Annotated in this window: 47 protein-coding genes and 1 tRNA gene (2 of these 48 running past the window's edge); 30 read left to right on the plus strand and 18 right to left on the minus strand. The window is 64.4% G+C overall.

Annotated elements, in window-relative coordinates:
• The 3 genes from PE058_RS05670 to PE058_RS05680 all read right to left on the minus strand — a co-directional run.
• Positions 1–942, minus strand: the 5' portion of a protein-coding gene (locus tag PE058_RS05670; RefSeq protein WP_271030095.1) for an energy transducer TonB family protein. 126 nt of this gene lie to the left of the window's left edge; the window shows 942 of its 1,068 coding nt (coding positions 1–942); it begins with the start codon at positions 940–942; its stop codon lies beyond the left edge, outside the window.
• Between the two features lie 289 nt (positions 943–1,231).
• Positions 1,232–1,435 (minus strand): YgaP family membrane protein, encoded by a 204-nt coding sequence (locus tag PE058_RS05675; protein WP_020084388.1) that lies wholly within the window; start codon positions 1,433–1,435, stop codon positions 1,232–1,234.
• Positions 1,432–1,758, minus strand: coding sequence for an ArsR/SmtB family transcription factor (locus tag PE058_RS05680; RefSeq protein ID WP_271030096.1), 327 nt, complete (start codon positions 1,756–1,758; stop codon positions 1,432–1,434). Before PE058_RS05680 ends, PE058_RS05675 begins: the two co-directional genes overlap by 4 nt.
• A gap of 68 nt (positions 1,759–1,826) precedes the next feature.
• On the opposite strand from PE058_RS05680, the gene PE058_RS05685 reads away from it, so the two are divergent.
• Both PE058_RS05685 and PE058_RS05690 read left to right on the plus strand, forming a co-directional pair.
• Complete coding sequence (locus tag PE058_RS05685; protein WP_271030097.1) at positions 1,827–2,840, plus strand: efflux RND transporter periplasmic adaptor subunit; 1,014 nt, start codon at positions 1,827–1,829, stop codon at positions 2,838–2,840.
• Positions 2,837–6,046, plus strand: a complete 3,210-nt coding sequence (locus tag PE058_RS05690) for an efflux RND transporter permease subunit (protein ID WP_271030098.1) — start codon at positions 2,837–2,839, stop codon at positions 6,044–6,046. Before PE058_RS05685 ends, PE058_RS05690 begins: the two co-directional genes overlap by 4 nt.
• Before the next feature lie 105 nt (positions 6,047–6,151).
• Here PE058_RS05690 and PE058_RS05695 read toward each other — a convergent pair.
• Together PE058_RS05695 and PE058_RS05700 are read right to left on the minus strand one after the other, a co-directional pair.
• Positions 6,152–6,225, minus strand: a tRNA-Gln gene (locus PE058_RS05695).
• Between the two features lie 247 nt (positions 6,226–6,472).
• Positions 6,473–7,180 (minus strand): M15 family metallopeptidase, encoded by a 708-nt coding sequence (locus PE058_RS05700; RefSeq protein ID WP_271030099.1) that lies wholly within the window; start codon positions 7,178–7,180, stop codon positions 6,473–6,475.
• A 349-nt stretch (positions 7,181–7,529) separates the two neighbouring features.
• On the opposite strand from PE058_RS05700, the gene PE058_RS05705 reads away from it, so the two are divergent.
• Together PE058_RS05705 and PE058_RS05710 are read left to right on the plus strand one after the other, a co-directional pair.
• Positions 7,530–8,708, plus strand: coding sequence for a Ppx/GppA phosphatase family protein (locus tag PE058_RS05705; RefSeq protein WP_271030100.1), 1,179 nt, complete (start codon positions 7,530–7,532; stop codon positions 8,706–8,708).
• 11 nt (positions 8,709–8,719) lie between these two features.
• On the plus strand, positions 8,720–9,451 hold the full coding sequence (locus PE058_RS05710) for an RlmE family RNA methyltransferase (protein ID WP_020084407.1): 732 nt from the start codon (positions 8,720–8,722) through the stop codon (positions 9,449–9,451).
• A 125-nt stretch (positions 9,452–9,576) separates the two neighbouring features.
• Here PE058_RS05710 and pqqA read toward each other — a convergent pair whose 3' ends face one another.
• Positions 9,577–9,666, minus strand: coding sequence for a pyrroloquinoline quinone precursor peptide PqqA (gene pqqA / locus PE058_RS05715; RefSeq protein ID WP_020084408.1), 90 nt, complete (start codon positions 9,664–9,666; stop codon positions 9,577–9,579).
• Positions 9,667–9,973: 307 nt separating this feature from the next.
• On the opposite strand from pqqA, the gene guaB reads away from it, so the two are divergent.
• The 5 genes from guaB to PE058_RS05740 all read left to right on the plus strand — a co-directional run bounded on the left by guaB (position 9,974) and on the right by PE058_RS05740 (position 15,888).
• Positions 9,974–11,473 (plus strand): IMP dehydrogenase, encoded by a 1,500-nt coding sequence (gene guaB / locus PE058_RS05720; RefSeq protein WP_020665350.1) that lies wholly within the window; start codon positions 9,974–9,976, stop codon positions 11,471–11,473.
• Between the two features lie 30 nt (positions 11,474–11,503).
• Entirely contained in the window at positions 11,504–11,938 is a 435-nt protein-coding gene (locus PE058_RS05725; RefSeq protein ID WP_020084410.1) for an MAPEG family protein, read from the plus strand.
• Positions 11,939–11,970: 32 nt separating this feature from the next.
• Positions 11,971–13,266, plus strand: a complete 1,296-nt coding sequence (locus PE058_RS05730; protein ID WP_271030101.1) for an RsmB/NOP family class I SAM-dependent RNA methyltransferase — start codon at positions 11,971–11,973, stop codon at positions 13,264–13,266.
• A gap of 210 nt (positions 13,267–13,476) precedes the next feature.
• Positions 13,477–15,417: a methyltransferase domain-containing protein gene (locus PE058_RS05735; RefSeq protein WP_020084412.1), complete on the plus strand. Its 1,941-nt coding sequence runs from the start codon at positions 13,477–13,479 to the stop codon at positions 15,415–15,417.
• 6 nt (positions 15,418–15,423) lie between these two features.
• Positions 15,424–15,888 (plus strand): TspO/MBR family protein, encoded by a 465-nt coding sequence (locus PE058_RS05740; RefSeq protein WP_020084413.1) that lies wholly within the window; start codon positions 15,424–15,426, stop codon positions 15,886–15,888.
• A 6-nt stretch (positions 15,889–15,894) separates the two neighbouring features.
• On the opposite strand, the gene PE058_RS05745 is transcribed toward PE058_RS05740, so the two are convergent.
• On the minus strand, positions 15,895–16,827 hold the full coding sequence (locus PE058_RS05745; RefSeq protein ID WP_271030102.1) for a leucyl/phenylalanyl-tRNA--protein transferase: 933 nt from the start codon (positions 16,825–16,827) through the stop codon (positions 15,895–15,897).
• A gap of 167 nt (positions 16,828–16,994) precedes the next feature.
• Positions 16,995–17,855 (minus strand): leucyl/phenylalanyl-tRNA--protein transferase, encoded by an 861-nt coding sequence (locus tag PE058_RS05750; protein ID WP_271030103.1) that lies wholly within the window; start codon positions 17,853–17,855, stop codon positions 16,995–16,997.
• Between the two features lie 301 nt (positions 17,856–18,156).
• Between PE058_RS05750 and guaA the strand changes: the two genes are divergently transcribed.
• Positions 18,157–19,743: a glutamine-hydrolyzing GMP synthase gene (guaA, locus tag PE058_RS05755; protein ID WP_020084416.1), complete on the plus strand. Its 1,587-nt coding sequence runs from the start codon at positions 18,157–18,159 to the stop codon at positions 19,741–19,743.
• A 2-nt stretch (positions 19,744–19,745) separates the two neighbouring features.
• Positions 19,746–20,111, plus strand: coding sequence for an ArsC family reductase (locus tag PE058_RS05760; RefSeq protein WP_040497750.1), 366 nt, complete (start codon positions 19,746–19,748; stop codon positions 20,109–20,111).
• A 600-nt stretch (positions 20,112–20,711) separates the two neighbouring features.
• On the opposite strand, the gene prfB is transcribed toward PE058_RS05760, so the two are convergent.
• The 3 genes from prfB to PE058_RS05775 all read right to left on the minus strand — a co-directional run bounded on the left by prfB (position 20,712) and on the right by PE058_RS05775 (position 26,176).
• Positions 20,712–21,843, minus strand: a protein-coding gene (prfB, locus tag PE058_RS05765; protein ID WP_271030104.1) for a peptide chain release factor 2 whose coding sequence is annotated in 2 segments (ribosomal slippage) — positions 20,712–21,773 and positions 21,775–21,843 — 1,131 coding nt in all. Because the reading frame shifts where the segments join, the coding sequence is not laid out codon by codon here.
• A 139-nt stretch (positions 21,844–21,982) separates the two neighbouring features.
• Entirely contained in the window at positions 21,983–24,544 is a 2,562-nt protein-coding gene (locus PE058_RS05770; RefSeq protein WP_051113743.1) for a penicillin-binding protein 1A, read from the minus strand.
• A 384-nt stretch (positions 24,545–24,928) separates the two neighbouring features.
• Complete coding sequence (locus tag PE058_RS05775; RefSeq protein WP_156827191.1) at positions 24,929–26,176, minus strand: N-acetylmuramoyl-L-alanine amidase; 1,248 nt, start codon at positions 26,174–26,176, stop codon at positions 24,929–24,931.
• A gap of 922 nt (positions 26,177–27,098) precedes the next feature.
• Between PE058_RS05775 and PE058_RS05780 the strand changes: the two genes are divergently transcribed.
• Both PE058_RS05780 and PE058_RS05785 read left to right on the plus strand, forming a co-directional pair.
• Entirely contained in the window at positions 27,099–30,122 is a 3,024-nt protein-coding gene (locus tag PE058_RS05780) for an Rne/Rng family ribonuclease (RefSeq protein WP_020084421.1), read from the plus strand.
• A 445-nt stretch (positions 30,123–30,567) separates the two neighbouring features.
• Positions 30,568–31,158 carry a D-Ala-D-Ala carboxypeptidase family metallohydrolase gene (locus tag PE058_RS05785; RefSeq protein WP_245257608.1) on the plus strand — a complete coding sequence of 197 codons (591 nt, stop codon included), beginning with the start codon at positions 30,568–30,570 and terminating at the stop codon, positions 31,156–31,158.
• A gap of 52 nt (positions 31,159–31,210) precedes the next feature.
• On the opposite strand, the gene PE058_RS05790 is transcribed toward PE058_RS05785, so the two are convergent.
• Positions 31,211–32,416, minus strand: coding sequence for a pyridoxal phosphate-dependent aminotransferase (locus PE058_RS05790; RefSeq protein WP_271030105.1), 1,206 nt, complete (start codon positions 32,414–32,416; stop codon positions 31,211–31,213).
• Between the two features lie 215 nt (positions 32,417–32,631).
• Here PE058_RS05790 and PE058_RS05795 point away from each other — a divergent pair, with 215 nt between their 5' ends.
• The 8 genes from PE058_RS05795 to PE058_RS05830 all read left to right on the plus strand — a co-directional run bounded on the left by PE058_RS05795 (position 32,632) and on the right by PE058_RS05830 (position 40,220).
• Positions 32,632–34,035 (plus strand): M48 family metalloprotease, encoded by a 1,404-nt coding sequence (locus PE058_RS05795; RefSeq protein WP_271030106.1) that lies wholly within the window; start codon positions 32,632–32,634, stop codon positions 34,033–34,035.
• Positions 34,036–34,099: 64 nt separating this feature from the next.
• The gene (locus PE058_RS05800; RefSeq protein WP_271030107.1) at positions 34,100–34,945 is read left to right on the plus strand and encodes a DsbA family protein; all 846 of its coding nucleotides are present in this window, start codon (positions 34,100–34,102) and stop codon (positions 34,943–34,945) included.
• Between the two features lie 283 nt (positions 34,946–35,228).
• Positions 35,229–35,666: a type II 3-dehydroquinate dehydratase gene (gene aroQ, locus PE058_RS05805; RefSeq protein ID WP_020084426.1), complete on the plus strand. Its 438-nt coding sequence runs from the start codon at positions 35,229–35,231 to the stop codon at positions 35,664–35,666.
• Positions 35,667–35,730: 64 nt separating this feature from the next.
• On the plus strand, positions 35,731–36,228 hold the full coding sequence (accB, locus tag PE058_RS05810) for an acetyl-CoA carboxylase biotin carboxyl carrier protein (RefSeq protein ID WP_020084427.1): 498 nt from the start codon (positions 35,731–35,733) through the stop codon (positions 36,226–36,228).
• 93 nt (positions 36,229–36,321) lie between these two features.
• On the plus strand, positions 36,322–37,665 hold the full coding sequence (gene accC / locus PE058_RS05815) for an acetyl-CoA carboxylase biotin carboxylase subunit (protein WP_020084428.1): 1,344 nt from the start codon (positions 36,322–36,324) through the stop codon (positions 37,663–37,665).
• A 103-nt stretch (positions 37,666–37,768) separates the two neighbouring features.
• Positions 37,769–38,464, plus strand: a complete 696-nt coding sequence (gene aat / locus PE058_RS05820) for a leucyl/phenylalanyl-tRNA--protein transferase (RefSeq protein WP_020084429.1) — start codon at positions 37,769–37,771, stop codon at positions 38,462–38,464.
• Positions 38,461–39,411, plus strand: coding sequence for a class I SAM-dependent methyltransferase (locus PE058_RS05825; RefSeq protein WP_020084430.1), 951 nt, complete (start codon positions 38,461–38,463; stop codon positions 39,409–39,411). The genes aat and PE058_RS05825 overlap by 4 nt, the downstream gene beginning before the upstream one ends.
• Positions 39,408–40,220: a TrmH family RNA methyltransferase gene (locus tag PE058_RS05830; RefSeq protein ID WP_040497874.1), complete on the plus strand. Its 813-nt coding sequence runs from the start codon at positions 39,408–39,410 to the stop codon at positions 40,218–40,220. Before PE058_RS05825 ends, PE058_RS05830 begins: the two co-directional genes overlap by 4 nt.
• 180 nt (positions 40,221–40,400) lie before the next feature.
• On the opposite strand, the gene PE058_RS05835 is transcribed toward PE058_RS05830, so the two are convergent.
• The 3 genes from PE058_RS05835 to PE058_RS05845 form a co-directional block, all read right to left on the minus strand.
• Positions 40,401–41,150 (minus strand): glucose 1-dehydrogenase, encoded by a 750-nt coding sequence (locus PE058_RS05835; protein WP_271030108.1) that lies wholly within the window; start codon positions 41,148–41,150, stop codon positions 40,401–40,403.
• Between the two features lie 15 nt (positions 41,151–41,165).
• Positions 41,166–42,077 carry a prephenate dehydratase gene (locus PE058_RS05840; RefSeq protein WP_271030109.1) on the minus strand — a complete coding sequence of 304 codons (912 nt, stop codon included), beginning with the start codon at positions 42,075–42,077 and terminating at the stop codon, positions 41,166–41,168.
• 132 nt (positions 42,078–42,209) lie between these two features.
• Positions 42,210–42,956: a 3-deoxy-manno-octulosonate cytidylyltransferase gene (locus PE058_RS05845; protein WP_020084434.1), complete on the minus strand. Its 747-nt coding sequence runs from the start codon at positions 42,954–42,956 to the stop codon at positions 42,210–42,212.
• Between the two features lie 524 nt (positions 42,957–43,480).
• Between PE058_RS05845 and PE058_RS05850 the strand changes: the two genes are divergently transcribed.
• The 7 genes from PE058_RS05850 to PE058_RS05880 all read left to right on the plus strand — a co-directional run bounded on the left by PE058_RS05850 (position 43,481) and on the right by PE058_RS05880 (position 53,028).
• Positions 43,481–44,047, plus strand: a complete 567-nt coding sequence (locus tag PE058_RS05850; RefSeq protein WP_245257609.1) for a c-type cytochrome — start codon at positions 43,481–43,483, stop codon at positions 44,045–44,047.
• Between the two features lie 405 nt (positions 44,048–44,452).
• Positions 44,453–46,519 (plus strand): extracellular solute-binding protein, encoded by a 2,067-nt coding sequence (locus PE058_RS05855; RefSeq protein ID WP_271030110.1) that lies wholly within the window; start codon positions 44,453–44,455, stop codon positions 46,517–46,519.
• A 32-nt stretch (positions 46,520–46,551) separates the two neighbouring features.
• Complete coding sequence (locus PE058_RS05860) at positions 46,552–48,390, plus strand: extracellular solute-binding protein (RefSeq protein WP_198011120.1); 1,839 nt, start codon at positions 46,552–46,554, stop codon at positions 48,388–48,390.
• A 50-nt stretch (positions 48,391–48,440) separates the two neighbouring features.
• The gene (locus PE058_RS05865; RefSeq protein ID WP_020084438.1) at positions 48,441–49,559 is read left to right on the plus strand and encodes a microcin C ABC transporter permease YejB; all 1,119 of its coding nucleotides are present in this window, start codon (positions 48,441–48,443) and stop codon (positions 49,557–49,559) included.
• Between the two features lie 38 nt (positions 49,560–49,597).
• A complete protein-coding gene (locus tag PE058_RS05870) occupies positions 49,598–50,800 on the plus strand; it encodes an ABC transporter permease (RefSeq protein WP_271030596.1) in 1,203 nt (400 codons plus the stop codon).
• 11 nt (positions 50,801–50,811) lie between these two features.
• Positions 50,812–52,449 (plus strand): ABC transporter ATP-binding protein, encoded by a 1,638-nt coding sequence (locus PE058_RS05875; protein ID WP_271030111.1) that lies wholly within the window; start codon positions 50,812–50,814, stop codon positions 52,447–52,449.
• Positions 52,450–52,578: 129 nt separating this feature from the next.
• A complete protein-coding gene (locus PE058_RS05880; RefSeq protein WP_271030112.1) occupies positions 52,579–53,028 on the plus strand; it encodes a hypothetical protein in 450 nt (149 codons plus the stop codon).
• Between the two features lie 4 nt (positions 53,029–53,032).
• Here the strand turns inward: PE058_RS05880 and PE058_RS05885 are convergent, their stop codons facing one another.
• Both PE058_RS05885 and PE058_RS05890 read right to left on the minus strand, forming a co-directional pair.
• Positions 53,033–53,971, minus strand: coding sequence for a C40 family peptidase (locus PE058_RS05885; protein ID WP_271030113.1), 939 nt, complete (start codon positions 53,969–53,971; stop codon positions 53,033–53,035).
• Positions 53,968–55,416: a leucyl aminopeptidase family protein gene (locus PE058_RS05890; RefSeq protein WP_271030114.1), complete on the minus strand. Its 1,449-nt coding sequence runs from the start codon at positions 55,414–55,416 to the stop codon at positions 53,968–53,970. The genes PE058_RS05885 and PE058_RS05890 overlap by 4 nt, the downstream gene beginning before the upstream one ends.
• A gap of 108 nt (positions 55,417–55,524) precedes the next feature.
• On the opposite strand from PE058_RS05890, the gene PE058_RS05895 reads away from it, so the two are divergent.
• The gene (locus PE058_RS05895; protein ID WP_020084444.1) at positions 55,525–56,181 is read left to right on the plus strand and encodes a glutathione S-transferase family protein; all 657 of its coding nucleotides are present in this window, start codon (positions 55,525–55,527) and stop codon (positions 56,179–56,181) included.
• A gap of 114 nt (positions 56,182–56,295) precedes the next feature.
• Complete coding sequence (locus PE058_RS05900; RefSeq protein WP_020084445.1) at positions 56,296–57,309, plus strand: tetratricopeptide repeat protein; 1,014 nt, start codon at positions 56,296–56,298, stop codon at positions 57,307–57,309.
• A gap of 170 nt (positions 57,310–57,479) precedes the next feature.
• Here the strand turns inward: PE058_RS05900 and PE058_RS05905 are convergent, their stop codons facing one another.
• Positions 57,480–57,671, minus strand: the end of a protein-coding gene (locus tag PE058_RS05905; RefSeq protein ID WP_020084446.1) for a type II secretion system F family protein. Its footprint extends 786 nt past the window's final position; only the last 192 of its 978 coding nucleotides appear in the window; its start codon lies off the right edge, out of view — the gene reads right to left on this strand; its stop codon occupies positions 57,480–57,482.

Consider the following 57,671-nt stretch of genomic DNA (forward strand, 5'->3'; position numbering starts at 1 on the left):
TCCCGACGATGAAACTACTTCCTTTGCTATAAGCGACCCATCAAGTCCCACCGTGAACTTCACGACGACGGTCCCGGTCATGCGCGAGCGCGGGTTCACCTTGGCGCGCTGGACGCGCTCGTTGATCTTGCCGAGGTAGAGCCTGGTGATGCTGGCGTCGCCGCCCTTCTTCTCCTCTCCGGAGCTGTACTCCGTCACGATCACGACTTGCTCGGGCTGGGCCACGAGCTGGATATCCTCGGGTGCCGCTTCCTCCAGGGGGGTGAGCGAGGGGGACTGTCCACGATAGCTTTCGAGAGCGGGCTCCTTGAGTGCGTCCGGCGAGGCGGGCTGGTTGGCTTCGGCGATCGTGTCCGGCGGAGGGTGATGCTGGGCGGCCAGCGGTGGAGCCTCTGAGAGCGATTGCGGAAGCGTCTCATCGGCCTTCACAGCGTCGGAGAGCTGGTTCTGCTCGGGGGATGATGCCTGATTGGCCGCAACAAACTCCTGCTCCTCAATGCGTTCCGGTTCTGGACCGCGCACATCGACGAGGTTTGGCTCGATGGTGCTTTCCTCGGACGCAATGACGTCGCGGATCGTCTCCGGCTGAGCGCGAGAAAGAGTATCGGCCGGTGCCTCCTGCGGAGCGAGCGGGGTGACGTTCTCGGCCAGGCTGCCGCTTGCATCCTCTGCCGTGTTTTGTGGCTCGGGCAAAGGCGCTACCATCGGAGGTGGCGGCGCGGCCTGATCGATCGCAACGGATGGCTGGGCCTCGAGGCTTTGGAGGTCATCTCCGATATTCGTGACCTCGCTCAGGTCCATGCCCTGAGGCTCAAGGAAGATCTCTTGCGCCTCTCCGAGATTCAACGCCTCGAATTGTTCCGGCTGAAGGCGCAGCCAGAGAGCATTGCCGACCAATCCATGGAGCAGCAGCGAAAAAAGGATGGCTGTTGCCCTCAGCATGGCCGTGTCGCTCTCCTTCCTCCTTTTCGATAGCGGGAGCGAGCGTAGCGTCCGGCCGAGGCGAGCGCCATATCGGCGGGGAAACGATCTGTGCTCAAACTCTACGAGGCAAAGTTGGGGCGGGACGGCGCGGCGGCTTGAGAGTCAGACGGGGGGCGCCCAGCGTGGAATTCCCCTCCTGCGACAGGGAAATAGCCCTGCCACCTTTGCCAAACTGCCTGCATTTCCTTGCTGTTTCGCTTTCAAGCCGCGTCTGTTCTGGGCAGCCGGACGGCTCCGAAAGCTTCGCCTAGAAGAACGCCTGGCCGGGACGCATGCCGAGCTTTTTCAGAATCAGAGCCAGCGGGCAGAAGCCTGTCAGCGAGGCCTGCAGGAGATTGGCTCCGACGAATGCCGTGAGGAAGAGCCAGTACGGGCTGTGATAGTGGCTCAATACGAGGCTCACCAGGATCATCGATCCTGCAAAGGCCAGCACGGCGCGATCTATGGTCATTTCGATAGTCTCCGGTTTTTTGGCGCGCGGCGCTCGCAGAAGATTTCATGCAGCACGCCGATAAGGCGGGATACGCGCTCATCAGCCAGCGCGTAGTAGATCATCTGCGCTTCCCGCCGCGTGGCGACGAAGCCGCCTTCTCTCAGTTTAGCGAGATGTTGGGAGAGCGCCGATTGGCTGAGCGGTACGACCTCTTCCAGCGCCGAGACCGACCGCTCACCGTTATGCAACTCACAAAGGATCATCAGGCGATGCGGGTTGGCGAGCGCCTTGAGCAGGGCCGCGGCATCTTCGCTACTGGACGTCAGCTCTTTAATATTCATATTTGCTAATTTAGAATATTCTGATATTGAGTCAAGCTCAATTAGAGGCCGCCTAGAAAGGCCAGCCCATGAAGGCATTTGCCGGTATTCTTTCCGCCACATATCTGCTCGCGCTCGCCGCGGGCGTGGATGCGCGCGCGGCTGATCCATCGACGTTCGAGGTCGCTGCCACGGAGATCGACGATCTCAAATCCGTCTACGCCACGGTGCGCAGCCGCGATCTGATCTATGCGCGCGTGCGCACGCCTGGCACGGTGGTGGCGCTCAAGACGGACGAAGGGGATTCGGTGGGTCAGGGCCAAGTTCTTGCTCTCGTCGCCGATCCGAAGATCGCGCTCAAGATCAAGGCCATCGATGCCCGCATCGTCGCCGCGACCTCGCGCATGGAGACGGCGAAGGTCGAGCTCGAGCGGTCGCAAACGCTGTTGTCCCAGGGCGTCTCGCCGCAATCGCGTGTCGATCAGGCGCAGACGGCCTACGACGTGGCATCCAACGATCTCAAGGCTGCGCAGGCCGAGCGCGCGGTCGCCGAGACGGAGATCCAGGAAGGAGAGGTGCTGGCCCCGACGGCCGGGCGCGTACTCAAGGTTCCGGTTACGGAGGGAAGCGTCGTTCTTCCCGGTGAGAGCATCGCCACGATTGCCGCCAACGGATACCTTCTGCGCCTTGAGCTGCCGGAACGCTTTGCCCGTTTCATGAAAGTGGGCGATCCCATTCGTCTCGGCGCGCGCGGTCTCGAGAGCCCGGAGGCGCCGCTGGCGAGCGGGCGCATTACTCAGGTCTATCCCGAGCTCGACAATGGCCGCGTCATCGCCGACGCCGAAGTGCCGGACCTCGGCAGCTATTTCGTTGGAGAGCGTGTTCTCGCCTGGATCTCGGCGGGCAAGCGCCAGGGGTATGTCGTTCCGCGGCCGTTCGTGTTCCGCCGCTTCGGTATCGATTTCGTGCGGCTCGCGCGGAATGGCTCCGGGTATGCGGATGTCGTCGTTCAGACGGGGCGCACGGTTCAGGCGCCGGACGGGCAGCAGAGCGTCGAAGTGCTCGCAGGGGTCAACGCCGGCGACAGGCTGGTGCTGCCATGACGGGTTCTCCTCGGCTCGGGGTCTCGGGGTTCCTGACCCGCGCCTTCATTCAATCGCCGTTGACGCCGCTCATTCTGCTCGCGAGCCTTGCGCTCGGGCTGATCGCGCTGGTGGCACTACCGCGCGAGGAGGAGCCGCAGATCTCGGTGCCTATGGTGGACATCTTCGTCTCCGCCGACGGGCTCAAGGCGGAGGATGCGGTCAAGCTCGTCACCGAGCCGCTCGAAACCATCGTCAAAGCCATCAACGGCGTCGAGCACGTGTATTCGAGCACCGAGGACGACAGGGTGGTCGTCACGGCCCGCTTCTTCGTCGGCACCCCGCAGGACGACGCCATTCTGCGCGTTCATGAGAAGGTTCGCGCCAACTATGACCGGATACCCGTGGGTATTCCCGAGCCCCTGATCGTTGGCCGCGGTATCGATGACGTCGCCATCGTCACGCTCACGCTGGCTCCTAAGGCGGGCATCACCCGCTACGAGGACAACGCCCTCTTTCATATCGCCGAGAATTTGCAGGTCGAGCTCGCAAAGCTTGAAGATGTCGGCCTTTCCTACATCGTCGGCGGACGGCCGGATCAGATCCGTGTGGAACCGGTTCCGGAAAAGCTTGCGAACTACGGTGTGACGCTTGCCGAGCTCGTCGGAAAGGTGAAGGGCGCCAACCGCTCGTTTCTCGCGGGACGCGTGCGTGAGGGCGGACAGAGCCTTTCGGTCGCGGCCGGGCAAACGCTTCAGGGTGTCCCCTACATTGGTCTCCTGCTGCTGACCACGCGCGATTCCCGTCCCGTCTATGTCCGCGACGTTGCGAATGTCGTCGTGGGCGCCAAGCCGCTCGAGCGCCGCGCGTGGCACATCAGCAAAGGTGAGACCGGAGAGCTGCAACGGGCACCGGCCGTTACTCTGGCGCTTGCCAAGCGCGCAGGCGCCAACGCGGTGGTGATCTCGGAGCGCATCGTCGAGCGGATAAAAGATCTCAAGGGCCAGCTGGTCCCGGACGACGTGGATGTGATCGTCACCCGCAACTACGGCGAGACCGCCAACGACAAGGCGAACGAGCTGCTCTTCCACCTGGGCCTCGCCACTCTCTCGATCGTGCTTCTCGTCGGACTCGCCATCGGGTGGCGCGAGGGCGCGGTGGTGCTCGTCGTCATTCCCGTCACGATCCTGCTGACGCTGTTCGCATCCTGGCTGCTCGGCTACACCATCAATCGCGTCAGCCTGTTCGCTCTCATTTTCTCGATCGGCATTCTGGTTGATGACGCTATCGTCGTCATCGAGAATATTGCGCGCCACTGGGCCATGCACGATGGCCGCAGCCGAACGGCCGCTGCCATCGACGCGGTCGCGGAGGTCGGTAATCCGACCATCTTCGCGACGCTCACCGTCGTTGCCGCGCTTCTGCCGATGCTGTTCGTTTCGGGCCTGATGGGACCCTACATGAGCCCAATCCCGGCGAATGCGTCGGCGGCCATGCTGCTGTCTTTCTTTGTCGCCGTCATCGTGACGCCATGGCTGATGCTTCGCTTTGTGGGCGGTGCGGCAGGCGGGCATGTCGAAACGGCCGGCGGCGGCTGGCTCGGTCATAGCTACCGGGCGGCTGCGCGTCCGATCATTTCCGCGCGGCGCTCGGCGCTCGGCTTTCTGCTGATGGTCGGCGCGGCGACGTTGCTCGCGCTGCTTCCGTTCGCCACCAAGGCAGTCACCGTGAAGCTCTTGCCCTTCGACGACAAGTCGGAATTCCAGGTGGTGGTCGATCTCCCTCCGGGCTCCAGCCTCGAGGAGACGGATCGCGTTCTCAACGCGGCGGCGGAACGCCTGGCAGGGCTTTCCGAGCTGTCGTCGATCCAAGCCTACGCGGGCACGTCGGCGCCGTTCAACTTCAACGGCCTCGTGCGGCACTCCTATCTGCGCAGCGCGCCTCACCAAGGTGATCTACAAGTCAATCTCGCGCCGAAAGGGGAACGCACCCGCGCGAGCCATGCAATCGCCCTCGAAGCGCGCCACCTGCTCGACGGTCTCCCAATGCCGCCGGGAACGGTCGTGAAGGTGGTGGAGGTTCCGCCTGGTCCGCCCGTGATCGCGACGCTGCTCGCCGAGGTGTACGGCGCGGACGCGGAGCAGCGGCGTGCGGTCGCCCGAGAGGTTGCGGCGCTTTTCCGGTCGGTTCCTTACATCGTGGACGTGGACGTGGGCTTCCGGGAGCATGCGCCGCGTCTGCGCATTACCCTCGACCAGGACAACCTCGAATTCCATAACGTCCAGGAAAACGACGTCTACAGCACCATCGGGGCTTATCTCACGGGCACCGCGGTCGGCTACTCACACAAGGGCGGAGGCCGCCACCCCGTCGAGATCGCGGTGCAGCTTCCGAAAAACGATCTCGCGATCTCGGAGCGGACGCTGTCGACGCCGGTACCGGCCAACGCGCTTCCCGGCGAGCGGGGTGTCGTCGAGCTGGGCGACGTTGTGCGTGTCACGCGAGAGGAAGCATCTCCCGTCGTGTTCCGGCACAACGGACGCGCGGCCGAGATGGTGATGGCGGAGCTGGCCGGCGCTTACGAGGCGCCGATCTATGGGATGCTGGCGGTGCAGCAGCTCATCGACGCCAAAGGCTGGGGCGCGCTGCCGAAGCCTGAAGTGCGCCTCCACGGGCAGCCGCTAAGCGAGACGAAGCCGGTTCTCTTGTGGGACGGCGAGTGGGAGGTCACCTATGTCACCTTTCGCGACATGGGCGCGGCTTTCGCGGTGGCGCTGCTCGGAATCTATGTGCTGGTCGTGGCGCAGTTCCGCTCGTTCACGTTGCCGCTCGTCATTCTGACGCCGGTGCCCCTGACGCTGATCGGCATCGTGTTCGGGCATTGGCTGTTCGGGGCGCCATTCACGGCCACGTCGATGATTGGGTTCATTGCGCTCGCGGGCATCATCGTGCGCAACTCGATCCTGCTCGTCGATTTCATCCAGCATCGCCGGGTGAGCGGTGCGCCGCTGCGCGAGGTGCTGCTCGAGGCCGGCGCCATTCGCTTCAAGCCCATTCTGCTCACCGCTCTTGCCGCGATGATCGGCGCCGCGGTGATCCTGACGGATCCCATCTTCCAGGGGCTTGCGATCTCGATGCTGTTCGGCCTCGCCTCGTCGACGCTGCTCACCGTGCTCGTCATCCCGGCGATCTACGTGACGCTGCGTGACGACGCGGTGAGGGAGTAGGGGGAGGCCGTCCGGGTTCTCGCCAGGGCTATTTTGCTGGTGTCGACAAGGTGCCCACCCCGGTGACGCGCCCTGCGGAGATGTTAGCTAGTTGGTTGTTTTGATTGGCTGGGGGACTAGGATTCGAACCTAGACAGGCAGAGTCAGAGTCTGCAGTCCTACCATTAGACGATCCCCCAAAGCCGGGATCGCGACGTGCGTCAGGTGGACGGCGATCCCTGCGTCAGGCTGGTAGGGCTGGCGCGATCGCGGTCCGGCGCGTCGAGTGGGGCCGTATAACAGCTCATTCCGGGTCGCGCAAGAACGCCGGAAGCGCCGTTTTGCTTCAGACCCTTATTTTTCCGGGGCTTGGGCAACAAGGGGCGGCCGGGGCGCGGCGGACTGCCACGCGAATTGCGGGTTTGTCGCACAAGGGTGGCCGGCGCGTCAGCGGGAGGGGAGCGGCGCGAGGGGTGGCAGCAACTCGGGGCGGTACTCGAAGTGCATGGTGTCGAAGTGATACCAGCGGCCACCCCAGATGAACCCGTGCTTCTCGAAGATCTGGACGATCTCCAACGGGATGCGGTTGCGGTAGGCGGCTTGCGCGCTCCCCTTGGACCACCGCCAGTAGTCGCTTTGCGCCACGGCGATATCGATGGCGATGGCGAACCCATGGGCCGAGACGCGGTCCGTGCCGGCAATGACGCGGCAATTGTAGGTGCCGGCAGCCGGGATCAGATACTTGTCGAATTCGGCCGGAAGCGCGTCGAGCTCTTTAGACACCGCTTCGAGGCGGGCGGAGACGCTGTTGACCGTGGTGACCTGCAGCTTCTGTCGCGCTTTCGCCGGGAGCCAGGTGATCGTCGTCAGGCGTGATTTCACCCCGCCCTTCCGGCAGTCGCCATACATTTTCTCGAAGAATGCGGCGTTGCGTGCGCGCCCGGGATCGCTCTCGGGAGCGGGCGGGGTGGCCGGTGCGCCAGCGGGATAGGGGAGGCGCAGCATGTCCTCGATGTCCGGGTCGGCGAGCCAGGCTGCGAACGGCTTTTCACCCTTGCCGTCATCGACCGGCATGCGCGTGCCATCCCGCCAGACGAGGGTGTTGCCGTCGAGCTTTTCGAGAACGCCGGGATAGGCCGCCACCAGTCCGGCCATGTCGCTTTTGGAGGTGGCTGGGCGCGGCCCGGATTCGGGATGGGCGCCGGCGGGAAGCATGCAGGCTAGGAGGAGGGCAAGGCAGGGTCGCAGCATGGGCACCGACTATAGAAGCGGGTCAGTCGCAAACGGAAGAAACACAACCGTGTAGCAGGCGATTAGGCTGGAGCGCGCGGAGGCAACCGCAAACTTGCCAACCGCCGTTGTATACCACGCACGCGCTTTTACTTTACGCTGAGCCGTCTCCTGCTACACTCCTGCCAGATGCAGCCAGAACTTGGCCTGAAGAGAGGGTGAGCCCGCGGCAACGCCGTTCGGATCCCCGGAACCAGGCACTGGGGAAAAAGACGTGCCGGAACTGACGGATGACGAGCGCGCCAGCGCTCCCCCTCGCGATCCGCGACATGCCTCCGGGGAGGCGGGCGCCGCCAAGGCGCCATTCAACGGAATACACCATAACGTCCGCGGCAGGCATCCTGCCGTGAGTGAGCGCGGTCATGTGTATGGCGCGCTGGATCTCGGGACCAACAACTGCCGCCTCCTGCTGGCGCGGCCTTCGCGGCGCGGGTTTCGTGTGGTCGACGCGTTCTCGCGGATCATCCGGCTCGGTGAAGGTGTGTCGCAGACGGGGCGCCTGTCGGACGCTGCCATGCGGCGCACGATCGAGGCGCTCAAGATCTGCGCCTCTAAGCTCGCGCGCAACGACGTGGAACGCGCCCGCTGCGTGGCCACGGAGGCCTGCCGCATCGCCAGCAATGGACACGATTTCCTGCGTCAGGTGGAAGACGAGGTCGGCCTCAGGATCGAGGTTCTGGACCGTGAGACGGAGGCGAGTCTCGCCGTATCCGGCTGCGCCTCGCTGATCGACTACAGGGCCGACTATGTGCTCGTATTCGATATCGGCGGGGGCTCGTCGGAGCTGATCTGGCTCGACCTCTCGCGGGGTGCGCGAGAGGGAGGCCAGGACGGTGTGAAGCGGCCGGGCGTGAAACCGGGCATCCGGGCCTGGACCTCGCTGCCGGTCGGCGTGGTCACGCTCGCCGAGCGCTTCGGCGGCCATCACGTCACGCCCGAGAGCTTCGAGGACATGGTGCGGTATGTCACCGAGCTCGTGCATCCGTTCGAGGCGCTGCACGGCTTTCGCGAGCTGTCGCGGGACCGCAACGTGCACCTGCTCGGCACGTCCGGCACCGTGACCACGGTCGCGGGCATCCACCTCGGGCTCAAGCGCTACGACCGCGCGCGCGTGGACGGGTGCTGGCTCTCCATCGACCAGATCCAGTCTGTGACATATGCGTTGCTCGCGCGCTCCTACGACGAGCGAGTGGCGGAGCCGTGCATTGGACACGAGCGGGCGGACCTCGTTCTCGCGGGTTGCGCCATTCTGGAAGCGATCCTGCGGCAATGGCCGGCCGAGCGGCTGCGTGTTGCCGATCGGGGGTTGCGCGAAGGTATTCTTGCGACGCTGATGAGCGAGGACGGCGTTTATCGCGCGGGCCGTCGCCGGCGCCGCCAACGGTCAGGTTGATCTCTATGCGGATGAAGGGAAAATCGGGGCGAGGGTCCGGCGGCAAGGGCACCTCGAGTGCGATCGGTTCGGCTGGCGGGCAGCGCGATCTCAACGTGCGCCTCAGGACGGCGCGCAGCCGCACGGCCTCCTCTCAGCGCTGGCTCGAGCGTCAGCTCAACGACCCCTACGTGTCGGCCGCGAAGCGCGCCGGATACCGCTCGCGCGCGGCGTACAAGATCATCGAGATCGACGACAAGTATCACTTCCTGAAGCCTGGCGGCCGGGTGGTGGACCTTGGCGCTGCGCCCGGCGGCTGGAGCCAGATCGCGGCTGAACGCACCAAGTCCATCGACGGTCGCGGGCAGGTGATTGCCATCGACATTCTCGACATGGAGCCGCTGGCGGGTGTCGAGTCGGCGACGCTCGATTTCATGGACGAGCGCGCGGAAGGCTGGCTCAAGAGCAAAATGAGAGACGGCGCGGCCGACGTGGTGCTGTCCGACATGGCGGCGCCGACGGTGGGGCACGCCAAGACCGATCACCTCAGGATCATGATGCTCGCGGAGGCGGCCGCGCACTTTGCGTGCGATGTGCTTGCGCCGGGCGGGGCGTTTCTCTGCAAGGTGTTCCAGGGGGGCACGGAACGCGATCTGCTCGATCTTCTGAAGCAGCGCTTCACGACGGTGCGTCATGTGAAGCCGCCAGCGAGCCGCTCGGACAGTGCGGAGCTCTATGTGCTGGCTACGGGCTTCAAGGGCTGATTCCGGGCCCTCTGATTCGCGCGCAAAGCCTTGTTTGCGGGGGCCTGAAAATAGCAACGGCGGCCGCTTGCTCGACCGCCGTGCCTTATCGGCTCGCCAGTGCGCGAGCCAGTCTTCATCATCAATTAGATGATGTCGATCTCCGCCGGGAGGTAGCTCGTGACCTCGAGGCCGACTTCCTGCTCGCGCACGGCGGGCTTGGACCAAATCTTCATTTTTGTTTCCTCCTTAAAACGCTCTAGAGCACTTTAGCCCGGTCTTCCTAACGCGATAAGCGCCCGAGGTCTAATTGAATTTTCAATGTTCGCCATAAGCGATGCTAATGTGCAGTTGCGAGAGAATTGGTGAACCGAACAATCGGGATTTCCCGCTGCCGCTCTCGGCCCGTCCTCTGGCGAGCCGCTCGGCCGCAGGGAGGGTCCCTTCCCCTCTCCATCGACCGATGCTATAGGGCATCCGACATTCGAGCCTGGCCGCTCCGTTCAGCGGCCGCCTTTGTCAAACCCGCCCAAGGAGAGAGCCATGGCTAACCGCCCAATCGATAGCGATTTGGGTCTGGCACTGACATTTGATGATGTGCTTCTGGTCCCGGCCGCCTCGGAAGTCCTGCCGAGCCAGGTCAACGTCGCAAGCCGGGTTACGCGCACCATCTCGCTCAATATTCCGATCCTGTCCTCGGCCATGGACACGGTCACCGAAAGCCGCCTCGCCATCGCCATGGCTCAGGAAGGCGGCATCGGCGTGTTGCACCGCAACCTCACGCCCGACGAGCAAGGCCGCCACGCGGCCTCGGTGAAGAAGTACGAATCCGGTATCGTTCTCAATCCCGTCACCATTCAGCCCACGGCCACGCTCGACGAAGCGTTGAAGTTGATGGCCGGCCACTCGATCTCGGGCATCCCGGTGGTCGAGGCGCCTAAGAAGGGCGAGACCAAGGGGCGTCTCGTCGGCATTCTCACCAACCGCGACGTTCGTTTCGCGACCAACCTCAAGCAGCCCGTAGCGGAGCTGATGACCAAGGAGCGGCTCATTACCGTCAAGCGCGACGTGAGCCGCGAAGAGGCGAAGCGCCTCTTGCACCAGAACCGCATCGAGAAGCTCCTGGTGGTGGACGACAGCTATCATTGCGTCGGCCTGATCACCGTGAAGGACATCGAGAAGGCGCAGAAGCATCCGAACGCGTGCAAGGACCCGGAGGGCCGCCTGCGCGTCGCCGCGGCGACGACGGTCGGCAACGACGGCTGGGAGCGGACGGAGAAGCTGCTTGAGGCCGGATGCGATCTCATCGTGGTGGACACGGCGCATGGCCATTCGCGCAGCGTGCTCGACGCCGTGACGCGCATCAAGAAGATCTCGAACTCGGTGCAGGTGGTGGCGGGTAACGTCGCGACCGCCGAGGCGACGCGTGCGCTGATCGAAGCGGGTGCGGATTCGGTGAAGGTCGGCATCGGGCCGGGCTCGATCTGCACCACGCGTATCGTGGCCGGCGTCGGCGTGCCGCAGCTCACGGCCGTGATGAATTGCGCCGCGGAAGCTCACAAGCACGACGTGCCGGTGATCGCCGACGGCGGCATCCGATTCTCCGGCGACATCGTGAAGGCGCTGGCGGCTGGCGCCGATTGCGTGATGGTGGGCTCGCTTCTGGCCGGTACCGACGAGGCGCCGGGCGAGACCTATCTCTACCAGGGACGCACCTACAAGGCGTATCGCGGCATGGGCTCGCTGGGCGCCATGGCTCGCGGCTCGGCCGACCGCTACTTCCAGCAGGAAGTGAAAGATCAGCTCAAGCTGGTTCCGGAAGGCATCGAGGGGCAGGTGCCCTACAAGGGGCCGGTGGATGCGGTGCTGAACCAGCTCGTCGGCGGTCTGCGCGCGGGCATGGGCTACACGGGAGCCAAGACGCTCGCGGATCTGCGGAAGAACGCGAACTTCATCCGCATCTCTCCGGCCAGCATGCGCGAGAGCCATCCTCACGGCGTTCTCATCACCCGCGAGAGCCCGAACTATCCCGGCAGCGTTTAAGCCGAAGCCGCAGTCCGAACGGGTCCTGTCATGAGCCAGACCGCCATTCTCTATCCGGTGTTCGTGCAGGTGTTCCTGACGTTCTTCCTGCAGGGATGGATGCGCAAGGAGCGCGTGGGCGCGGTGAAGCGCGGCGAGGTGACGTTCGGAGACATCTCGCTCAGGCAGCCAAAATGGCCGGCGCGGGCGACGCAGGTTTCCAACGCGTTTCACAACCAGCTCGAGACGCCTATCCTGTTCTATGCCGTGGTCGCATTTCTGATGATCACGAGCCAGGTGAATCTCGTCTTCGTCGTTCTCGCCTGGGTGTTCGTGCTGGCGCGCCTCTATCACGCCTACATCCACACGACGGCGAACAAGCAGCCTTACCGCTTCTATGGCTATCTGTTCGCCTCGCTCACGCTCTTCGTCATGTGGGTGCTGTTCGCCATCCGCATTCTGTTCTTCTCTGCCGGCGGCGCGTGAGCGCGCCGGCGCCAATCTAAGGATCGACGTTCGTGAGACCGGGTGCCCGCATCCAAGCCGCGGCCGAGGTGCTCGAGGATATTTTCTCGCGTCACCAGCCGGCGGCGACCGCGCTTCAGGATTGGGGCAAGCGTCACCGCTTCGCGGGCTCGGGAGACCGGGCGGCGATCGGCACGCTGGTTTATGACGTGCTCCGGCGGCGGCTCTCGCTCGAGGCGCAAATGGGCAGCGCCGCGCCGCGTGCGCTCGCGCTCGCTGCGGCCCCGAAGGCTCTCGGCCTTTCCCCTGCGGACGTCGCTTCGGCCTGCGACAGCGGTCCCCATGCTCCGGCGCCTTTGAGCGACGAAGAGCGTGCCCGTCTCGAAGCCGGTGTTCCAGCCGACGCCGCTCCCAACGTCGCCGCTGACATTCCCGATTGGATACTGCCCTTTTTCGAGCGCGCGTTCGGAGACAGGGTGATCGCGGAAGGGCGGGCGATGGCCGAGCGGGCGCCCATCGATCTCAGGGCGAACACGCTCAAGGCCGCGCGTGACAAGGTCGTCACGGCGCTTGTGAAGCTCGATGCGTCGCCCACGTGGCTCGCGCCCTACGGCGTCCGCATTCCGGCGCCGGAAGGCCCCGCGCGCAGCCCGCACGTCGAAGCGGAAGCGGCCCATGGCAAGGGATGGTTCGAGGTGCAGGACGAGGGCAGCCAGATCGCGGCGGCGCTCACCGGCGCGGCGCCCCGCCAGCAGGTGCTCGATCTTTGTGCAGGGGCTGGCGGCAAGACGCTGGCGCTCGCGGCGGCCATGCAGAACAGCGGCCAGATCTACGCCTACGACAGTGACAAAGGTCAGCTCCGGCCGATTTTCGAAAGGCTGCAAAGGGCGGGCGCCCGGAACGTCCAGGTGCTGGATGGCGGGGACAAGGACGCACTCGAAGCGCTGGGGCCGCGTTTCGACGTGGTGCTCGTGGATGCGCCATGCTCGGGTTCGGGAACCTGGCGGCGCAAGCCGGATGCGAAGTGGCGGCTCAAGCCGGAGGCGCTGGCAACGCGCATCGAGGAGCAGCGGGAGGTGCTGTCGCTCGCCTCGGGGCTCGTGAAGCCAGGCGGGCGGCTCGTCTACGTTACATGCTCTGTGTTGCCTCAGGAAAATGTCGATCAGGTTGCCTGGTTCCTCGGTCGGTCCGAGGGGTTCGAGATCCTGCCTTACGGCGATGTCTGGCGGTCCACCATCGGCGGGGAGCCCCCGGCGTCCGCCGATGGATCGGCGGAAACCCTGCTGCTCACCCCGGCGTCGCACGGCACGGACGGCTTCTTTGTCGCAAGCTTCAAGCGGGCCCGCTAACTCCCCCATCGCAGCGGGGGACGGCGCAAACATGCCGCTTGCTTTGTCACAATCCTTGACTAAGTTGCGCGCGCTGCGAAGGCGCCGAGCGGTCTTCGCGCGCCCGCCGCGAGCCGTGGCGACGAGAGTTCAGATATTGCCTGAACTTTTTCTCGCCCCATGAGTTGACCGGCTTCAGGCTCGAACTGCTCGCGAGGACGATCGTCCATCATGGCCCCCGTGCCGAAGGCGAAGAAGCCGAAGCGCCCCTCGCCGCGCTCCTGTCTCGGACCCGTTGCGGATCTCGAGCAGCATCTGCCAGCAGAGTGGTGGCGCAAGCTTTTCAATGCGCTCTACGTGAAAACCGACGGTGACGTCGTCGAGAACAACGAGAACACCCGCCGCGAGGTGGATTTCATCGTCTCGACGGCAGCAATCCAGCCGCACAGCGCGATCCTCGATCTGTGCTGCGGGCAGGGCCGGCATTGCCTCGAGCTTGCGCGGCGCGGGTTCAAGAACGTCTCCGGCGTCGACCGGTCGCGCTATCTCATCCGCCTCGCCAAGAAGCGAGCGCAGACAGAGGGTCTGCAGGTCGTCTTCAAGGAAGGCGATGCGCGCAATCCGCGGCTTCCCGAGAGCAGCTTCGACTGCGTTGCCATCATGGGCAACTCGTTCGGCTATTTCTCGAACAAGCAGGACGACGAGAAGGTTCTCACTACCGTCGGCAAGCTGCTGCGTCCTTCGGGACAGATCGTGCTCGACATCACCGACGGCGCATACATGGCCGATCATTTCGATCGCCGCTCGTGGGAGTGGATCGATGAGCATCACTTCGTCTGCCGCGAGCGCTCGCTGTCGGCGGACCGGGAACGCCTCATCTCGCGCGAGGTGATCGTGCACGACGAGATCGGCGTGATCGCGGATCAGTTCTATGCCGAACGCCTCTATACGAAGGAGAGCATCGGCAAGCTTCTCGAGCGCTGCGGGTTCCGGAACATCCGCTATCACGGCAGCGCGGAATCCGTATCCGATCGCGACCAGGATCTCGGCATGATGGCGCGGCGGCTGCTGCTCTCGGCGGATGCGCCTCAGCTTCCGGCGCGCAAGCCGCGCGGCAAGCTGCAGCAGCTCGACGTCACGGTTCTGCTCGGCGATCCCCGCCTTCCCGATCAGGTGAAGCGCGGCGGCGCGTTCCAGGACGAGGACATGGAGACGGTCCGCCGTCTCAAGGATGCGCTCGCGGAGCTTACGACGTACAAGTTCCGCTATCTCGACAATCATGCGACGCTCGATCGCGATCTCGCGGATCTCAGGACCGATCTCGTCTTCAATCTCTGCGACGAGGGGTTCAACAACGATCCCTTCAAGGAGCTGCACGTTCCGGCGATGCTGGATGCGTTGGGGCTTCCCTATACCGGTGGCGCGCCGGCCGCGCTCGCGGCCTGCTACGACAAGGGCCTCGTGCGGGCCGTTGCCATGACGCTCGATGTGCCGGTTCCGCTCGAAACCTATGTGCGCCCCGGAGACCAGGGGGCCACGCTGCCCTCGGTGTTCCCCGCGCTCTTGAAGCCTAACACGGGCGACAGCTCCCAGGGCATCACGATGGATGCGGTAGTGAGCAACGAGAAGGCCCTGCTCGATTATCTCGAGCGGCTGAGAGCGGAGTTTCCCAAGCGGTCGGTGCTGGTGCAGGAATTTCTGACGGGGGCCGAATACTCCGTCGGCCTGATCGGCAATCCTGACCAGGGGCTCAGGGCGCTGCCGATCCTCGAGGTCGATTACTCGAAGCTCGATCCGAACCTTCCCAAGATCCTCGGCTACGAGAGCAAGTGGGAGCCTGAGAGTCCCTACTGGACGCAGATCCGCTACCAGGAGGCCTCACTCTCGGAGCTTGCCCAGCAGCAGCTCGTCGAGCACTCGACGCGCCTGTTCGAGCGGCTCGGCTGCCGTGACTATGCGCGCTTCGATTTCCGGGCGGACAGCAAGGGCGAGCTCAAGCTGCTGGAGGTGAATCCCAATCCCGGCTGGTGCTGGGACGGGAAGCTCAACATCATGGCCGGCTTCCAGGGAATGCGCTATCCAGAGCTGCTGGCCCAGATTCTTCAAGCGGCCGTCGAAAGATTGAATATTGTGGCCAAGCCACAGACCCAACCCGCAGAGGCCGCGCAGTAATCCTTCATGAGACCGTTCCTCACCCTTCTGATCTTTCTCGCGTTGGTGGCAGCTGCGGCGCTCACCGGCATGACCTACCTTCCGGGCGCCTGGTACGAAGCGCTGGTGAAACCGGACTGGACGCCGCCGAACTGGCTGTTCCCGCCGGTGTGGACGGTGCTCTACATCATGATCGCCGTGGCCGGGTGGCTGGTGTTCGAGAAGGAAGGCTTTCGGCAGGCGCTGATCGTCTGGGTGATCTCGCTCCAGATCAACGCGGCCTGGTCGGTGCTGATGTTCAAGGAGCACCAGATCGCGCTCGCGGCCGCCAATATCGTGGCGCTCCTGGTCTCCATCGTCATCTTCATCTCGCTGACGTGGAAGACGAACCGGCTCGCGAGCCTTTTGTTCGTGCCCTATCTCGTGTGGGTGAGCTACGCGACCGCGCTCAATATCGCCATCTGGCAGCTCAATCCCGGTCAGCCCGCCTAAGACTAGCTACGCCGCGCGGGAAGCTTCCGCCGTTGCAGTCTCGTGCACGGACGTCTTGCCGGGCGTGCCGGCAATGGCCGGCCGCTTGTTCGCGGAGACCCATTGCGCCACGGTCGCGAGGTCGGCTTCCGCCACCCAGCGGCCCTGGCGGCCGCCCGTGTGGGCGTGCTTGGCGAGGATCGCTTCATAGTCCGCGCGCGAGATCTCGCGATATCCCATGGCGTCCTGCATGGGTGTGTAGTCGCGGCCATCGCAGAGCACGTAGCCCCACTTGGCAAGATGGTAGTAGAGCGCCGAGCTTACCATCTTCGAGACGTCGCGCTCGCGGCTGAACAGGGAGTCGGAGAGGAACACGCGGCCGATCGATATGCCGAAGCCGCCGCCGACGAGCTTGCCGTCCGCATTCCAGATCTCGAACGAATGGGCGTAGCCAAGCCGGTGCAGGTCCCGGTAGAGGCGCTGCATCAGCGGCGTAATCCAGGTCAGCGTGTGCCAATTGTAAGCGCGGGGCGCTGCGCACTCGCGCACCACCGTTTCGAAAGCGGTGTCGAAGCTGACGCGATAGGCGTTCTTCTTCATCTCGCGCAGGCAGCGCTTCTCGAGCTTGTGCTCGTTGAAGACCAGCGCCATGCGCTTCTCGCGTGTCCACCATTTGAGGGGACCGCAATGCGCCCAGGCAAAGAAGCCTTTGCGGGCGGCTTCGATCATGGTGAGGGCAGAGATGTCGCGGCAGATGCCTGCGAAGGTGTCGGGCCGTGACGCCGTGCGGGAGGCATCCGGCACCACAGTGCCGCCGCGCGCGATGTCGAGGGCCGAATGCCAGAGCAGCGACGGCAGGTCTCCGATGCGTCCGGGACGAGCGGCATAGGCGAGCCCCAGAATCCAGCGGTGGATCCATTTGCTCCAGGTCTCGCGCGGCGTGGTGTCTTCGGCGTTCATGTGTGGTTTTCGTTTCTGCCGGTTCGGTCCGTATACTACTGGGACAATCCCTAAGTAGTTACGTTTCCTCGCAAGAGAGAGGCCGTGTGCGGGCTCGCGTTCGGCGTTCGCTCTTTTTTGGTTAGCAAGAGGTGAATGCGCGTCGGCAGCGGGATGGCAGACGCCTGCTACGTGGCCTTGTCGAACATTTCGACGGCTTCTGCGGGAGAGAACTCGGCGATCCAGCGCCCGGGGAGGCTGGTGCCGGTCGCGTGCTCCCGCATGAGGGCTTCGTACTCGGCGCGCGGGATTTCGCGGTAACCCGTCTTGCTCAGAACGGGCGTCGTGTCGCGAGCGTCCACGAAGGCGAAGCCCCAGTGTTTCAAGTGCGCGTAGAGCACCACGCTGCCGAGCTTGGAGGTATCCGGCTCGCGGCTGAACATGGATTCTCCGACGAAGACGCGTCCGGCCACGGTGCCGAAACCGCCGGCGACGAGCTCACCGTCGGCGTTCCAGACCTCGTAGGAGTGCGTGTGGCCTTTGCGGTGGAGCTCAGCGAAGAATGCCCTGTACCGCGGCGTGAGCCAGGTGAGGGCGTGCCAATTGTAGGCGCGGGGGGCTGCGCACTTGGCCAGCACCTCCTCGAATGCCGTATCGAACGTCACCCGGTATTTGCCTGTCCTCATGAGCCGCTTCAGGCGCCGGGAGATGTGCAGCTCGGGAAAGAACAGGATGGAGCGCTTCTCGCGGGTCCACCACTTGAGGGGACCGCAATGGGCCCAGGGGAAAAAGCCCAGGCGGGCCGCGGCCACATAGGTCTCGGCCGTCAGGCCACGAACGACGCCGCCGAATGTGTCAGGGCGGGACCGCGTCCGATTTTGATCTGGAATCTCCGTGCCGCCGCGTAACAGGTCGAGTGCCGTCCAGGCCAGAAGCTGGGGGACGCTCGCCACGCGGTGCGGCTGCAACGCATAGGCGACTCCGAGTGCCCATCTCTTGGCGGCCTCGAAGGGCGTCTCGCGCAGGGGCAGGCCCGCGGGCTCGGTCATTTCCTTGTCTCTGGCGCCCATTCCCTCGAGGGGGCGGGGCGCGAAGAGGGCTCGGCGAGGGGCGAACATGGCAGGGACTATGCCTCTCAGAAATGAACGAATAACCCCATGGATCGCAAGAGTTGGGCCAGTTAGCCGGTTTCGCGGCTCCCGCAAGGCGCTGTTTGGGGTGCTTCAGGCGGGGGAGGGGCGCGTTTCCGGTGCCGGCGGTGGAGTGCGGCTTTGCTTCACCCGCCGCTGTCTTGACGCTCGGGCGGCGGGGTGGTCTACCCGGACTTTCTCAGGGAGCGACCCAACCTCCATGTCCGCCACCGTCCTCATCATCGACTTCGGCAGCCAAGTCACGCAGCTCATTGCGCGGCGTGTTCGCGAGGCCGGCGTCTATTGCGAGATCCATCCCTTCCAGAATGCCGAAGCGGCGTTCGCCAAGCTCAAACCGCAGGCCGTCATTCTTTCCGGCGGGCCTTCCTCGGTCCCGGAAGAGGGCAGCCCCCGGGCGCCCGACGCCGTGTTCAAGGCCGGGATCCCGGTTTTCGGCATCTGCTACGGCCAGCAGACCATGGCGGAGCAACTCGGTGGCAAGGTGGAAAGCGGGCATCATCGCGAGTTCGGCCGGGCCGTTCTTTCTGTCGATGCAGAGAGCCCCTTGTTCGAGGGAGTGTGGGAGAAGGGCGACCGGCATCAGGTGTGGATGAGCCACGGCGATCGCGTGACCCGGCTGCCCGAGGGGTTTCGCGTCATCGCGACGAGTGAGAACGCTCCGTTCGCGGCGGTCGCCGACGAGGCGCGGCGCTTCTATGCCGTGCAATTCCATCCCGAGGTCGTTCACACGCCGGATGGCGAGAAGCTGATCTCGAACTTCGTGCATCGGATCGCGGGCCTCAAGCCCGACTGGACGATGGCCGCTTACCGGCGCGAGATGATCGAGCGTATCCGCAAGCAGGTGGGCAAGGGGCGCGTGATCTGCGGCCTTTCCGGCGGCGTCGACAGTGCGGTGGCCGCGGTTCTGATCCACGAGGCAATCGGCGATCAGCTCACGTGCGTGTTCGTGGATCATGGCCTCATGCGCCTCGGAGAGGCCGAGCAGGTGGTCGGCCTGTTCCGCGATCACTTCAATATTCCGCTCGTGCACGTGGACGCCTCGAAGCAGTTCCTGGATGCGCTCGCGGGCGTTTCCGATCCCGAAACCAAGCGCAAGACCATCGGCAAGCACTTCATCGAGGTGTTCGAAGCGGAAGCGCGCAAGATCGGCGACGGCTCCTCTTCTGGCGCTTCGCGTGCCGATACAGCGCCCGCGCAGTTCCTCGCGCAAGGCACGCTCTATCCGGACGTGATCGAAAGCGTGTCGTTCAGCGGCGGGCCGTCGGTCACGATCAAGTCGCATCACAATGTGGGCGGCCTGCCCGAGCGCATGAACATGAAGCTCGTGGAGCCGCTGCGCGAGCTGTTCAAGGACGAGGTGCGCGCGCTCGGGCGCGAGCTCGGGCTGCCCGACGCGTTCGTCGGACGTCATCCGTTCCCGGGGCCGGGTCTCGCAATTCGTATTCCCGGTGAGATCACCGTCGAGAAGCTCGACATTCTGCGCAAGGCCGATGCGATCTATCTCGACGAGATCCGCAAGGCGGGCCTGTACGATGCGATCTGGCAGGCCTTCGCCGTGCTGCTGCCGGTGCGGACCGTCGGCGTCATGGGAGACGGGCGCACATACGACCACGTTCTCGCGCTGCGCGCCGTCACCTCGGTGGACGGCATGACGGCCGACTTCTTCCCGTTCGACATGGGCTTCCTGGGGCGCGCCGCCACGCGCATCATCAACGAGGTGCGCGGCATCAACCGCGTGGTCTACGACGTGACGAGCAAGCCGCCGGGCACTATCGAGTGGGAGTGAAGATGGCCAAGACGCAATCGGTCACGATTTACGGTATTCCCAATTGCGACACGATGAAGAAAGCCCGGTCCTGGCTCGAGGCGCAGGGCATCGAGGCCGTCTTTCACGATTACAAGAAGTCCGGCATCGACAAGGCGCGGCTGGAGCGCTGGTGCAAGGAGGCCGGCTGGGAAACCGTGCTCAATCGCGCGGGGACCACGTTCCGGAAGCTGCCGGATGCCGAAAAGCAGGGGCTCGATCAGAAGAAGGCGATTGCCCTGATGCTCGCCCAGCCGTCGCTGATCAAGCGACCGGTGCTTGAGGTCGGGGCCAAGACGCTTATTGTCGGCTTCAAGCCCGACGTCTACGAGGCCGCCTTCGCCCACTGAGCGCGGAGGCCGGGCATCCACCAGACCCGAAAAAACAAAAGACGGGACAGGTGTGCGGGGCCTGTCCCGTCCATTGACGTGCTCATCGCGACACTCGGCTTTGATGAGACGCGGTATGCGGCTCGATTGCCAACGCGGGGACATAGGCATTCGGGTCGCACTTAGGGAAGAACGGACGACAAGGAACTTTATTCTGCGGGAGAGGGTGGGCCGCGCGAATTTTTGCGTGATCCGCTCCGGCGGGTTCGTTGAATGCTGTTTCTATTCAATTAGTTGACATATAAAGACGCGGTTCTTTCTAAACGGCATTCAACAAAAAGGCCCCCCAGCGGGGGGACTGGGGGGCCGATCGTGGGGTGAACACTGCCCAGCGTGGTCGGGGGAACCCGTGGCAGTGTTCTATCTCGCCAGGGCGCGGGGGGTGGCTGCTCTGGCGGATCTGGGAGACCAACAGCGGGGAGGGCGCTTTGGTTCCCACGAGTCGCACCATAAAGATTTGTGAGGTGGCCGCTGTTCCCTGGGGGACAGGGCAAGGGGAAGCGGCGGGCAGGCAGCGAACTCAGCGAACGCCGCTGCCGGTTGCCTGCTGCCCGCTGCTGACTAATCGAGGTCGGCAATCTCGGCGGCGGTGCCGCCCTTCATGCGCTGGGCCAAGGTCGCCTCAATGAACGGGTCAAGATCGCCGTCCAGCACTGCGTCCGGGTTCGAGCTCTGCTCTCCAGTGCGCAGGTCCTTCACGAGCTGGTAGGGCTGCAACACGTAGGAGCGGATCTGGTGGCCCCAGCCGATATCGGTCTTGGCCGCCTGGTCGGCGGAGGCCTGCTCCTCGCGCTTCTTCAGTTCGAGCTCGTAGAGGCGCGCCTTCAGACGCTTGAAGGCGATGTCCTTGTTCTGGTGCTGGGAGCGCTGCTCCTGCGCGAAGATGACGATACCGGTCGGCTTGTGCACGAGGCGCACGGCGGATTCGGTACGGTTCACGTGCTGTCCGCCAGCGCCGCTCGACCGGGCAAAGCTCACGTCCACGTCGGCCGGATTGATCTCGATGTCGATCGAGTCGTCGATCACCGGGTAGACCGTCACGGAGGCGAAGCTCGTGTGGCGGCGTGCGTTGGAATCGAACGGCGAGATGCGCACGAGGCGGTGCACACCGGCCTCCGTCTTCAGCCAGCCGTAGGCGTTCTCGCCCTCGATCTCGAGCGTCGCGGATTTGAGACCGGCTTCTTCGCCCGGGCTCTCGTCGATCAGCTTGACCTTGAAGCCGCGCCGTTCCGCCCACCGCATGTACATGCGGGTCAGCATGGAGGCCCAATCCTGGCTTTCCGTGCCGCCGGCGCCTGCATGGACTTCGACGTAGGTGTCCATGCCGTCGGCCTCGCCCGAGAGCATGGCCTCGACGCTCTTGCGCTGAACCTCCTCGTCGAGACGCTTCAGCGCGCCTTCACCTTCGGTGACGGTGGCCTCGTCCTCCTCGGCCTCGCCGAGCTCGATCAGCGTGAGATTGTCCTCGAACTCGCGCTCGATACGGCGGAAGTCCGTGAGGGAGCGTTCGAGCTGCTGACGCTGGCGCATGACCTTCTGGGCCTGCGCAGGGTCATTCCAGAGCGCGGGATCTTCCGCGCGCCGGTTGAGATCGGCTAGACGAGCCTCTGCCTGTTCCGGGTCAAAGAGACCTCCTCAAGAGGACGAGCGCCTCTTCGATAGAAGTCACGACTTTTTGCGCTTCAGCGCGCATAGCTGCCTCCCAACAGACAGTGATATAGGGGGTTATGGCGAGAGATATAGTGGCGGCGCGGGTGGATGTAAACGCGTCGTCGGGCTGCACGTAATCCTACGGTGGATCAACTAAAGCGCACCGTAAGCGGGAGAAATTCTCACCACATGCCCCCGCGTCCGCCGCCGTAACCTGGTTGGGCCGAAGGAGTTGCCTGCCAGGCGCCGCCGTCCTGGGGCTGTCCGCTCGCCGAGCTCTGTGCGTAAGGATCGGAGAAGCCGATGACGGAGTAGGCGTCGTCCGGCTCCTCGTTGGGCTTGAAGGCTTCCATGATGGCGGTCGTGTCATCCGGAGAGGCGCGCAGGCCGGTCTTCAGGTTGACGCGCACGAGCTTGATGCCGGGCGGGATACGGAAGGGCACGGCGGGCTGATCCGCCAGCGCGGCCTTCATGAAGTTGCCGAAGATCGGCGCGGTCACGTGGCCGCCGGTGTTGCCCTTGCCCATCGGACGCGGCGTGTCGAAGCCGACGAAGACGCCAACCACGAGATCCGGCGTGTAGCCGACGAACCAGGCGTCCTTCTCCTCGTTGGTCGTGCCGGTCTTGCCCGCGAGGGGGCGGTTCAAGGCCTTGAGCGAGGTGGCGGTGCCGCGCTGGATGACGCCTTCCATGATCGAGGTCATCTGATAGGCGGTGTGCGGGTCGACGATCTGCTTGCGGTCGTCCGGGATGTCCGGCTCGGGCTGGTTGGCCCAATGATCGGCGGCGCAGTCGATGCACTGACGTGCGTCGTGGCGCCAGACGGACTTACCCCAGCGATCCTGGATGCGGTCGATCAGCGTGGGCCGCACGGTCTTGCCGCCGTTGGCGATCATGCAATAGGCGGTCGCCATGCGCAGCAGCGTCGTCTCGCCTGCGCCGAGCGACATGGAGAGCACCGGAAGCAGGTCGTCGTAGATGCCGAAGCGCTTGGCATATTCGGTGATGATCGGCATGCCCATGTCCTGGGCGAGGCGGACCGTCATCTGGTTGCGCGATTTCTCGATGCCGACGCGCAGCGTGGTCGGGCCGCCCGACTGCTCCTTCTCGTAGTTGTTCGGACGCCAGATGTCCTGGCCAGGGCCCTGTTCGATCTCGATCGGCGCGTCGAGCACGATGGAGGTGGGCTTGTAACCATTGTCGATGGCGGCTGCGTAGACGAACGGCTTGAAGGACGAACCTGGCTGGCGCTTCGCCTGCAGGGCGCGGTCGAACTGGCTCATGGCGAAGGAGAAGCCGCCGACGACGGCGAGCACGCGGCCGGTGTGCGGATCCATGGCAATAAGGCCGCCGCTGATCTCGGGGATCTGCATGAGCGACCAGACGCCCGCGAGGTTCTTCTCGTCCTTGGGCGATACGTAGATCACGTCGCCGGGAGAGAGGATGTCGGAGATCTGCTTCGCTTCCGTGCGCTTGCCCGGAACCTTCGCCCACTTGATCTCGTCGAGCGTGATCTCGACGGCGTGGCGCTCGTCTGTGAGAGAGCCGTCCTGCTTGCGCGCCGGCTTGAGGCCGACGACGGCTTTCGTCTTCTCCATGGATAGGACGACGCCGAGCCGCCAGGGGGCGATGTCGGAGGGGCTGTCGGTGGCGCCGAGGGGCACGCCCCAGTCGCCCGCAATGTCGATTTTGCTCACCGGACCGCGCCAGCCCTGCTTGCGGTCGTAGGCGACGAGGCCGTCGATCAGGGCCTTGCGGCCGATCTGCTGGAGACGCGGATCGAGGGTGGTGCGGACGGAGAGGCCGCCGGCGTAGAGCTTTGCCTCGCCATAGGCTGACATCAGCGAGCGGCGCACTTCCTCGGCGAAGTATTCAGCGGCAAAGATGTGCGCGCCGCCCGGGCGGATGTTCACGGTGAGCGGCTTGGCCTTGGCTTCGGTCGCTTCCTCTTCGGTGATGTAACCGTTCTCGGCCATCTGGCCGATGATCCAGTTGCGGCGCTCGGTGGCTTTCACCTTCTGGCGGAACGGATGGTAGTTGTTGGGGGCCTTCGGGAGCGCCGCGAGGTAGGCGACCTCCTCGATGGTGAGGTCCTTCAGCTCCTTGTTGAAGTAGGCGAGGCCGGCTGCGGCCACGCCGTAGGCGCCGATGCCGAGATAGATCTCGTTCAGATACAGCTCGAGGATCTTGTCCTTCGAGTAGGCGCGCTCGATGCGGATTGCGAGAATGGCTTCCTTGATCTTGCGATCGATGGTGCGGTCGCTGGTGAGAAGGAAGTTCTTGGCGACCTGCTGGGTGATCGTGGACGCGCCTTCCGTCCGGCGGTCGCCGCCGCGGGCCTTGGTTTCGATGAACTTGAAGACGGCGCGCGCAATGCCCTGCACGTCGAGGCCGCCGTGCTCATAGAAACGGCGATCCTCCGCCGACAGGAAAGCTGCGATCACGCGCTTCGGAATGGTGTTGATCGGCACGAAAATGCGCCGCTCGCGCGCGTACTCCGCGATCAGCGAGCCGTCATGGGCGTGGATGCGCGTCATGACCGGAGGCTCGTACTTGGCGAGGCTTTCGTAGTCCGGGAGATCCTTAGAGACCTGCCACAGCACGTAGCCCGCACCTGCCGAGCCGACCAGGAAGAGCACGACGAACGCCGCGAAGCTCCAGCCGAGGAAGCTCAAGAGAAAGCTCTTGCGCCGCCTGGTCCGTCTGCGGGGCTCTTGCTGAGGTGGAAGGGTAGGGGCTCGCATTCAGCCTGGGTCCGCTCGACCAATAAGGTGTTCTGGGAACTCGCAAGTGCGTGCCCGATCCCAACATGGCAGATCGGAATACGCCCGAGACATTTGTGTTTGCCGCATTTCCTTCGACAAGCCTGTCACAACTGAGCCGGAAATGCCGTGGTTGCCCTTGCTATTGCACTGCAGCAACCCTTGGATCAAGCCGAAACATTAACATGGATTGTGGCATCACGTCGTCCATAAACCCTGCCCATCCTAAACCGATCTTTGCTGATGCCACTCCAAGCGGTTAGGCATTGAAAAAGTGCCGAAGTTTAGGCGCGAAGCAGTTGGCGAAGGTTTAATCCGCAGATATGCGCGCCGCGCTGCACGACACTTGGCCGCGGCGGGGCATGTTCAGGGGGCGGGCGAGCCCGCCGTGCGTTTCGTGAAATAGCTGTCCACGGCGGCGGTAATGGAGGACGCGACCTTCTTGTGCCACTCGGGCGAGTTCAGGAGCTTCTCGTCCTCGAGATTGCTGAGGTAGCCGAGCTCGATCAGCACCGATGGGGCATGGGTCTGCTTCAGCACCTTGAAGGCGGCGGCGCGCTGGGGATCCCGGGACAGCGTGGTCGCGCGCTTCATCTTGTGGACGAGGGTGTTCGAGAAGTCGGTCGAGAAATTTGCCGTCTCGCGTTTCATGAGGTCGATGAGGATGCTTTTCACCTCGTCGTCGCCGCGGCTGTCGGCGGAGCTCAGGCCGGCGACGAGATCCGATGCGTTTTCCTTTTCGGCCATGCGGCGAGCCTGCTCGTCCGAGGCTCGCTCCGAGAGCGTGTAGATGGTCGCACCACGGATGGTCTGGGCGATGTTCTGCTCGGGCAGGGAATCGGCGTGCAGCGAGATGAAGAGATCGACGCCCTGCGTGAGAGACATATTAAGACGCTGATCAAGAGAGATAAAAACGTCGGATGCCCGGGTCATGCGGACATCGTAGCGGCCCGTCGTTGCGAGCTGGCGCCCCAGTTCCTTGCCAACCGCCAGTACGACATTCTTCTCGAGCACGTTGCTGGCGCCGGTCGCGCCGCCGTCGATGCCGCCATGGCCGGGGTCGATCATGATGATGGCCTTGCCGGAGCGCTTGGGCTTGGCGAGGGCTTTGCTCTCGTCTGCCGGGGGAGTGGGGGAGGGCTCGGCCTTGCCAGCCCCCGTGCCCATGCCGAAGCTTTCGGGCGCCGTGGTCACCATATCGAAGGTGAAGACGATGCCGTTTCCTTTCGGCGCTGCGGTCATGGCCGCGCGCTCGATGCGGACCGGCCCCGTGGTGTCGAGCACGACGCGCGCCTTGCGTTCGGCGAACAGTCCGTAACGGAAGGCGCGCACCAGTCCGCTGCCCCCCTGCCCCGTGCCGTCCGGCAGGCGGAACGTCACGTCAGGCAGATCGACGATGACGCGATAGGGATTGGCGAGGGTGAAAATCTCGGCGGTGACGCCCGCGGTCAAATCGAGCTGGAAGGTGGTCCGGTTGGTGTCTCCGGTGAGCTCGGCGCGGGTTGCTGTGGCCACCGTATCGGCCGTGGCGGGGGAACCGCTCCAGATATGCATCAGCACCGCGAAGGCTGCCAAAGCCGTCCGCAGGCCAACAGTTCCGGTCCTGGTTCCCATCCCCGGCTGCACGCGTTCCCCATCGCGTTCGTGAGCAAATTATCACGTAGGCTCTACAAGTTAGGTCATATTCGCCGCTTTTGCGCAAGGGCATGGCCGATTGTGGGCGCCTGCGGCTCGGTTTCCTTGATATCGTACTTGCCAGCCTGCCAGCGAACCCGTACAAAATTAACCCGCATCGTGTTGAGTACGTCCTCTTCACGCGAGAGTTTAGCTGGTTGCAGGATGCTCGGTCTGGTTTAGGGCCAGCTTTTTTCCCAACCGGTGATCGCCAAGTCCCAGAAGCGGACGATGCGCACGGCTCGATGACAGCTCGGCGCGCGCTTTGTGATCGGCAGCGTTTGCCTTGGCCTCCGAGGAGGTTTGGCGGATTGATGCGCCGAAGCGCGTCGCACCCGATGTCTCGAACCAAGGGCGCGGTCTTGGCTACGATGCAGCTTGCCTGATTGGCGCCGTTGAAAGGGGTGCCGCAGGCGGGCGGGACTGTGCTCTTGCCGAACCGCGCGGGCCTTTTTCACCCGACGACGGCTGACGCTGTCCTCTCGTGCAAACTCCGGATCATCTCCGGTGCTGTTGCAGCTCACGTGCCGCGCACGCACCAGGGACGGTTCCCCGCTTTCCGCTCCAGCGCAGTTTCTGCGTTCGGGCATGCCCCAGGCCTCCATCAGGAAACCTGTCACTCGAAGCTCATGCAGATCGACCGCACATTCCGTTTCTCAGCTTCCGGCCCGATCGCGGCCCGAGGCGTCGCGCATCCGGCCCGCCCGGCTGTGCGCGGGATGCGCGCCCGTAAGTTCACCCCCAACACTTTCATTTCAAACACCACAACCAAGGCGCGCGCCACGACCCGGCCGCTTGTCGCCTCCGGCCGTCTGGCCGGTTCCGGTGGTTCGGCCCACCGGCGCGCAAAGGACAAAAACACATGGCACCCAACAAGATGCTTATCGATGCCACCCACCCCGAGGAGACTCGGGTGGTGGTTCTGCGCAACGGACGTGTAGAGGAGTTCGACTACGAGAGCGCTGCCCGCAAACTGCTTCGCGGGAATATCTATCTGGCAAAGGTTACGCGGGTGGAGCCTTCGCTCCAGGCGGCCTTCGTCGACTACGGCGGAAACCGCCACGGCTTTCTCGCATTCAACGAAATCCATCCCGACTACTACCAAATCCCGATGGCCGACCGGCAGGCGCTCCTCGACGAGGAAGCGGCCGCGGAAGCCGAGGAGGAGGCTGCCGCTGACGCACGGGCCGAACGGCTGGCGCGCAGACGGCAGCACCAAGGCGGCGCTCGCGGCCAGGAGGCCGGATCTGAGGACGGCGCCCGGTCAGACGACGACCACTCCGACGAGGAGAACGGTTCGGAGGATCTGGACGACGCCAGCACAGAGGACGACGGCGCCGACGACGATCATGGTCCCGAGGTCATCGCCGAGGCCAGCGTTCGCGACGACGTGCTCGTAGAGGACGTCGCGGAGCCCGAGAGCGCCGGCGGTTTCGAAGGCGGTGATCTCGACTCTTCCCCGGATGACGAGCCGGAGACGCCGGCGGCGGATGCCGTCGCCGTCGAAGCGGCTGAGGAGGCCTCTCAAGCCGAGGCCGCTCCGGAAGCCCCGGCAGGGGATGCCGGCGAAGGCGGCGTCGTGCAGGTCGTCGCCAGCGGGGCGAGCGAGCCCGAGGCGCTCGAAAGTGCTGGCGCCGAGGATGCGCTCGAGGAGCTTCCCTCGCGTCCGCGCCGCCGTCCGCGCAGCTACAAGATCCAAGAGGTCATCAAGCGCCGCCAGGTCATCCTGGTGCAGGTCGTCAAGGAAGAGCGCGGCAACAAGGGGGCGGCGCTTACCACCTATCTTTCGCTCGCAGGCCGTTACACCGTGCTGATGCCGAACACGGCGCGCGGTGGCGGTATCTCGCGCAAGATCACCAATCCGCAGGACCGCAAGCGGCTCAAGGCCATCGCGCAGGAGCTCGAAGTGCCGGAGGGCATGGGGCTCATCATCCGCACGGCGGGTGCCTCGCGCACCAAGCAGGAGATCAAGCGCGATTTCGAATACCTGCTGCGTCTGTGGGAGAGCGTCCGTGACCTCACGCTCGAGAGCACGGCGCCGAGCCTCGTCTATGAGGAAGGCAACCTGATCAAGCGTTCGATCCGCGACCTTTACAACAAGGACGTGGAGGAGATCATCGTCGCGGGCGAGCACGCGCACAAGGATGCCAAGGACTTCATGCGCATGCTCATGCCGAGCCATGCCAAGAACGTCCTTGCGCACCAGGATCCCGAGCCGCTGTTCACGAAGTACGGCATCGAGCGCCAGCTCAATGCCATGTTCAATCCCTACGTGACGCTGAAGTCGGGCGGCTACCTCGTCATCAACCAGACGGAAGCGCTGGTGGCGATCGACGTGAACTCGGGCAAATCCACGCGCGAGTTCTCCATCGAGGAGACGGCGCTCAACACCAATCTCGAGGCGGCCGACGAGATCGCGCGTCAGCTCAAGCTCCGCGACCTCGCGGGCCTGATCGTGATCGACTTCATCGACATGGAGGAGAAGCGCAACAACCGCGCCGTCGAGCGGCGGCTGAAGGATGCGCTTCGTTTCGACCGTGCGCGCATTCAGCTCGGCCGGATCAGCCATTTCGGCCTTATGGAGATGAGCCGCCAGCGTCTGCGCTCGGGCGTGCTCGAGGGCTCCACCTCGCAGTGCCCGCACTGCCAGGGTACCGGCATTATCCGCTCCACCGAGAGCGTTGCACTCGCCGTTCTGCGTGCGCTCGAGGATGCGATGCTGGCGGGTGCGCGGACGTCGCTGGTCGCTACCACGACGTCGAGCGTCGCGCTCTACATCCTCAACAACAAGCGCCACTTCATCAATGAGATGGAAGCCCGTCAGGGCATCTTCGTGACCGTGCAGGCGAGCGACAAGCTGCAGGGCGCGAACTTCCTGATCGAGAAGGGGCATGCCGCGCCCGTCGCAACGCGCCGTCCGGACCGTGCCGCGGTCAACATGGATTGGGGCTTCGCGGGCGAGGAAGGCCGTGAGGGTGACGCGGACGAGGAGGGTGCGGACGAAGAATTGGCCGCTTCCGGCAGCGAGCCGCGCGGCGAAAGCCGTGGCCGCGACGATGGCCGTGGCCAGCAGGAAGGCCGCGAGGGTGGCCGCCGCCGGCGCCGCCGGCGTGGCCGTCGCGGTGGCAGCGGTGATCGCGAGCGTGGCGGCGAGGGCCGGATCGAGGGGCGTCGTGGCGACGAGCCGCAGCCTTACGAGGACGATCTGCAGGACGGAGGCCCCGACGGCGATGAGCCCATCGAGGTCGGCGGCGAAGGCGGCCCGATCGAGATCGAGGATGCTTACGGGGACGACGAAGGCGCTCCTCGCGAGGAGCGCGCCTCGGGCCAGCGGAATGGAGAACGCTCTGAAGAGGGCGGCGGCCGGCGCAGGCGTCGTGGCCGGCGCGGTGGCCGTCGCGGCCGCGATCGCGCGCGGAACGGCGAGGGTGCCGGCTCCGTGAACGAGGCTGGCGAGCAGACTTTCTCGGGCGATGAAGATGCCGATACCGGGCTGGACGATGCTCAGGTCGACGACGCAGCGCCGATCGAAGTGATTGCGGAAGAAACTCAGGTGGCGGCTCCGGCGGCCCGTGAGCCGCGCCGCCGCGAGCGCGCACCGCGGGCTCAGCCCGACGCGCCGGTCGTGGAGGCGGTTGCCGTCGAGACTGAGGACGCGCCGCGCGCTAAGGCTGCTCCCGAGCAGCCTGCCGCCCCATCTCAAAGCGAGGTGCCGGCGCAGGAGGATACGGTCCTAGCGCGCGTTCGGGCCCGACAGGCAACCTCGGCCGAGCCGAAGCTCGAGCGGGTCGTGGTGTCGCCGGATCAGACCGGCAGTGCGGACGCAGGGGGCGGCGAGGAGCCGACCGTTCGGCGCGGCTGGTGGCAGCGCCGTCTGGGCGGCTGACTGCGCGGTCTCTTTTCCTGACTACATCATGGACGGGCCGGGCATAGTTGCCCGGCCCGTTTCACTGTCGTCCCCAACCGATTGGGGTCGCGACAAATTTGCTCGTCCGTTTCGGGGCGGCCGGAGAATCCCGAACGAATTCAAAGAGCGCTGTCCGACGCCTTTCGAGGCGCCCTTCGCGCGTGGCCGCAAGCCACATTTTGACCATATCCGGCTGGTGACTGCCGCCCCGTCGTGCGGAGTAATGGTAAGGCCGAGTTTCGATATTCCGGCCGTGATGGGGGCGTCACTCCATTGCTCCCATGACGTGAGCTGGGAACATTTCTTGATTTCGTTTCCAGATATCACGGTTGTGACTTGAAGTATTCCGGGACTGATATCTCTTTCTTCTTACCGTTGTTGTGCGGTCTCCGGAATTCCTCAGTAGATTTAAAGGGAGTTCTCCATGAGCAAGCGTATTCTTGCTGCCGTAGTGGGTATGGGTGTCGCTGCGTGTCTCGCAGCGCCGGCCGAAGCGCGGATCGACAACGGTCCCGTCAGCTCGCTCTACGAAGCGGATCGCCGCGCTGCGCCGAAGAAGGCGTACACCTCGAACAACAAGGCTCGCGCCACCGCGCGGCGCACCACCGGCAAGTCCGCCAAGTATCGTGGCCAGGGCAAGGTCGGCCGTGCCGCCCGCCTGCAGGGCCGTGCCATGACGGCCAGCCATACGGGCGGCGGTGGCGGCGGCGCCTCGCGCGGTTGCCTCCAGGCTTCGGCCCGCGCTCTTCTCGATCGCATCGAGGCACAGTTCGGCCCCGTGCAGGTGATCTCGACCTGCCGTCCGGGCGCGCGCATCGCGGGCAGCGGCAAGCCGTCGAAGCATGGTTTCGGCCTGGCCGTCGACTTCAACGCGGGCGGACGCAAGGCCGCAATCGTGAACTGGCTGCGCGCCAACCACATGGCGGGCGGCACCATGACCTACCGCAACATGAACCACATCCACGTGGATATCGGTCCGCGCTTCGTGTCGCTCGGTGCGGGCGGCAGAGGCTGATCGATCCGGCTTCGGAAAAGGGGGGCGCCGGTCGCCCCCTTTTTTTGTCGCGTCACCGCGCAGTCCGAAGACGGGGCCAATCGGCGATGCGGCGCGCGCCCTCCGCGATGTCGGCTTCCGTGCCGGCATAGGAAAAGCGCAGGAACTGGTTGCCGCGCGCCTCGTCGAAATCGAGGCCGGGGGTGACGGCCACGCCGATCTCGTTCAGCATGTCTGTGGCGAAGCTCCGGGCGTCGTGCGTGAAACGCGAGACGTCCGCATAGAGATAGAAGGCGCCGTCCGCGGGGGCGAGCGCCGTGAAGCCCGCCTTTGGCAAGGCGTCCAGGAGCAACATCCGGTTCTTTGCGTAGGTCTCGCGGTTTCGTTCGAGCTCGTCGTGCGCCTCAAACGCGCCGAGGGCTGCGATCTGAGAGACGGCCGGAGCCGATATGAAGAAGTTCTGCTGAAGCCGCTCGATGGTGCGCACCAGCGAGGGCGGGACGACAAGCCAGCCGACGCGCCAGCCGGTCATGGCGTGATATTTCGAGAAGCTATTAATGACGACGGCGTTGCCGGAAACCGAGAGGGCCGTTGTTGCCGCCTTCTCGTAGGTCAGCCCGTGGTAGATCTCATCCGACACGAACCAGAGGCCGCGGTCGTCGCAGTATCCGGCCAGCTCCCGTAGGCGCTCGGGCTCGATCATGGTGCCCGTGGGATTGGCGGGGCTCGCGATCAGAAGCCCGTCGAGGCCGACGTCGCGGTCGAGGGCTGCGAGCTGGTCGAGTGTCGGCATCCAACGCGTCTCGGGGCTGGTTTCGATGAGTGGCGAGGCGCAGCCGAGAGCCGAGAGGATGTGGCGGTAGCAGGGATAGCCCGGCGAGGGGAGTGCGACACGCGCACCCGCATCGAATAGGGCAAGGAACGCCAGGAGAAAGGCGGCCGACGAGCCGGTGCAGACGATGACGCGGCTCTGGTCGACGTCGACGTTGTAACGTTCGCCGTAGGAGCGCGCGATGCGCCGTCTCAGGTCGCCGATGCCGAGGGCCGCGGTATATCCGAGCGTTTCGGAATGGAGAGCGGACTTGACGCGCGCCAAGGCCGCCTCGGGTGCGGGTGTTCCCGGCTGGCCCACTTCCATGTGGATGATGGAGCGTCCCTGTGCTTCGAGCACGGCGGCCGCGTGCATGACGTCCATGACAATGAAGCTTGCGATGTCGCTCCGGCGGGCGGGTGCACGGGTGCGCGCATCTTTGCGGCCGGGGGTCTGGTTGCTCGTCATCGAACGCCTTCCTTTGGCCGCAATGGCGCAGGTCCATGTCATGGAAACGCGCCGTTCGCGTCGTTAATCGGGAGGGCTTATAGGCGCCAACCTGCGGTCTGGCCAGTATCGCGGCCGCTGGTCTTGCGCTCCTCGGCTCGGTATGCCCATTTAGGGCGAGGTGGGCGTTGTCTTCTGCACAATTCGGCGCGAGTTTTTCGAGCGATCCAACGAGCATGAACACATCGAACTTGAGATTCCGCCTTCGCGCGATCGTCCTTGCCGTATCGATGGCTGGCGCCGTCACGGGACTTTTCTCCGCGCCGTCCGCGCGGGCGCAAGGGTTGCCGCTGATCCGCGACACCGAGATCGAGCTTCTGCTCAACGACTACTCCCAGAAGATTTTCCGTGCGGCGGGCCTCGGCACCGGGCGTGTCACCGTCCGCATCGTCAACAACGATGCGTTCAACGCCTTCGTGATCGACGGGCGCAACGTGTTCATGCACACCGGCACGCTGATGCAGGCCAATACGCCGAACGAGGTGATCGGCGTGCTCGCGCACGAAGCAGGCCATATCGCAGGCGGTCATATGGCGGCCCTTCGCTCGCGCATCGCGAAGGATCAGACGCGTGCGCTCCTCATCCAGCTGCTCGGCATCGGCGCCATGATCGGCGGCGCGGTCTCGGGAGGGGATGCGGGCAAAGAAATCGGAAGCGCGGGACAGGGCGTGATGATGGGCGGCAACGAGCTCATCATGCGTGGTCTGACGGCCGAGCGGCGTTCACAGGAATCGGCGGCTGACCAAGCTGGCCTTCAGTATCTCAACGCCACTCAGCAATCCGGGCGGGGCATGCTCGCCACCTTCGAGCGGTTCGCGGGGCAGGAGCTGTTCTCGGACGCACACAAGGACGCGTTCGCGCGCACCCATCCCGTGGCCACGGACCGTCTGGCGCGGCTGAGGCAGCTCGTGGAGAGCAGCCCCTACTACAACAACAAAGATGCACCCGAGCTTCAGCTTCGCCACGACATGGTGCGTGCGAAACTCTCGGGCTACATCGAGCCGCCGGCGGTGGTGTTCAACCGCTATCCACCGTCCGATACGAGCCTGCCGGCGCGTTATGCGCGGGCCATCGCCTCGTTCCGCCGGGGCGGGGCGGGCGGCCTTGAGACGGCGCTGCAAGGCGCGGATGCGCTTCTGCGCGAGAGGCCGAACGATCCTTACTTCTGGGAGGTGAAGGGTGACTTCCTGCAGAAGGCCGGCCGCCCGCAGGAGGCCATCGGACCTTTCAGGAGGGCGCTGCAACTCCATGGCGGGGATGCGCCGCTCGTGGGCGTTCAGCTCGCGCAAGCGCTGATCCAGACGAAGGACCCCCGCGTTGCCGACGAGGCGATCAACCTCTTGCGCAAGGCCGTACAGAAAGAGCCCGACAACGCCACGGCCTATAACACGCTCGGGCAGGCGTATTACGACAAGGGCATGATGGCGCAGGCAGAACTGGCGCGGGCGCAAGGGCTCTTCTATTTTGGAGCCTTGAAACAGGCGCAGGAGTTTGCGAAACGCGCCCAGGCCGGTCTCAAGGCGGGTTCACCCGACTGGGTGAAGGCGGACGACATCATCAACTACAAGCCCCAGACCTGAAGACCTATATTCCCCTATCGAGGCGCGGCCGAGAACTGGTCCGCGGCCATCTTATGGAGCGCATATGACCCAATCCAATCCCAACAAGCCGAACAGGCCCTCGGGCCTCAGCATCGGCGCGCTCGTGGCGGCACCGCTGCTTCTCATCACCGGACTGTGGTTCGTGATGGCCGGAGACGCGAAGGACCGTGCGGCGATCGCGGCGCCTCAGGTCGGCGCCAACGAGTTCAGCCCCGATCAGCGCAAGGCGATCGAAGCGATCGTAAAGGACTACCTCGTCAAGAACCCCGAGATCTTCCTCGAGGTGCAGAGCTCGCTCGAAGCCAAGCTCGCCAAGGACGAGGCCGATCGCACGAAGGCGATGGTTGCGGAGCACGCCAAGGAGATCTATCGCGCTCCCAATGCGCCGGTCGCGGGCAATCCGGACGGCGATATCACCGTGGTCGAGTTCTTCGATTACAACTGCGGATACTGCAAGCGCGGCTTCGGCGAGATCGCGAAGCTGGTGGAGAAGGACAAGAACGTCCGCGTGGTGTTCAAGGAATTTCCGATCCTGCGTGACGAATCCGAGCAGGCGGCCAAGGTGGCGCTCGCCGCGCGCATGCAGGGCAAGTATTGGGAAGTCCATCGCGACATGATCTCGACCAAGGGCCTCGTGAACGAGGCGGTCGGCCTCAAGGTCGCGGAGGCTCACGGGCTCGACATGGTGAAGCTCAAGGCCGACATGAACTCGCCCGAGGTCAAGGCCGAGCTCGACCGGGTGAAGGACCTCGCCCGCAAGCTCTCCATCAACGGCACGCCCCACTTCCTGGTCGGCGACCGTGCCATCGGCGGGGCGCCCGAGAACCTTTACGACGTGCTCGAGGAGCACGTGGTTGCGCTGAGGAAGTCCGGCTGCACCTATTGCTGAGAAACAGAAGGCCGCCGTGGCCGGCTTCGGTCCGCGGCGGCCTTCTATGCACTTGATTTTCCCCGTTTCTTAGGGGTGTGCCTTGATCCTCTGTCCGGAGACGGTTTGGTAAACACGCCCCATAACGTTTGGCTTGGCGACCTTTCGCGGGTGCGTTAAAGCTGCTAGGGACCTTGTGTGGCTTTCCCGGTGCCGGGAGGGCCTGCATTCATGGACGGAAGCGTCCGCGAAAAAGCGGTTCAGCTAACGACCACTCAGCCCACACTCCCTTGCAGAAGCGCGAATGGCCAAACCCGTATTCGTCCTCAACGGCCCGAACCTGAACTTGCTCGGCGTGCGCGAGCCCGAGATCTACGGCCGGGATACGCTCGATGACGTGCGCCAGCGGGCAGAGGCGAGGGCGGCTGCGTTGGGGCTTACTGTTTCATTCCGCCAGACCAATCACGAGGGCGAGCTCATCGGATGGATTCAGGAAGCGCGCGGCGCGGCTTCCGGGATCATTCTCAATGCCGGCTCGCTCACGCACACGTCCATCGGCATTCTCGATGCACTCACGGCCGCGGAGCTGCCGGTGATCGAAGTGCATCTTTCCAATATTTTCCGCCGCGAGAGTTTTCGTCACCACTCCTATGTGTCGCTTGCCGCAAAGGGCGTCATCTGCGGCCTCGGCGTTCAAGGCTACGAGCTTGCACTCGACGCAATGGCGAAGCTGGTGACATGAGCGTCTCGTGAAACACAAATCCAAAGACAGCGATAAGAAGCCGAAAGGGAAAGGGCTAGCGCGCATGACGGCGAAAGACGATGCCGAGAAACCGAGTGGCGAGCAGCAGTTGATCAGGGAGCTCGCACAGCTCTTGAACGATACGGGTCTCTCAGAGATCGAGATCGAGAAGAGCGGGCTCAAGGTGCGCGTTGCCCGCACGGTGACGATCGCGGCGGCCGTGCCCGCTGCCTCTCATTTCTCTGGTGCGCCTGCCCCGGTTTCCGCGCCTTCGGCCGGGCCGGGTGCGCAGCCGGCGCCCGCGGCAGGCGGCGATCCCGCCAAGCATCCGGGTGCCGTCAAGTCGCCGATGGTCGGCACGGCCTATCGCTCGCCCGATCCGAAGGCGCCTCCGTTCGTCGAGGTCGGGGCGCGCGTGCAGCAGGGCGATACGCTGCTGATCATCGAGGCGATGAAGACCATGAACCAGATCCCCGCCCCGCGTGCGGGAACGGTCACGGCCGTTCTGGTGGAGAATGGCCAGCCCGTGGAGTTCGGCGAGCCGCTTGTGATCATTGAATAAGGGAGAAGCGGCAGCGGGCAGCGGGCAACGGGCAGCGGGATCTGATCCTCGTATATGCTGCCAGCTGCCTGTTGCCGGTTGCCCGACATAAGAATGTTCGACAAGGTCCTTATTGCCAACCGGGGTGAGATCGCGCTGCGCATTCAGCGCGCGTGCAAGGAGCTCGGCATTGCGACGGTGGCCGTCCATTCGACGGCTGACGCGGATGCGATGCACGTTAGGCTTGCCGACGAGAGCGTGTGCATCGGCTCGCCGCCCGCCAGCGACAGCTATCTCAACATTCCGCGGTTGCTGGCCGCTTGCGAGATCACCGGCGCGGATGCCGTCCATCCGGGCTACGGCTTCCTTTCCGAGAACGCCCGCTTCGCGGAGATCCTCGAAGAGCATTCGATCACCTTCATCGGCCCCACGTCCGAGCACATCCGGATCATGGGCGACAAGATCGAAGCCAAGGAAACCGCCAAGAAGCTCGGCATTCCGGTGGTGCCCGGCTCCGATGGCGCGGTGACCAGCGAAGCGCAGGCGATGAAGATCGCCAAGGACATGGGCTTCCCTGTGCTGATCAAGGCGACCGCCGGCGGCGGCGGCCGCGGCATGAAGGTTGCCCATTCGGCGGCGGACCTCGGCATCGCTCTCGCGACGGCACGCTCGGAAGCCAAGGCGGCGTTCGGCAACGACTCCGTCTATATCGAGAAATATCTGCAGAAGCCGCGCCACATCGAGATCCAGGTGTTCGGCGATGGCAAGGGCAACGCGGTGCACCTCGGCGAGCGCGATTGCTCGCTGCAGCGGCGCCACCAGAAGATCCTCGAAGAATCTCCGTCGCCCGCGCTCAACGCCGCTTCGCGCCAGAAGATCGGCGAGGTCGTCGCCGCCGCGATGCGCAAGATCAAGTACCGCGGCGCAGGAACGGTCGAGTTCCTGTTCGAGGACGGCGAGTTCTATTTCATCGAAATGAACACGCGTCTGCAGGTGGAGCATCCGGTCACCGAGGCCATCACCGGCATCGACCTCGTGCTGGAGCAGATCCGCGTGGCGTCCGGCGGCCAGCTCGGGTTCAAGCAGGAGGACATCACGTTCTCCGGGCATGCGATCGAGTGTCGAATCAACGCCGAGAATCCGCGCACCTTCCGGCCTTCGCCTGGCCAGATCACTTACTGGCATCCGCCGGGCGGACTTGGCGTGCGTGTCGACAGCGGCGTGTACCAGGGCTATCGCATTCCCCCGTTCTACGACAGCTTGATTGGTAAGCTGATTGTGCACGGAAAGAACCGCAATGAATGCCTGATGCGCCTGAGGCGCGCGTTGTCGGAGTTCGTGATCGACGGAATCGAGACGACGATCCCGTTGTTCAACGAACTGATCCGGCAGCCGGACATTGCCAACGGGCTCTACGATATCCATTGGCTAGAAAAGTATCTCGGGAAGCAGTCCTGACGCGCCGCGTGGTCAAGGTACTCGCCACTCGAGTGATCCGGCTTTAGTATCGCGCCTGGTGCCGGATAGCCGGCGCAAGGACGTTGAGACGGGAGCATGAGTGATGGCGTCACGCGACGACATCATGATCGAGATTACGCCGCAGGTCCTTCTCAAGGCCTACAGCTGCGGCATCTTTCCAATGGCCGAGAGCGCGGACGATCCTGCGCTCTATTGGATCGAGCCTCAGCACCGGGGCATCCTTCCGCTCGAGGCGGTGCACGTTCCAAAGCGCCTGGCGCGGACGGTGCGGAGCGGCGCGCTGCGGGTTGCCATCGATACCGACTACGAAGGGGTGATCGAGGGGTGCGCCGCGGAGCGCGCGGGGCGGCGGTCCACCTGGATCAACGGCCGTATCCGCGGGCTCTATCAGGAGCTCTTCCGGCTCGGCCACTGCCACACTGTAGAAGTGTGGGAGGGTGACCGTCTGGTCGGTGGTCTCTACGGGGTGGCGCTGGGCGGCGTGTTCTTCGGCGAGAGCATGTTCTCCTATGTGCGGGACGCTTCCAAGATCGCCCTCGTTCATCTTGCCGGACGGCTGATCGCCGGCGGCTTCACGTTGTTGGATACACAGTTCGTGACCGATCACCTTCGCCAGTTCGGCACCATCGAGGTCGATCGCGACGATTTCCATCGCCTGCTCGACGACGCGCTTCGCCAGTCGGCGGATTTCCTGCGGCTTCCGCTGGACACGCCCGGAGCTACCATTCTCGACATCATCGAGCGCGCGCGGGACGAGTCCCCACGGGACACGCGATGACCTCTGCCAAGGACGACAAGACCGAGGGCGCAGTGAAGCGCCGGCCCCGCCCGTTCGAGCGATCGGGCAAGCTCGAGCTGATCCGCACCAAGGGGCCAGCCGACTACGCGCTTCTCGACAGTGGCGGTGGGCGCAAGCTCGAACGGTTCGGTCCGATAGTCGTCGACAGGCCGGAGCCGCAGGCGCTCTGGAGCCGGCAGCTCGGCGGCGCGGCCTGGGGGAAGGCGCATGCCGTCTTCTCCGCTTCGGCCGACGACGAGGAAAAAGGAAAGTGGCGGCTCGACAAGCCAGTGCCGGACGGCTGGCCGGTGCGTGTGGGCGAGGTGGTGCTGACCTGCAAGCTGCAGGGGCTGTGGCATCTCGGGCTCTTTCCGGAGCAATCACCGCACTGGGACTGGATGATCGAGCAGATCGGTGCAGTGAGCGGGGAGCGCCCGCGCGTGCTGAACCTCTTTGCCTACACGGGTGCCGCCTCGCTTCTGGCCGCGCGGGCCGGGGCTGAGGTCACGCACGTGGATGCGTCCAAGAAGGCGATCCAGTGGGCCAAGGAGAATCAGACGGCGTCGGGGCTCGGCTCCGCGCCGATACGCTGGATCCTGGACGATGCGGCGAAGTTCGTTGCGCGCGAGGTTCGGCGGGGCAAGACCTATCATGTGATCCTGATCGATCCGCCGAAGTTCGGGCGCGGCCCGGAAGGCGAGGTGTGGGATCTGTTCCAGGGCTTGCCGGTCCTGTTGAAGAATGCGGCGCAATTGCTGGCGCCGGGGCGCGCGGCGATGATCCTCACCGTCTACGCCATTCGCGCGTCCGCGCTGGCATTCGAGCAACTTTCGGCCGATGTGCTCGCGGATCGCGGCGGACATCTCTCGTTTGGAGAACTCGCTTTGTCGGCTGAGGGCGGCGGGGCCGCGGTTCCCACATCGCTGTTCGTGCGGTGGACATCATGACCGGGCCGGAACCGCGCATCATCACCAGTCTCACCAACGACAGGGTGAAGGCGATCCGTGCGCTCGACATGCGCAAGGAGCGCAAGCAGACGGGACTTTTCGTGGCCGAGGGCGCTTCGATCCTGGTCACGGCGCGCGAGGCCGGTTTCACGCCGACGAGCCTCGTCTATCAGTCCGGATCGGCGGCCAGCCCGGTGTCGCGCTCGCTCGTCGGCTGGGCGCTGGGCGCAGGGGCGGACGTGCTCGAAGTCTCGGAGCCCGTGCTGGCGAAGCTCGCGTCGAAAGAAAACCCGCAGTCGATGATCGGGGTGTTCCGGCAGCGCTGGGTCGATCCTCCGGAGCGCGTTGCGAGCGAGGATTGCTGGCTGGCGCTGGAAGAGGTGCGCGATCCCGGCAATCTCGGCACCATCATCCGCACGGTCGATGCGGTCGGTGCAAAGGGCATCATTCTGGTCGGCAACTCGTGCGATCCCTATTCGCGGGAAGCGGTGCGCGCGACGATGGGGTCTGTGTTCAGCGTGCCGCTGGTGCGCACCACGCGCGAGGATTTCCTGCTGTGGCGCGCGACGTGGCGCGGCGATGTGGTCGGCACGCATCTCGATGCGCAGGAGGATTTCCGGCAAGCGGCCTACAAGGGGCCTGTGCTGCTGGTGATGGGGAGCGAGGGGCCTGGGCTCTCGGAAAGCCTTACGCGCTCGTGCTCGCGGCTCATCAAAATCCCGATGGCGGGCAAGCTCGACAGCCTCAATCTCGCGGTTGCGACTGCGCTGACGCTCTATCAGATCCGTGGCAGTGCCCTGAGGATATGACGGTCGCTCCGTTCGTGGGGAGGCAACCGACCCAATCCCTGCTCGATGTGTCTGGACCCCAACCTCCGTCGGGGTGACGTCGGGAGGAGGCGGCTGTTCGCCAGATGGGATACGTCATTTCGCTCATGGCGGAAGCATGCTTCGCATGGAGCCGGTATCCAGATGCGCGAAATCGGGCGGCTAGATGCAGCGGCCGCCGTCGACTTCAATGGCGACACCCGTGACGAAGCTGGACGCGGGATCTGCCAGGAACAGGGCGGCGTTGGCGATGTCCTGAGGCTTCGACATGCGCCCCAGCGGGATGCCGGCTAGAAACTTCGCCCGGTTCTCGGGCGTATCGGCCGCCCCCATGAACTGCTCCAGCATGCCGGTTTCGCCGATCACGGGGTTGATGGCGTTGACGCGGATGTTCTTCGGTGCGAGCTCGGCCGCCATGGATTTCGTGAGCGTGATGACCGCGCCCTTGGAGCCGTTGTACCAGGTGAGGCCCGGGCGTGGGCGCACACCGGCGGTCGAGGCGGTATTGATGATGGAGCCGCCGCCGCGCTTCCCCAGCTCTGGAACGGCGGCGAGCGTGGTGAGATAGATCGACTTCACGTTGACCGCATAGATGCGGTCGAACTCCTCTTCGCTCACCGTCATGAGCGACTGGTTCTTGTGGGTCGTTCCGGCGTTGTTGACGAGGATGTCGAGACCGCCGAATGCTTTGACCGTTGCCGCGATCATGGCGTCGACGTCGGCTTTTCGCGAGACGTCGGCCGAAATGGAGATGGCGCCCGCGCCGATGCTCGCTGCAGCTTCGCCCGCCCGTTTCGCATCGATGTCGACGACGGCGACCTTGGCGCCTTCCGCGGCGAATATTTCCGCGATGCCGCGACCGAACCCGGAAGCCGCTCCGGTCACGATTGCGATCTTTCCGGCCAGTCTCATGGGGAACCTGTTCTGCTATTTGCCCGTCGGGGGAGCGGCCGCACGTGCCGCCTCGGCGCGGTAGGGGCTAGCCGGATAAGTGCCGAGGAGGCGCAGCTCCGTCGAGAAGAACGACAGCTCCTCGAGCGCAAGCTGAACCGGGCGATCGGCCGGGTGACCCTCGATATCGGCGTAGAACATGGTGGCGTTGAAGGTGCCCTCGAGCTGATAGCTCTCGAGCTTCATCATGTTGACGCCGTTGGTGGCGAAGCCGCCGAGCGCCTTGTAGAGCGCGGCGGGCACGTTGCGCACGCGGAACAGGAACGTGGTGACGACCGGGCCGTCCTCGGGCTCGGCGTCGTCCGGATCCTTGGCAAGGATGAGGAAGCGCGTGGTGTTGTGCGCCTCGTCCTCGATGTCGGAGCGGAGAATTTCGAGACCATAGATCTCGGCTGCCAGCCGCGAGGCGATGGCGGCGAGCGCCGGATCGCCCTGCTCGCTCACGATGCGGGCCGATCCCGCCGTATCGGCCTCCGGCACGGGCGTGAGGCCCATCGAGCGCAGCGTGTTGCGGCACTGGCCGAGCGCTTGGGTGTGGCTCAGCACCTTCTTCAAGGTTTCGAGCGAGCTGCCCTTCACCGACATGAGCTGATGGCGCACGCGCAGGAAGTGCTCGCCGACGATGTAGAGGTTCGCGCCGGGCAGAAGATGATGGATGTCGGCGACGCGCCCTGCGACCGAGTTCTCGATCGGGATCATGGCGTAGAGCACTTCGCCGGATGTGACGGCTGCAAGCGCGTCCTCGAAGGTGGGGTAGGCCAGGGCTTCGAAGTCCGGATATGCTTCCGTGCAGGCCAGATGCGAATTCGCGCCGGGCTCGCCTTGGTAAGCGATGCGCTTTGCTGAGGCCGAGGCATCGGAGGAGTGCGCGCGCGTGGAGTTCGTCATGGTGCAGGTCTCGACAGACGGAGGCGTGTTCGGATTGACCGCCTCTGGCCGCGGACGGCCCCGGTCATGGACACCGGACAGGTGCAGAGGTGGGGACGGAGGCCCGGCCCGGTGAGGGTGAGCCGACGGAGATCAGGAACGGCGCGCTCGTCTGATGAGCTGCCGGGCCCGGTTGAGATCGGCCGGAGTATCGACACCGAGGGGAACAGTGTCAACGATGGCTACGTCGATGCGCATGCCGTCCTCCAGCGCGCGAAGCTGCTCCAGGCGCTCGCGCGTTTCCAGATACGAGGCGGGGAGCGACACGAAGCGCTCCAGCGCCGTGCGCCGGTAGGCGTAGATGCCGATGTGGTGGAACAGCGGGCCGTCGCCGTGGGGAGCCGTGGCGCGGGTGAAGTAAAGAGCGCGCAGGCGGTTCTGGGAGACCGGGGTGCCGACGATTTTCACCACGTTGGGGTTGGTGCGCTCGTCGGCGTCGTGGATCTCGGCGGCGAGGGTTGCAATGTGCGGTTCCTTGCTGGTGAGCAGGACGGACGCACACTCCTGGATCAAGCGGGGCTCCAGGGTCGGCAGGTCGCCCTGCAGGTTGATGACGATGTCGGTTTCCGCTTCGGGATCGACGCGGTTCAGGGCCTCGAAAATGCGGTCGGACCCCGAAGCATGGTCGGGACGCGTAATCAGCGCCTCGCCTCCCGCATCGCGCACCGCGCTGCAGATCTCCTCGCAATCGGCGGCAACGACGACCCGGCCCATTTCGGCGGCATAGGCCTGACGCCACACGCGCACGATCATCGGCTCGCCTTCGATGTCGGCCAGCGGCTTGTTCGGAAGGCGGGTGGAGGCCATGCGGGCGGGGATGATGATCAGTGCTTTCGTCATTGTGCCTTCTCGTTCTCTGGAGCGCGCGATCCGATCCAGGTTTTGGTTGGTTGCATTTTCTTACCGGCCTTCACCTCGCCGGCAAATGCTTCCGTTGGGCCTGGCCGCCCGCCCCTGTCCGGCGTTTGCTCAAGGCATATCCCTCTGGGCCAGATGACCCGGACATTTGGCCCCATGTCGGGGTCCGCTCCGGTGCCTATGTTGGGGGCGGTCTTCTGCGTCGTATTGACAGGAATTGGGCACCAAAGGCCGTGAAACCCTTCGATCTGATGGCGCTGCGGCTCCATGTGACGACATGAGCTGTAGACTGGCCGGGTGTGGGGTTGCAAGGCATGGCCCGCGTCTTTTAGATGCGTTCTGAGTTGCGGGGGCTCGGTATTAGCGAGCCGGAGAGGCTTTCCCCTTAGATTTGGTGAAGCCGGATCTCAGGCTGAAACGTTAAGTTCATGATTTGACGTTAACAAAATCGCACCTCGTGTTCGAAGCGGTGGACGAGGATCGTCCGGTTGCAGGGTGAAGAGAAGATGATGGATTCCTTTGAACTGACCAAGATTGCCGGAGCGGTGCTCGCGGCTTTGCTTCTCATCTTTGTGCCCAAGACGGCGATCGACATCGCGCGCAACGGTCATGGCGCGCACGGCCCGGTCGCCGGGGGCTTCACCCTTCCGGCTGCGACGGAGGCCGCTGGTGGCAAGTCCGAAGCGGGTGCCCCGGCTGCTGCCGCGTTCGATCCGGCGCAGGTGGTTGCCGCGCTTGCGACTGCCAAGCCCGAGAACGGCCAGGGCACGTTCAAGAAGTGCCTGGCGTGCCACACGGCCGACAAGGCCGCCGCCAGCAAGGCCGGTCCCAACCTTTGGGACGTCGTGGGCCGCGCCCGCGCCAGCCGCTCGGATTTCAACGGTTATTCCGAGGCCATGAAGGCCAAGACCGGCGAGTGGACGTATGCCGACCTCGCGGGCTTCCTGCACGCGCCCAAGGCCTGGCTGCCCGGCACCAAGATGATTTTCAACGGCGTGTCTGATCCGGCCGATCTCGCCGACCTGATCGCCTATATCCGGACGCTGGCGGACACTCCGCATCCGCTGCCTTAAAGACCGGCTGCGGACGGATTGGTCCGCGCGACATATCGAGTTGTGGTCGGGGCTTCTCCTTCAGGAGAGGCCCCGATTTCGTTTGCCATCATCTTGCCGGACTATCCGTCGGCCGGGGATCCGTCCGGCCCTCTTCCGGCCCCTGATCTTGCCGATCTTTAATCCGAATCTGGATTTAAGGCGTGCTAGGGTCCGCTGCGGATTTAGTCGGATCGCGGACTTCTTCCTAGTGCGTTGTTTCCGCGTACTTCTTTCGGAAAAGTTCCTTCACACCTTTCCGGAAGCGCTCTAGGAACTGGTTTTCGCAATGCCTCCGCTTCCGCTGGGGCTGGTCGGTCATGGGTGGGCGTCCGCGCGGGTGCTTTGCGCGCGCCACCTTGGTGGTTGAAAGGGACGAAAGCGACGATGGTAGCGGCATACAGGGTTCATCAGTCTCGCTCGCGCGCGGATAACGTGACTGCCTCGCGCTCTTCACACCGCTCAGGTCCCTCGCTCCTCTCCCCCCGCTTCTCGTCCTTTCTCGCCGCGCTTTTTGTGACGGCTGCGGCACTCTCAGCGCCGGCTTCGGCCCAGGAGGAGAGCGCGCCCGCCGCTTCGCCTGCTGCAGTTCCGGCGGACGCGAGCTCTGTTCGCCATCATGCGCTCTCGCTGATCGGAGATCCGCGGTTCGGGCCTGACTTCAAGCATTTCGATTGGGTCAATCCCGATGCGCCGAAGGGCGGCACGGTGCGGTTCGCGGTCGAGGGTACGTTCGACTCCCTCAATCCCTACTCTATCAAGGGAATGTCGGCGGGCGGCATCGGCATGATCTACGACTCGCTGATGGCTGGAAGCCCGGACGAAGAGTCGACGGAGTACGGTCTCGTCGCCGAATGGGTTTCCTATCCGCCGGATTACTCGTGGGCCAAGTTCGGCCTGAGGCCGGAAGCCCGCTTCCATGACGGAAAGCCGATCACGCCTGAGGACGTGATCTTCAGCCTCGATGCGCTGAAGAAGGCGCATCCGATGTATGCCCGCTACTACAAGAACGTGGTCAAGGCCGAAAAGACCGGCGATCACGAGGTGACGTTCACGTTCGATATCGCGGGTAACCGCGAGCTTCCGCAGATCCTCGGGCAGCTTACCGTGCTTCCGAAGCACTATTGGGAGGCCACCGGCAAGAACGGCGAGCCGCGCGATCTCACCAAGAGCACGCTCGAAGTGCCGCTGGGCTCCGGGCCGTACAAGATCAAGGAATTCGATACCGGAAACCGCATCGTGTTCGAGCGCGTGAAGGATTACTGGGCGAAGGACCTGCCGGTGATGGTGGGCCAGTGGAACTTCGACGAGATGCGGTTCCAGTATTTCCGCGATCGCACCGCCGCGTTCGAGGACTTCAAGGCCGGCCGCGCCGACTTCTGGCGCGAGAACACGGCAAGCTCATGGGCCACGCAGTTCGCGTTCGATGCGATCCAGAAGGGTTGGGTCAAGAAGGAAGCGATCCCGACCAAGGGCGTCGCACGGATGCAGGGCTTCGTGTTCAACACGCGGCGCGACAAGTTCAAGGATCCCCGCGTTCGGCAGGCTTTCAACTATGCGTTCGATTTCGAGGATCTGAACAAGTCGGTTCTGTTCGGCCAGTACACGCGCGTCGGAAGCTATTTCGACAACTCGGAGCTGGCCGCGAAGGGGCTGCCGCAGGGCCGTGAGCTCGAGATCCTCAAGGAGTTCGAAAAGGATCTTCCGGCGGAAGTGTTCACGACGGAGTGGAAGAACCCGGTCTATGCCTCGCGTGAGGACGCGCGCAAGAATCTGCAGGAGGCGATGCGTCTCTTCAAGGAGGCGGGCTGGGAAGTGCGCCAGGAGGAGATCGACGATCCTGACTGCGGCATGTTCTGCAAGCTCGGCCGCGCGGTTGGCCTCGGCTCGGCCAAGACACAAACGGTGCTGCGCAACGACAAGGGCGAGCCGTTCACGGTGGAGTTCCTGCTCGGCTCCGATGCCTTCCAGCGGCATGTGGCGCACTATCGTGCCAATCTCGAAAAGATCGGCGTGAAGGCGTCGGTCCGCGTGGTCGATCCGGCGCAGTACGAGCGGCGCGAGACGACCTTCGATTTCGACATCGTCATAGACAGCTTCCCGCAATCCCTGTCGCCCGGCAACGAGCAGCGGGACTTCTGGGGCTCGGCCGCGGCGGACCAGGACGGCAGCCGCAACACCATCGGCATCAAGAGCCCGGTGATCGACGCGCTGATCGAGAAGCTCGTGGTGGCGAAGGATCGGGACGAGGTCGTCGCGCATACCCGCGCGCTCGACCGGGTTCTGCTGTGGGGGCACTATCTGGTGCCGCAGTGGTACAATCCCTACGAGTGGCTCGCGACGTGGGACATGTTTGGCCGGCCCGAGAAGCTTCCGTCTCTGACCGCAGGTTTCAGCCAGGTCTGGTGGGTCGATCCGGCCAAGCAGCAGGCGCTCGCGTCACACAGGAAATGAACGTGATGGTGGCGCGGTCTCCCGGAGGGCAGATGAGACGACTTCTCGGCGTGCGCGCTGGTCTTACAGCATTCTGCGCTCTGGCTTTCGCGGCGGGCCTCGCCTCGCCGCTCTCGGCGGAGCCCAAGCATGGGCTCTCGATTTTCGGCGATCTCAAGTATCCGGCTGACTTCACGCATTTCGACTACGTCAATCCGGATGCGCCGAAGGGCGGGAAAGCCTCGCAGATCGGCACGGCTGGGCTCACCACGTTCGACAGCTTCAATGCTTACATCCTGAAGGGCGACGCCGCCCAGGGCATGGAGCTGGTGTTCGATACCCTGATGGCGCGCGCATTGGACGAGCCGGATGCCGTCTACGGGCTTGTCGCCTCCTCGGCGGACGTGGCGCCTGACGGTCTTTCGGTTACCTTCAAGCTGAGGCCGGAAGCAAAGTTCGCCGACGGCAGCCCGCTCACCGCCGACGACGTCGTGTTCTCCTTCGACACGATCAAGGCGAAGGGGCATCCGGCGTTCGCCATTCCGCTGAAGGACGTGGTGTCCGCCGAGGCGCTCGACCCGCAAACGGTGCGCTACACGTTCCAAGGACAGCTTATTCGCGACCTGCCGATTTCCGTTGCGACGCTGCCGATCCTGTCGAAGGCGTACTACACAGCGCACGATTTCGAGAAGACGACGCTCGAGCCGCCGCTCGGCTCCGGCCCTTACAAGATCGGTGACTTCAAGGCTGGTACCTACGTCACTTACGTGCGGCGCGAGGACTATTGGGGCAAGGACCTGCCGATCAATCGTGGGCAGCACAACTTCGACGAGGTTCGCTACGAGTACTATCGCGACCGGACGCTCGAGCTCGAGAACCTGCTGGCCGGGAATTTCGATTTCCGCGAGGAGTTCACCTCCAAGGACTGGGCGGGCGGTTACGACAAGCCGGCTGTCAAGGACGGCCGGGTGAAGCTGCTCACGATCCCCGACGAGCGGCCTTCGGGCGCGCAAGGCTTCTTCATCAATACGCGCCGCGACAAGTTCAAGGACGTGCGCGTTCGGGAGGCACTTGGCCTTGCGTTCGATTTCGAGTGGAGCAACAAGAACCTCTTTTTCGGGCTCTATACGCGCACCGGGAGCTACTTCGAAAACTCCGACATGAAGGCGTCCGGAGTGCCATCGCCTGAAGAGCTGGCGTTACTGGAGCCGTTCCGGGACAAGCTTCCCGCAGCCGTGTTCGGCGAGGCCGTCTCGCCTCCGGTGACGGACGGCAGCGGCAACAATCGCGAGCAATTGCGGCGTGCCTCCAAGCTTCTCGCGGAGGCGGGATGGACGCAGACGCCGCAAGGGCTTCGCAACGCGGCGGGGCAGCCCTTTTCGGTCGAGATCCTGATCGACAGCCCTTCGTTCGAACGGATCGTTGGGCCTTATCTCAAGAACCTGAAGGCGATCGGTATCGATGCGACGATGCGGCGGGTGGATGCCGCCCAGTATGAGCGCCGGCTCAAGGATTTCGACTTCGACCTCACGACGCAGCGCTATGCGCTCCGGCTTACGCCCGGCATCGAGCTCAAGACGTTCTGGGGATCGGACGCGGCCAAAACGAATGGCAGCTTCAACCTGGCCGGGATCGCGGACCCTGTGCTCGACCAGTTGATCGACCATATCGTGACGGCAAAATCGCGGGCTGAGCTGGTGACGGCGACGCGCGCGGCGGACCGTGTTCTGAGAGCGGGCTACTACTGGGTGCCGCAATGGTACAAGGGCGCGCACAACCTTGCGTTCTGGAACAAGTTCGGATGGCCGGAGGTGAAGCCCAGGTACGAGCGCGGCGCGCTCGATACGTGGTGGTACGATAGCGAGAAAGCAAAAGCGCTGGTTCAGCGGTGACGAATGAGCCGATGACAGGGCGCGGCGCCCCAACGAGGATCTGATCGACGATGGCTGCCTATCTCCTCAAGCGATTGCTGCTCATCATTCCGACGATGATCGGTATCATGCTGATCAGTTTCGTGATCGTGCAGTTCGCGCCGGGCGGGCCGGTCGAGCAGATGATCGCCAAGCTCACGGGCAGCGACACGTCGATCTCGGACCGCCTCGGCGGCGGTGGACGCGATACGCTTGGGGGCGGGAGCCAGTCGCAACTCGGCCAGGGCGCGGGCGACAGCGTCACCTCGAAGTATCGCGGTGCGCAGGGGCTCGATCCCGAGTTCATCAAAAGCCTCGAAAAGCAGTTCGGCTTCGACAAGCCCGCGCATGAGCGCTTTCTGCTCATGATGAAAAGCTATCTCATGTTCGATTTCGGAAAGAGCTACTTCCGCGACGTGTCGGTGATCGAGCTGATCAAGGAGAAGATGCCGGTTTCGATCTCGCTTGGCCTCTGGATGACGTTGATCACGTATTTCATCTCCATTCCGCTCGGCATCCGGAAGGCGGTGAAAGATGGGGAGAAGTTCGATACCTGGACCAGCACGCTTCTGGTCGTCGGCTACGCGGTGCCGGGCTTCCTCGTGGCGGTGCTGCTGCTCATCGTGTTCGCGGGCTCGTCGTTCTTCCAGTGGTTCCCGTCACGCGGGCTCACCTCGGACAACTGGGAACAGCTTTCGACGTTCGGGAAGATCGTGGACTACTTCTGGCACTTGACGCTGCCAATCATCGCGATGTCGCTCGGCGCCTTCACCACCATGGCGTTCCTCACCAAGAACAGCTTCCTGGACGAAATCCGCAAGCAGTACGTGATCACGGCGCGCTCCAAGGGGCTTAGCGAGCGGGAGGTGCTCTACGGGCATATCTTCCGTAACGCGATGCTGCTCATCATTGCGGGCTTTCCGGGGGCCTTCATCAGCGCCTTTTTCTCGGGCTCGCTGCTGATCGAGACGGTGTTCTCGCTCGACGGGCTCGGGCTGCTCGGCTTCGAGAGCGCGATCAAGCGAGATTATGCGGTGGTGTTCGCCACGCTCTACATCTTTGCGCTGATGGGGCTTGTCGTGAACGTCGTCACCGATTTCATCTATACACTTGTCGATCCCCGCATCGACTTCGAGAGCCGGGAGATCTAGCCGTGGACGCCCGACGCGAGGATACCAATGAGCAGGCCGTGACGACCGATCCGGTGCGTCCGCCGCTTTTCACGCGGCTCCTTCCGCGCTTCACGCTCTCGCCGATCAACGCGCGGCGCTGGGCGAACTTCAAGGCGAACCGGCGCGGCTACTGGAGCCTCGTCCTCTTTCTCATCCTGTTTTTCGTCACTCTGTTCGCGGAGGTCATCGCCAACGATAGGCCGCTGATCGTGCGCTACAAGGGCGAGACGCTGTTCCCCGTGCTCGTCGACTATCCCGAATCCAAGTTCGGAGGCTTCCTGGCGGTGACGGACTATCGCGATCCGCTCATCATTGAGGAGATTACCTCCAACGGCTGGATGATTTGGCCGCCGATCCGCTATTCCTACGACACCATCAACAAGGACTATCCGAACCGCGTGGATGCCGACGGCAACTGCTTCATCGAGCGGGATGGCGTGAAGCATCAGGCGGGGCTCGGTTATCCGGCGCCGCCGCAATGGGCTGCGCGCGCGAAGCTCTGTGACGCGCCGCCCGATCAGATGGCGCGCTATCTAGCCGTCGGAAACTGGAATTGGCTCGGGCTCGACAACCAGGGCCGGGACGTGCTGGCGCGCGTGATCTATGGGTTCCGCATCTCGGTGATGTTCGGCCTGATCTTGACGATCCTATCGAGCCTGATCGGCATCGCGGCAGGCGCTGTTCAGGGGTTCTACGGCGGGTGGATCGATCTCCTCATGCAGCGGTTCCTGGAGATCTGGGGCAACATTCCGACGCTCTACGTGCTGATCATCATCGCGGCCGTTCTGGTGCCGGGCTTCTGGACGCTGCTGTTCGTGCTGCTTGCCTTCCAATGGACATCTCTGGTCGGAGTGGTGCGCGCGGAGTTCCTGCGGGCGCGCAACTTCGAATACGTGCGCGCGGCGCGGGCACTGGGGCTTTCCGACACGACCATCATGCGCAAGCACCTCCTGCCGAACGCCACCGTCGCAACGCTGACGTTCATGCCGTTCCAGCTTTCGGGCTCCATCACCACGCTGACGTCGCTCGACTTCCTCGGGCTTGGCTTGCCGCCGGGCTCGCCGTCGCTGGGTGAGCTGCTGTTGCAGGGCAAGGGTGATCTCGGCGCGCCTTGGCTCGGCATGAGCGCGTTCTTCTCCATCGCGATCATGCTGTCGCTCTTGATCTTCATCTTCGAAGGGGTGCGCGACGCGCTCGATCCCCGCAAGACCTTTGCGTGAGGGGGTAGGCGATGTCCAAAGAGGTGCTGATCAACGTCAAGAACCTGTCGGTGGCCTTCCGCTCGGGCGGCGGCACGACGACGACGGCCGTGAAAGGCGTGACGTTCAAGATCAACAAGGGTGAGACGGTGGCGCTCGTCGGCGAGTCCGGCAGCGGCAAGTCCGTCTCGGCGCTTTCAATCCTGCGGCTGCTGCCCTATCCGGCCGCGTCGCATCCCACGGGCGAGATCTTCTTCGAGGGGAAGGATCTGCTGAAGACGTCCGAGCAGGATCTCAAGCGTATCCGCGGGGATCGCATCTCGATCATCTTTCAGGAGCCGATGACCTCGCTCAATCCGCTGCATACCATCGAGCGGCAGGTGGGCGAGATCCTGGCGCTCCATCGCGGTCTCAGCGGACAGGCTGCCCGCGCGCGCGTCATCGAGCTTCTGACGAAGGTCGGTATTCCGGAGCCCGAGAAGCGGCTCAACGCTTTCCCGCACCAGCTTTCGGGCGGGCAGCGCCAGCGGGTCATGATCGCGATGGCGCTCGCCAACGAGCCGGATCTTCTGATCGCAGACGAGCCGACGACCGCGCTCGACGTGACCATCCAGGCGCAGATCCTGGAGCTTCTGCGCAATCTCCAGCGCGAAATGGGAATGGCGATGCTGCTGATCACACACGATCTCGGCATCGTGCGGCGGATGGCGGAGCGTGTGTACGTCATGCAGAGCGGCTCGATCGTGGAGGAGCAGCCGACGGAGGCGCTGTTCGCTTCTCCGCAACATCCCTACACGCGCCATCTGATCGCGGCGGAGCCCAAGGGCAAGCCGCCGCATTTCGATGCCGCCTCACCCGTGATCGCGGAGACGCAGGATCTCAAGGTGTGGTTTCCGATCAAGCGTGGCTTCCTGCAGCGGACCGTGGATCACGTGAAGGCGGTGGACGGTGTTTCGGTGAAGATCCTTGCCGGGCAGACGGTGGGCGTTGTCGGCGAGTCGGGATCGGGCAAGACGACGCTCGGGCTTGCGATCCTGCGGCTGATCTCGTCGTCCGGACCCATCGTCTATCTCGGCAAGCGTATCGACGGGCTCACCTCCAAGGAGATGCGCCCGCTCAGGCGCGAGATGCAGGTTGTTTTCCAGGATCCCTATGGATCGCTCTCGCCGCGCCTTTCGATCTTCGAGATCATCGAGGAGGGCCTGCTCATCCAGAAGCCCGAGTGGACCGCTGCGCAACGGCGCGAGCAGGCGGCGAAGGCGTTGGGCGAGGTGGGGCTCGACGCGGCTTCGTCGCTGGACCGGTATCCGCACGAATTCTCCGGCGGGCAACGTCAGCGTATCGCCATCGCGCGTGCCATGGCGCTCGAACCCAAGTTCATCGTACTCGACGAGCCGACGAGCGCGCTCGATATGAGCGTGCAGGCGCAGATCGTCGACCTCCTGCGGGAGCTGCAAGCCAAGCGTAATCTTGCCTATGTTTTCATCAGTCACGATCTCAAAGTCGTGCGCGCGCTCTGCAACTATGTGATCGTGATGCGGAACGGCAAGGCGCTGGAGGAAGGTCCGGCGGACGAAATTTTCACAGCGCCCAAAGCGGATTATACGAAGGCGCTTCTGGCGGCGGCGTTTGATCTCAAGGTGGCGCACCGCGCGGCGATCGCGGGTTGACCATTCTCGAACATCGCGCGGTCGGCAGAAATTTTCCCTACGTCAGGATGCGCCGCCTGTCATCGCGCTTGAGGGCGGTCACCTTTTGAGACATCCTGCGCACATTCCGATCAGGCCGGTGTATTTCGCATGACGACGACGCAAGAGGGTTTTCATCCGTCCTCGGTCCAGGCGACGATCGAGCAGCTTCGCTATTGGGTTCCGACGATCAAGGATGTTGCGCACGTCTTCGAGGGTAATGAAGACGAATGCTGGCTGCTTTCGATCGAGCCGGTCGTTGCCGCCGCGTGTCCGGTGGCGTTGGCGCTGAGGGAGACGGGGCGTTTCGACATCGCGATTGCCGGCGAGACGTATGAGGATCGGCTGGTCGGGAAGCTCGAGGAGCTGGTGCTGCTTCTCGAGCGCATTACGCAAGGCCAGATCATCCAGCGGCGCTGGGTGAGCTCCGTGACCGGAGTAGAGCGCGGCATCGAGACCATCATTCTGCTCGGGGACGGCGCGGTTTGGCGCGACGGTCCGGAGCCGGACGGATACGGCGAGCGCCACGATCGCCACTTCCTGCCTTACCGTCGCGGTTGATCGTTCAGGCTTTCGGCGCCGTTGCCGCTTGCGGGATGCGCCGGATTGCAAGGATTTTCGAACCATCCCTGGCGATGCGTTGCGCGGCTTCCGGCAGCGTTTCCACAGCCACGGCCATGTGGTGCGCGTTGGCATGAACCAGCATCACGCCATCGCTCATGATCCCGACGTGACCTTTCCAGAAGATCAGGTCGCCGCGCTGCAGGCCTTCCAAATCCTCGGGGATCAGGATGGACGTGCCGAGCTCGTTCATCTGCATGTCGCTGTCGCGGGGGGCTGCCACGCCGGCCGCTTCGAGGGCGACTTGAACGAGGCCCGAGCAGTCGATGCCGATGCGGGTGCGGCCGCCCCACAGATACGGCGTGCCGATCAAGCGCTCCGCGATATCGACGAAATCGCGTTCGTAGCGGTCCTTCTCGATGATGTGGCGGGTGATTATGAAGCCGCCGCGCTCGAGACGGCAGAAGCGCTCTCCCCATTCGCTGACGCGGATCTCGGCGTTGAGCGGCAGGTGCATGACCGGCGGTGTCTTGATGTCCGCCGCCGCATAAACGAACGTGCCGAGCGCTTTGACGCGATGGGTCGAGAGCTGCACCTCGCTGCTCAAGGCACTCGAAGGAACGTAGCCTACATAACGGTCGCGCTGGAGCTGGACCCAGGCCCATCCTTCGGCTTCGTCGTACACTTTCACCATTTCGCCGAAGAGGGCTTCGGTCTCGATCCCCACATTGGGCGACGGTTCGCGGCGCAGCGGGATCGCAGGTTTCGCAACCTGGCGCGTCGTGCCTGCGGCATAGCGGGGTGAGACCACCTGGCCACGAAGCGAGAGGGCTGCGAGATCGGGCCGGACGACGTGACGGCGCGGGTCGAGCTTGGGCGGAGCGGCCGGCTGAGCAGGCTCGCTCACATTGCCGCTCTCGTCCGCCGGCTTGTCGTTGGTCATGAGCAGAGCTCTTTGGTGAGAAGTGAGAAGAGGGCGCGCGCCGTCTGCGGCTCGCCGCCTTTGGGGCCGAGGGGACGGGGTGCCGGGCGCCAGCCATAAAGATCGAAGTGGGCGAAGCGGCGGGCGTTCTTCACGAAGCGCTTCAGGAACAGGGCGGCGGTGATGGCCCCGGCGAAGGGTGCATCATGGACGTTGTTCATGTCGGCGATGTCGCTGTCGAGGTGGCGCTCGTATCCCGGCCAGAACGGCAGACGCCATACCGGGTCGCCGACGGCCTCGGCCTCCGCGCTGAGCGCTTCGGCGAATGCGTTGTCGTTCGTGAAGAATGCGGGGAGGTCCGGGCCGAGGGCCACGCGGGCCGCGCCGGTCAGCGTCGCGAATACGAGGATCGTGTCGGGCTGCTCCTCGTCGGCCAGCGATAGCGCGTCGGCGAGCACGAGGCGGCCTTCCGCGTCGGTGTTTCCGATTTCGACGGTTTTGCCCGCGCGGCTCAGGAGAATGTCGCCCGGGCGGAATGCATCGCCTGAAATGCTGTTCTCGGCTGCTGCGATCAGCAAACGCAGGCGCACATCGAGGCCGCGGCTCATGATCAGCTCGGCCAGCGTGAGGGCCGCGGCGGCGCCACCCATATCCTTCTTCATGAGAAGCATGCCGGAGGCGGGCTTTATGTCGAGGCCGCCGGTGTCGAAGGTGATGCCCTTGCCGACGAGCGTGAGCATCGGCGCCTTGGGGTTGCCGCCGGGTTTCTGCCATCTGACGTCGATGAGGCGGGGCGCACGGGAGCTGGCGCGGCCGACCGCATGGATCATGCGGAACCCTTTTTCGAGCAGGTCGTCGCCGACGATGGTCTCGATGCTCGCGCCGTGATCGCGGGCGAGGCGCTGAGCGGCGGCTTCCAGATCTTCCGGGGCAAGGTCGGACGCGGGCGTATTGATCAGATCGCGTCCTTTCCAGATCGCGCCGACCTGGTTGACGACCGACTGATAGTCGAGCTTTTGGGGCAGCTTGAGGCGCGGCGGGGCCTCGCCGGGCGCGCTCTTGTAGCGGCGGAAGCGGTAGGCGCCGAGGCCCCACGCGATGGCGGCGAGCTCCGCATTGGGAACGTCGCCTCCAAGATGATAGAGGCCTTCGGGCAGGCTTGCGGCGAGCTGTCCCATCAGAAGCTCGGAGGGGCCGGAGGGATCGCCCGCGCTTCCGTTGCCGATGCCGAGCGCAACGCCTGCCAACGCGCCCTGAGGACCTGGAATGAGCGCCTGCTTCTTGGCCGCGCTCGTGAACCGCGTGCGCTCGAGCCACGCTTTGGCCGTGTCGTCCAGGCCCGTGAGGCGTGCCACCGGCTGCGATTCGGAGACGAGCCAGATTGGGGTGCTGGGGCCGGCGGTGTCGTGGGGGGCCAGCACATCGGTGGGGGAGAGCGCGCTCGGCCCTGAAGATTTGTCGGTCATGGATGGGTTCTTTTGGTCTCGTAAGAATGGCCGCTTGGACGGACCTCGGATGATCAGGCATTATCCCCAGACACGCAGGGAAACACAATCGCAAGAGGACGGCTCAGGATGGCGGCTGAAGGATATCGACTCGTCATTGGCAACAAGAATACGTCGAGCTGGAGCCTGAGGCCCTGGCTCGCCTTGAAGCAGGCGGGGATCGATTTCACAGAGGTCAGAATCAATCTCCGCGCCACGGACGCGAAGGAGCAGATCCTGGCGCATTCGCCGGCGGGAAAGGTGCCGGTGCTGTGGTCGGGCGATCTCATGATCTGGGACAGTCTCGCCATTCTCGAATACGTCGCCGAGCGCCATCCTGATAAGGCACTGTGGCCGTCGGATGTCAGGGCGAGAGCCGTGGCGCGCTCGGTCAGCGCGGAAATGCATTCGGGCTTTCAGCCCTTGCGCGAGCACTGCCCGATGAAGATCCTCTCGCAGGATCCCAAGCCCGAGCATCCCGATGCGGTGGTGGCGAACATCCGGCGGATCGTCGAGCTCTGGATGGACAGCCGCAAGCGGTTCGGCGGCGATGGTCCGTTTCTGTTCTCTCGCTTCTCGATCGCGGATGCCATGTTCGCGCCGGTGGCCTCGCGCTTCCGCACCTATGTTGCGGATCTCGGGGCGTTCGGCGATGACGGCACGGCGGCGGCTTACGTCGATACAATCCTCTCGCTTCCCGCCATCGAGGAGTGGATCAGAGGGGCGCGGGCCGAAGTCGCGGGTTAGGGCGCGGCCCTGCCGGATCGGTTAAGGCTTTATTGACTGCTGTATCGGAAAGTGACGGGAGACGGGCGCATAAGGCGCGCCCCGCCCCGTGACCGACGAGCAGTGGAGACATTCATGGCCGACCTCGACGCGCTTGCGATGCCGAAGAGGGCACGTCCCGTCGGTGTGCTCGCAGCCATCGCGGCCAGTCTGCTGCTCGGTGCGTGCGCTCAGATCGGCGGCGAGGAAAGCGCGGGGCTGTTTTCCGCGCTGGCTCCCGACACGGCGCCCGCAGCTACCGAGACGGCCCAAGCTCAGCAGCCCAGCGATCCGCGTGCGGCCACCGAGTATTGGGGACAGCAGTATTCCAAGAACCCGCGCGATCTCGATGCAGCGCTCGCCTATGCGCAGAACCTCAAGGTGATGGGGCAGAAGCGCGAGGCGCTGGCCGTGCTGCAGCAGGCGTCGCTGATTCATGGCTCGGACCGGCGCCTGGCTGCGGACTATGGCCGCCTTGCGCTCGATCTCGATCAAGTCAGCGTTGCGAAGAAGGTGCTCGCGGTGGCGGACGATCCTGCCAATCCCGATTGGCGCGTCATCCTTGCGCGCGGCACGGTGCTGGCCAAGGAAGGCAGCTATCGCGAGGCGATCTCGTACTATGAACGCGCGCAGGCGCTCAATCCCGGACATCCGTCCGTGCTGAACAATCTCGCGCTCGCCTACACCATGAGCGGCGAAGCGGATCGTGGCGAGCAGCTTCTGCGGCAGGCTTCGGCGACGGGTGGCGAGAACGCGAAGGTTCGGCAGAACCTGGCGCTCGTGCTCGGCCTTCAGGGCAAGTACGACGAAGCGACGAGGACGGCTTCAGTGGATCTCTCGCCGAGCGATGCGCAGGCGAATACCGCGCTTCTGAAGAAGATGGTGAAGCTCGATGCCAAGGCTGTTGCACCGGCTTCGGCGCCCGCCCGGACGCCACGTGAGACGCCGGCGCAGGAGCCTTCCTGGTCAACGGCTGTGGCCAAGGCCCAGGTGAAGGCGCCGACGCCGGTTGCTGCCCAGGCGCCCGCGCTCCGGTCGAGCAACATCGAGACCGGGTTCGGTGGCCGTACGGAGCCGGATCACGCAGCCTCTCTGTTCACCGCGGAGTAACGAGCGCCACCTGGGCATACCCAGGCGCTTGCGCCTACTTCATCGATGATCGACGACGAAAGCCGGCGCTCTGTTCGCCGGCTTTTCCGTGCTTGGGTGCGTGATGACGCCAAGCTAGCGGCAATTCTCCGCCATGTGACGCGCCAGGGGGCCGGGACCGTTCAGCGAGACTATTGCATCTTCCAGAAGGTTATCGCGGCGGGACCGAGGATCACGACGAACAAGACGGGCAGGAAGAATACGATCATCGGCACCGTGAGCTTCGGGGGCAGGGCCGCTGCCTTCTTCTCGGCGTCAGCCATGCGCATATCGCGGTTTTCCTTGGCCATCACGCGGAGGGCCTGGCTCACGGGCGTGCCGTA

The sequence above is a fragment of the Hyphomicrobium sp. DMF-1 genome (genome assembly GCF_027886585.1).
Lineage (GTDB): Bacteria > Pseudomonadota > Alphaproteobacteria > Rhizobiales > Hyphomicrobiaceae > Hyphomicrobium_C > Hyphomicrobium_C zavarzinii.

Coding starts and splice junctions, on each gene's coding strand:
- PE058_RS05675 (WP_020084388.1), bottom strand. CDS start 1,435: ATGACCATAGATCGCGCCGTGCTGGCCTTTGCAGGATCGATGATCCTG.
- PE058_RS05680 (WP_271030096.1), bottom strand. CDS start 1,758: ATGAATATTAAAGAGCTGACGTCCAGTAGCGAAGATGCCGCGGCCCTG.
- PE058_RS05685 (WP_271030097.1), top strand. CDS start 1,827: ATGAAGGCATTTGCCGGTATTCTTTCCGCCACATATCTGCTCGCGCTC.
- PE058_RS05690 (WP_271030098.1), top strand. CDS start 2,837: ATGACGGGTTCTCCTCGGCTCGGGGTCTCGGGGTTCCTGACCCGCGCC.
- PE058_RS05700 (WP_271030099.1), bottom strand. CDS start 7,180: ATGGCCGGACTGGTGGCGGCCTATCCCGGCGTTCTCGAAAAGCTCGAC.
- PE058_RS05710 (WP_020084407.1), top strand. CDS start 8,720: ATGAAGGGAAAATCGGGGCGAGGGTCCGGCGGCAAGGGCACCTCGAGT.
- pqqA (WP_020084408.1), bottom strand. CDS start 9,666: ATGAAGATTTGGTCCAAGCCCGCCGTGCGCGAGCAGGAAGTCGGCCTC.
- guaB (WP_020665350.1), top strand. CDS start 9,974: ATGGCTAACCGCCCAATCGATAGCGATTTGGGTCTGGCACTGACATTT.
- PE058_RS05725 (WP_020084410.1), top strand. CDS start 11,504: ATGAGCCAGACCGCCATTCTCTATCCGGTGTTCGTGCAGGTGTTCCTG.
- PE058_RS05735 (WP_020084412.1), top strand. CDS start 13,477: ATGGCCCCCGTGCCGAAGGCGAAGAAGCCGAAGCGCCCCTCGCCGCGC.
- PE058_RS05740 (WP_020084413.1), top strand. CDS start 15,424: ATGAGACCGTTCCTCACCCTTCTGATCTTTCTCGCGTTGGTGGCAGCT.
- PE058_RS05745 (WP_271030102.1), bottom strand. CDS start 16,827: ATGAACGCCGAAGACACCACGCCGCGCGAGACCTGGAGCAAATGGATC.
- PE058_RS05750 (WP_271030103.1), bottom strand. CDS start 17,855: ATGACCGAGCCCGCGGGCCTGCCCCTGCGCGAGACGCCCTTCGAGGCC.
- guaA (WP_020084416.1), top strand. CDS start 18,157: ATGTCCGCCACCGTCCTCATCATCGACTTCGGCAGCCAAGTCACGCAG.
- PE058_RS05760 (WP_040497750.1), top strand. CDS start 19,746: ATGGCCAAGACGCAATCGGTCACGATTTACGGTATTCCCAATTGCGAC.
- PE058_RS05770 (WP_051113743.1), bottom strand. CDS start 24,544: ATGCGAGCCCCTACCCTTCCACCTCAGCAAGAGCCCCGCAGACGGACC.
- PE058_RS05775 (WP_156827191.1), bottom strand. CDS start 26,176: ATGGGAACCAGGACCGGAACTGTTGGCCTGCGGACGGCTTTGGCAGCC.
- PE058_RS05780 (WP_020084421.1), top strand. CDS start 27,099: ATGGCACCCAACAAGATGCTTATCGATGCCACCCACCCCGAGGAGACT.
- PE058_RS05785 (WP_245257608.1), top strand. CDS start 30,568: ATGAGCAAGCGTATTCTTGCTGCCGTAGTGGGTATGGGTGTCGCTGCG.
- PE058_RS05790 (WP_271030105.1), bottom strand. CDS start 32,416: ATGACGAGCAACCAGACCCCCGGCCGCAAAGATGCGCGCACCCGTGCA.
- PE058_RS05795 (WP_271030106.1), top strand. CDS start 32,632: ATGAACACATCGAACTTGAGATTCCGCCTTCGCGCGATCGTCCTTGCC.
- PE058_RS05800 (WP_271030107.1), top strand. CDS start 34,100: ATGACCCAATCCAATCCCAACAAGCCGAACAGGCCCTCGGGCCTCAGC.
- aroQ (WP_020084426.1), top strand. CDS start 35,229: ATGGCCAAACCCGTATTCGTCCTCAACGGCCCGAACCTGAACTTGCTC.
- accB (WP_020084427.1), top strand. CDS start 35,731: ATGACGGCGAAAGACGATGCCGAGAAACCGAGTGGCGAGCAGCAGTTG.
- accC (WP_020084428.1), top strand. CDS start 36,322: ATGTTCGACAAGGTCCTTATTGCCAACCGGGGTGAGATCGCGCTGCGC.
- aat (WP_020084429.1), top strand. CDS start 37,769: ATGGCGTCACGCGACGACATCATGATCGAGATTACGCCGCAGGTCCTT.
- PE058_RS05825 (WP_020084430.1), top strand. CDS start 38,461: ATGACCTCTGCCAAGGACGACAAGACCGAGGGCGCAGTGAAGCGCCGG.
- PE058_RS05830 (WP_040497874.1), top strand. CDS start 39,408: ATGACCGGGCCGGAACCGCGCATCATCACCAGTCTCACCAACGACAGG.
- PE058_RS05835 (WP_271030108.1), bottom strand. CDS start 41,150: ATGAGACTGGCCGGAAAGATCGCAATCGTGACCGGAGCGGCTTCCGGG.
- PE058_RS05840 (WP_271030109.1), bottom strand. CDS start 42,077: ATGACGAACTCCACGCGCGCGCACTCCTCCGATGCCTCGGCCTCAGCA.
- PE058_RS05845 (WP_020084434.1), bottom strand. CDS start 42,956: ATGACGAAAGCACTGATCATCATCCCCGCCCGCATGGCCTCCACCCGC.
- PE058_RS05850 (WP_245257609.1), top strand. CDS start 43,481: ATGATGGATTCCTTTGAACTGACCAAGATTGCCGGAGCGGTGCTCGCG.
- PE058_RS05855 (WP_271030110.1), top strand. CDS start 44,453: ATGGTAGCGGCATACAGGGTTCATCAGTCTCGCTCGCGCGCGGATAAC.
- PE058_RS05860 (WP_198011120.1), top strand. CDS start 46,552: ATGAGACGACTTCTCGGCGTGCGCGCTGGTCTTACAGCATTCTGCGCT.
- PE058_RS05865 (WP_020084438.1), top strand. CDS start 48,441: ATGGCTGCCTATCTCCTCAAGCGATTGCTGCTCATCATTCCGACGATG.
- PE058_RS05875 (WP_271030111.1), top strand. CDS start 50,812: ATGTCCAAAGAGGTGCTGATCAACGTCAAGAACCTGTCGGTGGCCTTC.
- PE058_RS05880 (WP_271030112.1), top strand. CDS start 52,579: ATGACGACGACGCAAGAGGGTTTTCATCCGTCCTCGGTCCAGGCGACG.
- PE058_RS05885 (WP_271030113.1), bottom strand. CDS start 53,971: ATGACCAACGACAAGCCGGCGGACGAGAGCGGCAATGTGAGCGAGCCT.
- PE058_RS05890 (WP_271030114.1), bottom strand. CDS start 55,416: ATGACCGACAAATCTTCAGGGCCGAGCGCGCTCTCCCCCACCGATGTG.
- PE058_RS05895 (WP_020084444.1), top strand. CDS start 55,525: ATGGCGGCTGAAGGATATCGACTCGTCATTGGCAACAAGAATACGTCG.
- PE058_RS05900 (WP_020084445.1), top strand. CDS start 56,296: ATGGCCGACCTCGACGCGCTTGCGATGCCGAAGAGGGCACGTCCCGTC.